The sequence below is a fragment of the Mesorhizobium sp. M1088 genome, from assembly GCF_040318575.1.
Taxonomy (GTDB): Bacteria; Pseudomonadota; Alphaproteobacteria; order Rhizobiales; family Rhizobiaceae; genus Mesorhizobium.
In genome coordinates this window covers 1-53354 of sequence record NZ_JAMYMO010000018.1, presented here as the reverse complement: position 1 = coordinate 53354, position 53354 = coordinate 1, and the positions used below count along the sequence as shown (strand labels likewise).

The window sequence follows — 53354 nt, the reverse complement described above, 5'->3', positions numbered from 1 at the left end:
AAAACGGCTTGACCAGATAGTCGTCGGCGCCGGTCGAAAGACCGCGCACCCGGTCGCTCTCCTCGCCGCGCGCGGTCAGCATGATGATCGGCAGCCGCTCGGTTTCGGGGCGCACCCGCAACCGACGACAGAGCTCGATGCCGGAAACCGCTGGTATCATCCAGTCGAGCACCAAAAGGTCGGGCACATTCTCCTGCAAACGGATCTCGGCTTCGTCGCCGCGTGTCACCACCTCGACCTGGTAGCCTTCGGATTCGAGATTGTAGCGGAGCAGCACACCCAACGGCTCCTCGTCCTCCACCACCATTATGCGTGGTGCGATCATCGGCTGGGCACCCCCATCATGTCACCGGTGCGGACATTGTCGTTTCGTCCTGCTTCGGACGATTGACCGGCAATTGCTCGCCGGTCAGCACATAATACGCATTTTCGGCGATGTTGGTGACATGGTCGCCGATCCGCTCCAGATTCTTGGCGCAGAACAGCAGGTGCGTGCAAGCGGTGATGTTGCGCGGATCTTCCATCATGTAGGTCAACAGCTCGCGGAACACGGACGTGTATTTGACGTCGATGCGCTCGTCGGCGGCACGAAGCTTGGCCAACGCGGCCGCATCGCCTGCAGCATATTCCTCGATGACACCCTGCACCTGGATGAGAACCAGCTGCGCCATCGCGTCGATGGAATGCGACAGGTCCCGCGGCGTGGCGCTGAGGCCGACCGCACTCACGCGCTTGGCGATATTCTTGGCAAGGTCGCCGATGCGTTCGAGGTCGCCCGCCATGCGGATCGCTCCGACCACATGGCGAAGATCGTGGGCCATCGGCTGGCGTTTGGCGATCAGGGTGATGGCGCGGTCGTCCAGTTCGCGTTGACGCGCATCCATGATGGCGTCGTCGGAAACGACGCGTTGCGCCAGCACGTTGTCGGAATTCAACAGCGCCTTGGTCGCCCCGCCGACCATCGAACCGGCGAGGTCGGCCATGTCGCGGATCAGCTTGCTGATCTGCTCGAGATCCTCGTCGAAAGAAGCGACTGTGTGTTCGCCCATGGTCCTGTCCTCATATGCATGATCGGAACGGCTCAGCCGAAGCGGCCAGTGATGTAGTCCTGCGTGCGCTTCTCGCGGGGCGACGTGAAGATCTTCTCGGTCCGGTCGAACTCGACCAGTTCACCCAGATACATGAAGGCCGTCTGGCGCGACACGCGCGCCGCCTGCTGCATGTTGTGGGTGACGATGACGATCGTGTAGTCGGCTTGCAATTCGTCGATCAGTTCCTCGATCTTGGCAGTCGACAGCGGGTCGAGGGCCGAAGCCGGTTCGTCGAGCAGAATGACTTCCGGCTTCACGGCCACGGTGCGGGCGATACAGAGCCGCTGCTGCTGGCCGCCGGATAGGCTCAAGCCGCTGGCGTTGAGCTTGTCCTTGACCTCGCTCCACAGCGCGGCGCGCTTCAACGCCTGTTCGACGCGGCCGTCCATCTCGGACTTGCCGAGGTTCTCGTAGAGCCTGACGCCGAAGGCGATGTTCTCGTAGATCGACATCGGGAAGGGCGTCGGCTTCTGGAACACCATGCCGATCTTGGTCCTGAGGAGGTTGAGATCCTGCGACCGGTCGAGAATGTTCTTGCCGTCGAGCAGCACCTGGCCCTCGGCCGTCTGTTTTGGGTAGAGCTCATAGATGCGGTTGAACACACGCAGCAGCGTCGATTTCCCGCAGCCCGAAGGGCCGATGAAGGCCGTGACACTGCGCTCGGGCAGCGACAGGCTGATGTCCTTCAGCGCCTTGCTCTGGCCGTAGTAGAAGTTGAGATTCTTGACCTCGATCTTCGTCTTCTCGGCGACCGTTTCGGCCATCGTCATGTCTGGGGACAACATCTGTGTCATCTGTCCTCTCTGCGTCCGGTAAGGCTGCGGGCGAGGATGCTCAAGCCCAGAACCGTCAGGGTGATTATGAGTGCGCCGGTCCACGCCAGTTGCTGCCATTCCTCGTAAGGGCTGAGAGCGAACTGGAAGATGGTCACCGGCAGGCTGGCCATCGGCGCGTTGATATTGCTGCTCCAGAACTGGTTATTGAGCGCGGTGAAGAGCAGCGGCGCCGTCTCGCCGGAAATGCGTGCTATCGCCAGCAATATGCCGGTGACGATGCCGGACAATGCGGCGCGGTAGGCGACCGAACGGATCACCACCCAGCGCGGCGCGCCGATCGCGGCACCGGCTTCACGCAACGCGTTCGGCACCAGGTTGAGCATGTCTTCAGTGGTGCGCACGACCACCGGAATGACCAGGATGGCAAGCGCAACGGCGCCGGCAATGGCCGAGAAATGTCCCATTGGCCGCACCATCAGCTCATAGACAAACAAGCCTATGATGATCGACGGCGCCGACAACAGGATGTCGTTGATGAAGCGGACGACGGTGGTGATGCGCGAAAAGCGTCCATACTCGGCCATGTAGGTTCCCGCCAGCACGCCGATCGGCGTGCCGACGACAACGGCGATGATCGTCATCAGCAGGCTGCCCGTGATGGCATTGAGCAAGCCGCCGGCCTCGCCCGGTGGTGGCGTCATCTCGGTGAAGACCGCGAGCGAAAGCCCGGCTGTGCCCTTATAGACCAGTGCGCCGAGAATGAGCGCCAGCCAGGCAAGCCCGATGCCGGCGGCGACGACGCAAAGCGCCATCATCACCGAATTCCTGGCTTTGCGGCGGCTGTGGAGCGATGAGGATGTCGACATCGGTCAGGCTCCCGTACGGGCGTCGATCCGCATCAGCATATAGCGGGCGGCGGCGAGGATCAGGAAGGTGATGACGAAGAGGATCAGGCCGAGCGAAACCAGCGAGGAGGTGTAGAGGTCGCCGTCGGCCTCGGTGAATTCATTGGCGATGGTCGCCGAGATCGTCGTGCCCGGCGCGAACAGGGAGGCACTGATGCGATGTGCGTTGCCGATGACGAAAGTCACCGCCATGGTTTCGCCGAGTGCCCGGCCGAGGCCAAGCATGACGCCGCCCATGATACCGATGCGGGTATAGGGAATGACCACGCGCCGGGTCACTTCCCAGGTCGTGCAACCGATGCCATAGGCCGATTCCTTCAGCACCGCCGGCACCGTATCGAAGACGTCCTTGGTGATCGAGGTGATGAAGGGCAGCACCATGATGGCGAGGATCAGCGCCGAGGTCAGAAGGCCGATGCCGTAAGGAGGGCCGGCGAAAAGGCTGGATAGTCCCGGCACGCCGTGGAAGATGTTGATGATGAAGGGCTGTATCGTCGTCTGCAGGAACGGCGCGAACACGAACAGGCCCCAGATGCCGTAGATGATCGAAGGAATGCCGGCCAACAGCTCGACCGCTATGCCGATAGGACGCCTGAGCGGGCGCGGGCAGAGCTCGGTGAGAAAGATTGCAATGCCGATGCCGATCGGAACCGCGATCAGGATGGCAATGGCCGCCGTCACCAGCGTGCCGTAGATCGGCGCCAGTGCGCCAAATTTTTCCGTAACGGGATTCCAGCTCTCAGTCGTCAGGAAAGAAAAACCGAACGACGACAGCGCCTGCCATGAGCCGGCAAACAGCGAGATGGCGACACCGCCGAGGATGACCAGCACAAGGATTGCGGAAGCGCGGGTGAGTCCGCGAAATATGGCATCTGTGAGCGCGAAGCGCCGCACAGTAGCTTCCCTGGCCCGGGCTGCTGCAGATGATGGCATGGCATCGGAAGCGATGGTCATTGGGTCCTCGCGATTAAAGGCAACAGGGAGGGCGCCATCGACGCCCTCCCTGGAGGAGATTACATAGCCGAGTAGAGCGGCTTGCCGTCGTCGCCGACGACTTCCTTGGCCCACATGGCCTTGACGCTCTCAACCACCTTGTCGGGCATCGGAACGTAGTCCAGCTCGCCGGCCATCTCGTCGCCCTTGTCGTATGCCCAGGCGAAGAATTTGAGCGCTTCGCCGGTGGTCGCGGCATCATCCGGCTTCTTGTAGAGCAGGATCCACGTTGCCGCCGTCATCGGCCAGGACTCGGCGCCCGGCTCGTTGGCGAGGATGACGCCATAGCCCGGCTGCGAGCTCCAGTCGGCATTGGCCGCTGCCGCCGAGAACGCCGCCGCGGTGGGCTCGATCTTCTTGCCGTCCTTGTTGATCATATCGGTGTGGATGAGCTTGTTCTGCTTGGCGTAGGCATATTCGACATAACCGATCGCGCCGCCGGTCTGGGAGACATTGTTGGCAACGCCCTCATTGCCCTTGGCGCCGATGCCGACCGGCCATTCCACGGCCTTGTCGACGCCGACCTTTTCTTTCCAGTCCGCGCTGACGTCGCCGAGGTAATAGGTGAAGTTGAACGTCGTGCCCGAACCATCCGAACGGTGAACGACCGCGATCGCCTGCGAAGGCAGTTTGACGTCGGGATTGAGCTTCTTGATCGCCTCGTCATCCCAGCTCGTGATCTTGCCGAGGAAGATGTCGGCCAGCGTCGGGCCGTCGAGAACCAACTCGCCCGGCTTGATGCCCTCGAGATTGACGACGGGAACGATGCCGCCCATCACCATCGGGAACTGAGCCAGTCCGGACGCTTCAAGCTCGTCGCCCTTGAGCGGCGCATCCGAAGCGCCGAAGGTAACGGTCTTGGCCTTGATCTGCTTGATGCCGCCGCCGGAACCGATCGACTGGTAGTTAAGGCCAACGCCGGTGTCTTTCTTGTAGGTGTCGGCCCACTTCGCATAGATCGGGTAGGGGAAGGTGGCGCCGGCGCCGGAGATGTCCGCGGCGAGCGCGGCGGACAGGGTGAGGGTGGTCGTCGCCGCAGCCATTGCAATCGCAACGGCCGCCGAGCGGATGAAATATCTCATGTGGCCTGCTCCTGTTCGGAATATGGTCTCTCGGCGCCATTCCTCCGGCGCCCGCTGAGGCCAATAGCCCCCGATTATTACAGTCGCATGACAGTTTCATGTCGCTCCGGTAACGACGTCCAGCCGGGTTAAGAAGGAGCGGCCGCGGGCTTTTGTCGGCATGGGCCGCGGTTTGCCGCTGGAATCAGCAGCTTGCGTGAATTCCGGCCGGCATCGTCTGCTCGGCGATCGCAGCCACTGGCTTTAAAAGAAAAAAGCCGGACGGGAGCGCGTTGCATGCAGCCAGAACGTGTCATGGCCGCGCCATCGCCGAAACAGGTCCGTTGGGGTAAATCTGACCCTGTTTCTTGCCGGCGGTCGCTGCTCCCGCCCGTAACTGGAGGAGCGGAACTTCGAACATCCCATTGTCGCCACTGAGCGCGGCTTTGGTATGGTGCGATCGCACCATGGCCTTACGCTGGAAGCGTTGACGAATCGCAAGGTTCTAACTCGCGCTGGACCTCCATCCGCGCCCGACCCGGCGCTCGATCTTCGAGCAACGCCTTCCACTGGAAGTGCGACGACTTCTACTTCACGGTATCTACTCCCTTCGCCCTATTCCGCCGGTTGTCGGTTAGGCCGAAGCAGCGTTATAAGCTTGCAGGGGTATTGCTGATGTCTCGACGGATTCTGCCTGTCTTCCTGTGCCTGGCGCTGCCTCTGGGAAGCGGCTGCGCGCGCAGCTATGACGGCACCGTCATCATTCCCAAGCCGCTCGATGTTCGCCGTTTCTGGGACAGGCCTTCGCCGCAGGCCCAAGCCGAACAGTCGCAACTGGAGACCGACGTCTTTCCAGTGGCGCCGCAAACGCCGAAAGGGCCGGCGGTGCGCAGGAGCGCGGCTTCCGTTGCAACGCCTCGGAGGAGGGTCACCAACAACCCGCCCATGCTGTCGCCGGAGCCGAAGAAGCCGCTAACTTGCAAGAATGTCAGCGAGCCCGGCAAACGGGCCCGCATGGTCTGCGAATAACCAGCCGACGTCGGTCGATGCGCACGGCTCCAGGCCTTGAAGCGGCTATCCGGCCAGCCGTCTCGGAACATCGCCCGCCCTGGTCAGTCCGCCGGGAAAAAGGCCGGCCCGACCACTCTCACCGGCCGCGCGCCGATCGCTTTCTCGATCGACTGATGCTGGGCAGTCCCTGGCACCTCGAAAACCGACGTTTTTGCCCCTGCGAGAGCCGCACCGGCAGTTTCGATCCCGGATTCAGGAATTTCCGCGACGACGCCAAGATCCGGCTTTGCGGTCGGCAACGGAATGATGGCGTTGCTCATGTTGGCCGGTGTCACGGTTCGTGCCCTGAGTTCGGCAACGCGCTGGTAATAGCGCTTGACGTCACAGGCCTTGAAGTTCGCGTCGTCGCGGTACCGGAACGCGGCAGGTAGCTCCACATAGGGTTTTCCCGACTCGAGCGCGACCATCTCTTCGGTCTCGCGAGTGGCATCGCCCAGCGTATAGAGGTCGACGCCGGCATCGTCGCAGATGTAGCGGCACTGATCGACCGTTTCCTTCAGATCGTCGTTCTTGGCGAATTGCGACTTTGGCGCGGGGAAGAAATATCCGTCCGACAAGCGAACGCAAAACAGCATCCGATTGCCGCCAATTGTTGTGCCTGCGGACTGGGCCTTGGGTGCCGTGCGTTGCTGCGCCGGCTGTTTCTTGGCAGCGGGGGCGGCGCAGCCCAGCGCGACAAACCTGGCCTTCAGTCCGGACGTGTCCCTGCTCGAATTCGACAGTCTGGCGATCTGCCGTTGCACCTCCGCCTTGCTGCTGACTAGGTCGGCGCAGGGATTGAAGAAGAAGCCGGCGGTTTTCGCCGTGCATCTGCGTTGTCTCTCAAGCTTTTGAATCGCGGCGAGTTGCCGGCGCAGTTGGGCAAGCTCGGGGCTGGTCCCGCCGCTGCGCCCCGCCGAAAGCAATTGGCTCCTGATGGCACCGCAGCTATCCGCATAGGAGAAGGATGTGCCGAGCGCAACGGCTATTGCCGACACCAGCATCAGAATCGTGAGGGGCCAGAAGCGTGTCATTGGAACGACCATTATCCTTGTTGCACCGAGAACAGGATTTCTTTGTCGACTATGGATAAGTACTAGCTAAATCAGTTTTTCCTAATTGAAGTAGATCAAACTGCCACCAGAGACTTTAGCTCTAGTGTATTAGATCCCCTCGTGTAAATTCAATATTACATTTTTATTTCAAGATTGAGACGAAACGGCAGCAACGCCGGCGGACGCCCGCCACGGCGAAGCTTTGATGTGCGCGGCGGGTTCGGCATCGCGATCAATCCGGCGTTACCGGCCGGCCGTTGCTGAAACCTTAGCCCTGGGATCGGCGTTGAGCGGCCAAAGGAGGAGACCGCAAATGTCGATCCACTTCACTGTCGCGGACCTGACCAGGAATCTGTTCCATTCACTTGGGTTGGACCATGAACGCGCACCGAGGCCACTCGACCACGAGCAGAGGCTTTTGCTGGAACTCGCCGGCCAGATACCGGATTCGGCCTGGAGCGACTATGTCTTCGAGATGCCGGAACTGGCGCGACATGTCGAGGCGAGACGAAGGCGACACTAAAGCGCATCGCGGTCGACCGGGCCTCATGCGACGCGTTTAGGTTCTTGTCTAATGCATGTCGTTGTCGCAAAACCGCCGCGCGCGACATGCATTAGGTCCCGAAAAGTGGAATCCGGTTGTCGGAAAAGATCAAGGCGAAGCCTGCACGCGCGTTGCAGGCTGTTTTTGTTTGGGCGAGTTGAATTGCAGAGTGAACACCTTGCCCGGGATGCCTTCAGCCAGCGCCGGTGAAAGGCTCAATGGCAGGCAATGGTCCACGGCCGCAATCGCCGCATCGACAAAAGCCTGCCGTGCCTTCTCGTCGCCGGCCACGCGGATGGCGGTCGGCTTGGGCCGGCCGATCAGCGTGCCATTGCGCCTGAAGCTGAAGCTCAGGGTAACGGTGGAATTCCCGGCATTCGCCGGCGGGGTCCAGCACGCCTGGATGGCAGCCCCGACCTCGGGCATGGTGTTGAGCGTCGCTGCATTCGATTGACCGGCTGCATCCGCCAGTATGGCGCCTGCAATCACCATCATTCCAGCAATGCTTTTCATGACAGGGCCTCTGTCCTTGAACCGCCATCGAGGACGGGACTACTTCGATGGTAGGGCTCACATCGGCGATGGCAAGATGCCGGCAACGCGCTTCATCAGCCATTCAGGCGTCGTGAAGCGCCGTCAGCCGCAAACTTCGGCAGGGCTGCAATAAGCAAAGGCCGGCGAGCAGCCGACCTTTGCTTTCCATCCGCGCCAGTACATCCGTGGTCGCAAGCTGGAGGTGGATACCAGTAGAAAGGGTTTCGGTTAACGAAACCTTAAGCTCCCCACATCGTGCAAACAGGGGAGAGTAAGAAAGAATTACCTCAGATCATTACCGGCTCCCGCAGAACGTGCGGACGATCGCCGGCCTGCATGTGCCTCAGGCGTTGGCCTGCGACCGCACATAGGCGATATAGCCGCGCACGTCGCCGGCCGGCTCAGCATAGGCCTTGCCGAGCTTCTTCTCGATCGCCGCCATATAGTCTTTTGCCCATTGGGGCAGCGCATAGTCGATGACGGCGAGGAATTCGAGCGTCGCCGCCAGGCGGATGTCGGCGATCGACGGGTTCTTGCCGCCGATGAACGGCTTGCCGTTCCTGAAGAAGCTGTGAAACACCTCCAGCGGCTCGGCTATCGCTTCTATAGCGGCCTTCTGGGCTTCCGACTTCTTGTCGGGGTGGGCGTCGCTTTGGCCGACCTCGCCGGCATATTGCGGGAAATTCAGCACAGGATATGTGGCGCGCGCCACATAGGGGTAGAGCGTCCCGATCAGGTAGAACATGGCACTGTCGATCATTGCCCGCTTGGCCGGCGCCTTGGGATATAGTTTCTCCAGCCCGTGCTTGTTGGCGAGGTACTGCATAATGGCGCAGCTTTCCCACAAGACACCTCTCGGCAGGCCCTTGTCCTCGATCATCGGCGTAAGATGGGCCGGGTTTCGCGCCATGTATTCGGGCGAGCGCGTGAGACCCCATACGTCGGTCTCGGAATGATCGAGCCCGGCGGCGCGTGCAAACACTCGAACGCTCATATTGTTGACGCTGGGCTTCAGCATGCTGAGCGAGAGCGCGGGCTTTTTCGCCGGTTTCGCCTTGGCCTTCGGCGCCAGCTTCTTGGCGGAGACCTTGGCCGCCGGCTTTGCCACTTTCGCCGCTGGCTTGGCGGCGGCTTTGGCCGCCGGCTTCGCTCCTGGCCTGGCTGCCTTGGCCGCGGGCTTCGTGGCACTCTTGGTTGCTGTCTTCGCCATTGTATCCTCCCTTTGTTCGGCGTGTCGTCAATATGGATTTTTCGGTGCGCGATCCTCCGACAACGTCGTGCGCGAGCGCTCGACAAGCGCCTGGATCGCATCGGCAAGGTGCATTTCGGCGATGTTGTAGTCGCCGCGCGCGACGCGGATCTTGTGCGCCTGCATCAGCACGTCGGCATGGGTGAAGCCCGCCGGCGGTTCGAAACGGTAGGAGGCGAGTTCGATCAGCAGGCCGAGCGGATCCTCGAAATAGATCGAGTCCATGAAGCCGCGATCCTTGACGCCGCTGTGCTTGATGGCGCGCTCGTCGAGCCGGGCAACCGCCTGCAGAAAGGTGACGCGCGACACCGCGAAAGCGATATGATGGACGCAGCCCGTGTCGGTCGGCGTGCGCCGCTTGACCGGCGTGCGGCTTTCGTCGGTGAAGACGGTGATCAGCCGGCCGTCGCCCGGATCGAAATAGAGATGGCTTTCGCTTGCCTTATCGAGATTGGGCTGCTCGAAGATGAAAGGCATGCCGAGCACGCCCTCCCAGAAATCGATGGAAGTCTGGCGCCCGGCCCCGACCAGCGTGACGTGATGAACGCCTTGCGATTGCAGCTTTTGCATCTGACTCCTCCCGGCCACGCCGTCTTGCCGCCGAACGGAAGTTCGGATGCCCAGTTGCGCTTGGATCGGCGCCCGGCATGTGACCGCGCCCGGCCTCGCTCGCCTGCGCTCCGCATTCCGCATCCTGCAGGAGTGCGGCCGGAGCTTTGATGAACGGATGCTAATTCAATCCGAGGCGTTGCGCCAGAAGCGCTGAGTTTCAAGAACTCCGCGCAGGCGCCAAGAGCGGCACCCGGATCGCGGACGCCTTCGCCGAGCTCGCTGGAACGATCCGTCGCCGGCAGCTGTAATGGTGCGGCGGCCCGCAGGTCGCTGGTTTCCCGAGCGCGGCCGGTTTGGCGACGGCAGGTCAAAAGGGGGCCTCGTTGACGCATGCCGCGCCTGGTTCGGATTACGGGCATCCGCAGCCCTTAGATGAAAATCACATATTCTTCATCGGCACGTCGGGATCGACATGTCCCCCATCGGCAGTGATCTTCAGCCTTGAGAGGTAGTGCTCCCATCCCCTTCGGTGGCTGTCACGCTCCTTTGCGTTCGGCAGTCCGCTATGCGTGAAGCGGATCAGTGTCCCCGCATCCCTCGCGATCAGGTCGATCTCGACATGACTGGAGCCGGGCGGCACGGTCTCGTTGTCTTCCCAGCCAAAACTGTAGGCAAGACGGTGGACCGGGATCACCTCGGTGAACTCACCGCGCGCCATATGGCGACCACCGACATTGACGAGGAACAGACCGCCCGGCGTTGCATCCAAATTCGCTTCGGTCCCGATCCATCGCACGATCTGGTCCGGATCCGTCAAAAGCGCGAACACGGTCGCTTGTGGCGCGGCGACCTCAATCTCTGTGTAAACCGATTCCGCCATCGCTCACTCCAGGTCACATCCGCAGCGAATACCTGCATGATTGAAGCGAATGTGGGGAGTTGCAAGAAGATGTTCGAGGCGTAAGCATAAGCCGGTGCCGAGTGACCTTCTACCCATGCTTCTCGCAAAGTCGCTTTCATTCCTTCTGGACGACGCCGCGCATATTGGCGACGGTGGGCGACTTCTATTGCAGCTCTCAACGCATTTGATGGAAGACGGCTTGCCGATCGTCGCCGGCGCGCTGGCGCAGGATGCTCCCGACCCAATCATTTCACGCCGTATCTGGCTCTGGCGAGCGCCTGGGGGTGAAGTGGTCGAGGCTTTGGGGATAGGCGCCGACCGCCAGAATGCCGATCCCCGGCTCGTGCTGCGGGAGTGGCTTGGCACGACGCGGGCGATCGTGTTCGACGAGCGAGCGGGCGGTGTCGCACCGACTTTGGTGTGGGCGTTCGATCATACTCCGGATGAGGCGCAGTCAGAGCTGCTGCGGCAAATCTCCCGGTTTGCTGCGGCTCCGATGACCGCACTCGCAGAACGGTCCGCGAAACGCGCATTGCTCGAAGCATATTTGGGAAAGCGCAGTGCAGCACATGTGCTCAACGGTCATTCTCGTCGAGTAAAGGGAGAGACGATACGGGCTGCGCTTCTGTGCGCGGACCTTCGAGGTTTCACCGATCTATCCGAGGTTCATGATGCAGACGAGATCGTATTGGTACTTGATGCCTGGTTCGATTGCGTCGCCGGCGCGGTGCATGCATTTGGTGGTGAGGTTCTCAAGTTTATAGGTGATGGCGTCCTCGCGATTTTCCCGATTGGCGAGCGCGATGCAAATGCCGCATGTGACGCTGCGGTACGCGCCGTGAAGGCCACGCGCGCCGGGATAGATCATGTCAACCAAACTCGGCGCCGCAATGGCGGCCCTGAGCTCGGATTTGGCATTGGCCTGCATGTCGGCGAGATACTCTGGGGGAATATCGGCACTGCCGGCAGGTTGGACTTCACCGCGATCGGCAAGGCTGTAAATCTTGTCAGCCGCATCGAAGGGCTGTGCAAGCCGTTGGGACGGACGGTGCTCGCGTCGACAGTGTTCGAGGCAGAAACTACCGAGCCGATGATCGCCATGGGCAGTCATCCGCTCGGAGGAATAGCAGGCGCGCAAACACTTTTCGGCTTGCCGGAATAGATCGAATGGTTGAGCCCGCCGTGGATGTGTCGTTCGCAGCATATCTTGGTATCGTGCGAAGCCATGACTGAGAGAAATTCGAACGGCAAAGAAGCTACGATACTGCAACTGGAGTATGGCGCGTTTAGAGCCCAGCCATGCGCGTCGCGCGCAGCTTCGCTGGCCGGTGCTAAGGGCCTTCCCGGCATCTACCCTTCGAGGGAGAGGCGCCTTCGCCGAGTTCGCCAAAACGATCCGCCGCCGGCAGCTGCAGCTCAGGTCGGCTCCAGGCGGTGCCGACAGGCGTGATGGACGCCTTGCGATTGTAGTTTCTGTATCTGGCTCCTCCCCGCGTGGCATTGACTGCCCTGTTCAGCGCGACGTTCTGCGCGCCGCTAACGCTGTGCCTCAAGACCCACGATGCAATGCTAATGCAATCGGCTCCGCTGCACCAGAAGCGGCAATGAGCCAAATCCGCCGCGACCCGAGGCGATGGATCGGATTGATGGTTTGCCGAGAGCTTGGAGAGACTTGGTACGCCCAAGGGGAATCGAACCCCTGTTCCCGCCGTGAGAGGGCGGTGTCCTGACCGCTAGACGATGGGCGCGTTCAAGAACCGGCGATATAGGCTGACGGCTGGCAAAAAGCAACTAGGCTTAAGGCTGCCGATCGCGCCGGTGAAGTATCCGCTGCAAGCCTAGCGTTTTGGCTCGATCAGGTCCCAGAGATTTCCATAAAGATCGGCGAAAACCGCCACAGTGCCATAGGTCTCGTGCCGGGGCGCCTCACGGAATTCGACGCCCTTTTCGAGCATCAGCGCATGGTCACGGGCAAAATCGTCGGTTTCGAGGAACAAAAAGACCCGGCCGCCGGTCTGGCTGCCGATGGCGTGCCTTTGCGCATCGCCGGATGCCTCGGCGAGAAGCAGGCGCGCACCCTGCCCGTTGCGCGGCGTGATCGTGACCCAGCGTTTGCCGCCGCCGAGATCGACATCTTCGGTGAGGACAAAACCCAGCTGGTCGACATACCACGAGATCGCCTCGTCATAATTTGCGACGACAAGCGCGACCGTGGCAATGCTGCGGTGTTCGGCAAAACCGGTCATTTGTTCCTGATCGAAAAATGGCCAACGATGCGGCGCTCGGTGATGTCATAGACGAAGATGGCGCGGCTGCCGTCGGGCAGCTCTGCGTCGATCGACAGGTGATTGCCGGACAGCGATTGGCTGATCACCCTGGCGCCGACCGGCAGCACGATGTCGCCGTTGACCGTCTCGCCGATCGGCACCTGGATGTCGCTGCTTAGCGGAGGGGCGGCAGGCGGCGCGTTGCGCGCTTTGTAGACAAGTGCCGCGATCACCACCATAAGGGCGAGGAACAGCAGGCCGAGATTGATGGCGACGAAGCGGACGAGCTTCCTCCGCACCTTTTCGACCTCGGGGTCGAGCGGCTTTTCCTCGTCTTCGTCGGCAAGCGGCCGGGCCATGGCAGCAGATTCCGGAACTGTTTTCGATGAGCGCTCATAACGAAGTGGTCAGACAATTAATAGGGGCCGGACCGATCGTCCTGGAGGCGGGCGCTGATGCGGCCGGCCAGCGGCTCGACCAATGGCTGGCGGCCAGGCTCGGCCCCGACATGTCGCGCAGCCGGGTACAGATGCTGATAAAGCAGGGCGCCGTCACGATCGGCGGCAAGCCAGCCAGCGAAACGAAGCGCAAGATGGCGCAAGGTGACAGCGTGTCGGTTGATATGCCGGAGCCGGAACCAGCGGCGCCGCAAGGCGAAGATATTGCGCTGGACGTCCTCTACGAGGACAGCGAGCTGATCGTCATCAACAAGCCGGCCGGGCTGGTCGTGCATCCCGGCGCCGGCAACTGGACCGGCACGCTGGTCAACGCGCTGATCCATCATTGCGGCGACAGCCTGTCTGGCATCGGCGGGGTGAGACGGCCGGGCATCGTCCATCGCCTCGACAAGGAGACCAGCGGCGTCATGGTCGTCGCCAAGACCGATCGCGCCCACAAGGCGTTGTCGGAGGCCTTTGCCGACCACGGCCTGACCGGCGATCTCGAGCGGGCCTATCTGGCGTTGGTCTGGGGCATACCGGCAAGGCCGACCGGGACGGTCGACGCGCCGCTCGGCCGCGCCGCCGACCGGGTACGCCGCGCCGTGGTGCCGCAAGGCCGCGACGATGCCCGCCACGCCGTCACGCATTTCATCGTCGTTGAGCGCTTTGGCGAGCAGCAGCAGGAATTCGCCACGGCGAGCCTGGTCGAATGCCGGCTGGAAACCGGTCGCACTCACCAGATACGCGTCCACATGGCCCATATCGGCCATCCGGTGATTGGCGACCCCGAATACGGTCAGGCTTTCCGCACCAAGGCCAATCGGTTGCCCGAGCCGCTAAGAAGCAAGGTAAAGGCGTTTCCGCGACAAGCTTTGCACGCCCGCCTCCTTGCATTTCGGCATCCCGATACCCATCTAACGATGAGGTTCGAAGCACCGATACCGTGGGACATGGAGGAACTCGTCGACGGCTTCCGCAAGCTCTGAACCAACCACCTGAAAACCTGACCGGCGTTGTTCACTTCAACGTGACACACTGTTTCGTGTTGAACAAATGCCTGTCTTTCTGGTTTTGTTCCTATATATGTCGGTTGGCGCGAATGTGCCTTTGGCATTCGCGCCACATGCCCGCCGCGTTTCGGGGGCATCACTCCAATAGAGAGGGGGCGCTATCATGGCCCAGTCATTACCCAGTATCGTTTCCGGCGAAGGCGGTCTCAGCCGCTACCTGGAAGAAATCCGCCGCTTTCCGATGCTTCAGCCGCAGGAAGAGTACATGCTCGCCAAGCGCTATGCCGAGCATGAGGACACGACGGCTGCGCACAAGCTCGTCACCAGCCACCTTCGGCTCGTCGCCAAGATCGCCATGGGCTATCGCGGTTACGGCCTGCCGATCGGCGAGGTGATCTCGGAAGGCAATGTCGGCCTGATGCAGGCCGTCAAGAAATTCGAACCGGAGCGCGGCTTCCGTCTCGCCACCTATGCGATGTGGTGGATCAAGGCCTCGATCCAGGAATACATCCTGCGCTCGTGGAGCCTGGTCAAGATGGGCACCACCGCCAACCAGAAGCGCCTGTTCTTCAACCTGCGCAAGGTGAAGGGCAAGATCCAGGCGCTCGACGAAGGCGATTTGAAGCCCGATCAGATCACCGAGATTGCCACCCGGCTGAACGTCTCGGAAGCGGAAGTCGTGTCGATGAACCGCCGCCTGTCGGGCGACGCCTCGCTCAATGCGCCCATCCGGGCCAGTGAAGGCGAGGCCGGCGAATGGCAGGACTGGCTGGTCGACGACCACGAAAGCCAGGAAGAGATGCTGATCGAGCAGGACGAGCTGGAAAACCGGCGCGGCATGCTGTCGGGCGCTCTTGCCGTGCTCAACGACCGCGAACGCCGCATCTTCGAGGCGCGCCGCCTCGCCGATGAGCCGTTGACGCTTGAAGAGCTGTCGGCCGAGTTCGATATCAGCCGCGAGCGCGTGCGCCAGATCGAGGTGCGCGCCTTCGAGAAGGTGCAGGACGCGGTCAAGGCCGCAGCCAAGCGCCAGACGCAGGCGCTGCGCACCATCGAGGCGCAGCCGGCGGCGTAAGGCCTTCCGGTAGAAACAAATAACGGCGGCGTCAGGTAACTGGCGCCGCCGTTTTTTTCTAAAGCGCGTCGCGTTCGGGCCGGCCTTGTGCGGCGCGCTTTAGATTCTTGTTTTTATGCATGTCGTTATCGCAAAACCGCTGCACACTTTTGCGCGACATGCATTAGCGGGTTGCCGGTTCCGCGGCGCCTTCGCGGATGTCCGATCCCGTCGCCCTAACTGCTCAGTAGCCTTGCCAGGCGTCCCCAGACGATCTCATTGATAGCGGCATTGTCGCAATTTTCCCCAAGCCCTGAAAACCGCAAGGCTGCAAGCTGTGGCGGCAATGTTGCGGCGCCGACCGCGGCATTCCACAACCCGGCGCTTGCGGCAGGCGGGCGCGACAACGGTCCGTCGGGCAGTTGAGTTCGTCTATTGGAAACGAAAGGCAGTGTGATGATGACGATTTCTCCGTTTCTGGCCGCCCTCGGATCCGACGGTCCGCCAGCCGATCGAGCGAAAGACATGGCCCTGTATGGATGGCTAATTGGAAGCTGGGAGATGGACTCGGTCCACTACCTCGACGACGGCACAATCCAGAAATGGGATGGCGAATGCCATTTTGGCTGGGTGCTCGAAGGCCGCGCGATTCAGGACGTTTGGATCAGGCCCAAGCGCCCTGCTCCGTCCGCGATGTATGGCACAACCTTGCGCATCTTCGACCCTGGGATCGATGGCTGGCATATCATATGGAACGACCCGCTCAACCGGGATCACTCGCGCCAGATCGGGCGGGCCGAGGGTAAGGACATTGTCCAGCTCGGCAATGACTCGCGCGGTCTGCAAACTCGATGGCGTTTCACCGAGATCACTGCCACCAGCTTCCATTGGATCGGCGAGGAAAGATCTTCCGAGAGCGATCCTTGGCAAATCACGTATGAACATTTAGCCCGCCGAACAAAACCCTGACGCTCGACTGGCTGGCGTCTGCGCTGCTCCTCATCCGGCTGCCGCCACCGTCGTCCCGCATAGACCTATCGGATTCAAACATCGCAAAAATCGAATCAGGATCAATAGCTTGGATGACCATCGCGGAACGATGAGGGCGGCGCCGAGTCTGAATGGCATTGTAGTGCCAGCGACCCATCCTCTCACAGGCAATCGAGCGGAAACTTCAGATAGCGCTGCCCGTTGGATTCCGGTTCCGGCAGGCGTCCGCCATTCATATTGACCTGCAGCGCGTGCAGGATCAGCCGCGGCATCGGCAACGTCCTGTCGCGGGCTTGGCGGAGCGCGACGAAGTCGGCTTCCGTCTTGCAGCCGGCAACATGGATGTTGCCGGCTTTCTGCTCCGCGACCGTGCTTTCCCACCGCGCTTCGCGACCGCCCGGCTGGTAGTCGTGACCGACGAACAGACGTGTCTCGTCCGGCAGCGCCAGGATGTCCTCGATCGAACGCCAGAGCCGCTCGGCACTGCCGCCCGGAAAGTCTGTCCTTGCGGTGCCGCTGTCCGGCATGAACAGCGTGTCGTGGATGAAGGCGGCGTCGCCAATGACGTAAGTGATCGAGGCCAGTGTGTGGCCCGGCGAGAACAGCACTCTTGCCGCAATGCCGCCGACCGAAAAAGTTGCGCCGTTGGCGAACAGCCTGTCCCATTGCGAACCGTCGGCGGGGAATTCCGGCCAGTTGTAGATCACCTTCCACAATTTCTGAACGTCGATGACCTTCTCGCCGATTGCCGTCGGCGCTCCGGTTCTCCCCCTCAGATAATGGGCGGCGGAGAAATGATCCGCATGCGGATGCGTGTCGAGGATCCACTCGACCTCCAGCCCGCTTTCCCTGACGAAGTCGAGCAGGGCGTCGGCGTTTTTCGTTGCCGTTGCACCGGACCTTTCGTCGAAGTCGAGCACCGGATCGATGATGGCGCATTTGCGGGTCGCCATGTCGGCGACCACATACTGGACGGACCCGCTCGGCTTGTCATAGAAGCCGGTGACCTGCGACCTGGCCGATAATGCGTCCAATCCAGCCTCCTTCGCCCCTCACCACGGCAGGAAGGATTTTCTCTGCCACGGCAAATTAAAGGCATGGTTGTCCGTCAACCAGGCATCATCAAGCACCCCATGCTCACACGGCCAGGAAAACCGAAAACTCTCTGTGCCGCCTCTGCCTGCTCAGGCGGAAGGCTGCTTGGTTTTCCTGAGATATGGCAGGATCGTCTCATAGGCGCCGAAGCGCTTGATGGCATCCTCATTCGAGACGGCAGCGGTGATGATGACGTCCTCGCCCTGCTTCCAGTTCGCCGGCGTCGCCACCTGGTGCTTGGCGGTCAGCTGCATGGAATCGATGGCGCGCAGGATTTCGTCGAAGTTGCGGCCCGTCGTCATCGGGTAGGTGAGAACCAGCTTGATCTTCTTGTCGGGCCCGATGACGTAAACCGAACGCACCGTGGCATTGTCGGCGGGCGTGCGGCCTTCCGAGCTCTCGCCGGCACCCGCCGGCAGCATCTCGTAAAGCTTGGCGACCTTGAGATCCTTGTCGCCGATCAGCGGGTAGTTCACCGAATGACCGGTCGCGGTCTTGATGTCGTTCTGCCACTTTTCATGGCTTTGGACGGGATCGACCGAGATGCCGATGATCTTGACGTTGCGCTTCCTGAACTCGCCTTCGAGCCCGGCCATTGTGCCGAGTTCGGTCGTGCAAACCGGCGTAAAGTTCTTCGGATGGCTGAACAATACCGCCCAGCCGTCGCCGATCCATTCATGGAAGCTGATCGGTCCTTGCGTGGTCTCAGCGGTGAAGTCCGGTGCGATATCGTTGATGCGAAGGCTCATGACGTGTCCCTTACCCTGTGCGTGCAGATCGCAGCCGGCGTTGCCCGGCGCTGCTTTTGCCTTTCTATCACTCCGGCGTCATCCTTCAAACGCCTGTTGCGCCGGCATCAAGGCCGGCGGCGAAATATTTTCATTGCTTCTCGGCAAATGCAGCAGGAATTTTCGCTGCGCTGGTTCAGGCCTTGTTCACTGCCAGTGTCGTCGCCAGGTCTTCCATGCGCTGGGCCAGTGCGCCGAGCGCCCCGGTCAGCACGGAATCGTTCTTGTCGGCCTTGGTCAGTGCGTCGTCGCGCGTCTTGCGCAGCGTCAGCACTTCGCTTTCCATGCCCTTGACCCGCTTCTGCAGTTCCGAAAGCTCGTCCATGACCATGATGCCGGCCATCACGGTCAGCCGCTGGTCGCCGATCTCGCCAAAAGAATCCTTCAGATGCGAGACATAGCGGTCGAAGCGCTCGGCAAGATCGATCAGATGCTCTTCCTGGCCCTCGTCGCAGGCCATCCGATACTGCTTGCCGTCGATGGAAACCGTGACTTGTGCCATTGGCCTACCTGTCCAGTACCGCGCGGATGGTTTCCATAGCTGTCACCAGCCTTCGCGACACTTCCTTGTTGGCATCTTCCAGCCGTTCGGCGCGGGCCTCGGAATTGTCGAGCTCCTGCGCCAGCCGCGAGCGGTCGGCGTTCATCCGCTGCACTTCGGCCTCGGCTTCCGAATAGTCCCGCTCATGCTCAAGCTTGGCCGCGACGGCGTTTTCCAGCCCTTCGATGGCCTTACCCAGCCTGGCAATGACTTCCTTGAGGGTCGTTTCCCCGGTCATGGCTTTCGTCCTGCGCCCTGCCCATCACCGAATCATCCACGTTCAGAACGCGTTATCCCTGAAACATTACGCGTCGTGTGAACCGCACGTCAATAAAGCTGTCGCGACTGTCCCCTGCTAACGCTAATGTAAGTCGCGCACGGCCATCACAAGACCGGCAAAAGCACACCGATTTGTTGACTAAAAGGCCGCGCCTGCTATGTGTCGCGCACCCTTTTCAAGGGCTTTCCCAAGGCCCAAACCCCCATTTTGGAGGAAGCATGACCTCGCGCGAACAACATGACCGGATGGCCAATGCGATCCGTTTTCTCGCCATGGACGCCGTCGAGAAGGCAAATTCCGGCCACCCCGGACTGCCCATGGGCTGCGCCGACATCGCCACGGTGCTGTTCACCCGCTTTCTCAAATACGATCCGAAAAACCCGCATTGGCCGGACCGCGACCGCTTTATCCTGTCGGCCGGCCACGGATCGATGCTGCTTTACTCGCTGCTCTATCTGACGGGCTACGAAGACATCACCATCGACCAGATCAAGCAGTTCCGCCAATTGGGGTCGAGGACGGCGGGCCACCCGGAATACGGCCATGCCGCGGGCATTGAGACGACGACCGGCCCACTCGGCCAGGGCCTTGCCAATTCGGTCGGCTTCGCGCTCGGCGAGCGCATCATGAATGCCGCTTTCGGCAAAGATCTCGTCGACCACTACACCTATGTGCTGGCCGGCGACGGCTGCCTGATGGAAGGCGTATCCCAGGAAGCCATCGCGCTTGCCGGGCATCTGAAACTGAACAAGCTGATCGTCTTCTGGGACAACAACAACATCTCGATCGATGGCCCGGTGTCGCTCGCCGATAACACCGATCAGGTCGCCCGCTTCCAGGCGTCCGGCTGGAATGCCAGCCATATCGACGGCCAGGACCCGGAAGCGATCGCCTATGCCATCGAAGCCGCCCGCCACTCCGACAAGCCGACGATGATCGCCTGCAAGACGACCATCGGCTTCGGCGCGCCGACCAAGGCCGGCACCAACAAGGCGCATGGCTCGCCGCTCGGCGCCGAGGAAATCGCTGGCGCCAGAAAATTCTTCGGCTGGGATTATCCGCCCTTCGAGGTTCCGGCCGATATCCTCGACGCATGGCGTACCGCCGGGCGGACAGGCGTCAAGGCGCGCACCGACTGGGAAAGCCGCCTTGCCAAGGCTGATGCCAAATTGCGCAGCGAGTTCGAACGCCGCATCAGTGGCACGCTGCCGGCCAACTTCGACGCCGTCATTGGCGATTACAAGAAGAAGCTCGCCGCCGACAAGCCGAAGGTCGCCACCCGTAAGTCATCGGAAATGGCGCTGGAGGTCATCAACGGCGCCGTGCCCGAAACCATCGGCGGCTCGGCCGATTTGACCGGCTCCAACAACACCAAGACCAGCCAGACCAAGAACATCACCGCCGACGATTACGGCCAGCGCTACGTTCATTACGGCGTTCGCGAGCACGGCATGGCGGCCGCGCTCAACGGGCTGACATTGCATGGCGGCATTATCGCCTATGGCGGCACTTTCATGTGCTTTTCCGACTATGCCCGTCCGGCGATGCGGCTTGCTTCGCTGATGGGCATCCGCTCGATCTTCGTCATGACTCATGATTCCATCGGCCTTGGCGAAGACGGCCCGACCCATCAGCCGGTCGAGCATCTGGCAGCACTTCGCGCCATTCCGAACCACAATGTCTTCCGCCCCGCCGATGCGGTGGAAACCGCGGAATGCTGGCAGTTGGCCATTGAGTCGGAAAAGACGCCTTCGACATTGGCGCTGACCCGGCAGAACCTGCCGACGGTACGCAACGACTTCGTTGCGGAAAACCTCTCCAGCCGCGGCGCCTATGAACTTGCCGCCGCCAGTGGCGAGGCGGCGGTGACGATCTTCGCGTCGGGCTCCGAGGTCGAGATCGCGCTGGCCGCCCGCGAGGCCTTGGAAAAGCACGGCCACGCGACCCGCGTCGTCTCGGTGCCGTGTTTCGAATTGTTCGACAAGCAGAGCGCCGACTATCGCAGCAGGACGATCGGCAATGCGCCGCTCAAGATTGCCATCGAAGCCGGCATCCGTCAGGGCTGGGATCACTTCATCGGCACCGACGGCATCTTTGTCGGCATGACCGGCTTCGGCGCCTCCGGCACCATCGAACAGCTCTACCCGCATTTCGGCATCACAGCCGAGGCAACGGTGAAGGCGGCGGAAGCCCGTCTGCATGGCAAATGAAAGTGAGCCCCGCCCGGCAAAGGCTGGCATAGCGGTTTTGCCGGGCGGTGGAGCACTAATCGATTTAAATCCACGCCTCGGCGGCTGGATTCTTTGCCCGTCCGCCGTTATGAAGCTGCGGACTTGATCTTCGGCCTCCAACTCCCAGGGAGAGAACAATGACCGTCAGAGTTGCCATCAACGGATTCGGCCGCATCGGCCGCAACATCCTGCGCGCCATCCATGAATCCGGCCGCAAGGATATCGACGTCGTCGCGGTCAACGATCTCGGCCCGGTCGAGACCAACGCGCATCTGCTGCGCTTCGACAGCGTGCATGGCCGCTTTCCGCATGAGGTGACGGTTGACGGCGACCAGATCATCGTCGGCAAGGAGAAATTCAAGGTCACCGCGATCAAGGATCCGACGCAACTGCCCTGGAAGGAGCTTGGCATCGACATCGCGCTCGAATGCACCGGTATCTTCACCGCCCGCGACAAGGCCGTCGCCCATCTGACCGCCGGTGCCAAGCGCGTTCTCGTCTCCGCTCCGGCGGAGGGCGCCGATCTCACCGTCGTCTATGGCATCAATCACGACAAGCTGACCAAGGACCACATCGTCATCTCAAACGCCTCCTGCACCACCAACTGCCTGGCGCCGCTGGCGGCCGTGCTGAATGAGGCGGTCGGCATCGAGAAGGGCATGATGACGACGATCCATTCCTACACCGGCGACCAGCCGACGCTGGACACCATGCACAAGGACCTCTACCGCGCCCGCGCCGCCGCGCTGTCGCAGATTCCGACCTCGACCGGTGCTGCCAAGGCCATCGGCCTGGTACTGCCCGAACTCAAGGGCAAGCTCGACGGCATCTCCATCCGCGTGCCGACCCCGAACGTCTCGCTCGTCGATTTCAAGTTTATCGCCCAGCGGCCGACCACCGTCCAGGAGATCAATGACGCGGTGATCGCCGCCTCGAACGGCAAGCTGACGGGCATCCTCGCCGTTACTCGTCACCCCAATGTTTCGATCGACTTCAACCATGATCCGCATTCCTCGATCGTGGCGCTCGACCAGACCAAGGTCATGGACGGCAACTTCGTTTCGGTGCTGTCGTGGTACGACAATGAGTGGGGCTTTTCCAACCGCATGGGCGATACCGCCGTCGCCTTCGGCAAGACCATCGCCTGATCGCAGAGCCAGCTCCTTGACCTGGAGACGCCCGGCTCAGTCCGGGCGTTTTTCATTGCAGCACGAACCGCCGAGGCACGCTCCGCTGCTCGGGGGTGCCAAAACTTTCGACGATCGGCAGCGTGGGGCAAAAAGCCACGCTGCTGCCTTGCAGCGGCCATGTCTTCGCCCCACTCTCCCGTGATGCCGGAGCATATCGACTAGGGGCGACCAACGAATGGAGCATGGTATCTATCTTGTGACGCTCGTTGGCGCAGCACTTGTCGTTGCCGCCGCGTTTTCAAGCCTGATCGCCTTCCGTTTTGGCGCCCCTCTCCTGCTGCTGTTTCTCTGCATCGGCCTCGCCACCGGAACCGACGGTCTCGGCATCCATTTCGACAATGCCCGAGTTGCTTATTTTGCCGGCTCATTGGCGCTGGCGGTCATCCTTTTCGATTCCGGCTTCGGCACGCCGCTCAACGCCTTGCGGCAGGCGGCCGGGCCGGCGCTGTCGCTGGCCACATTCGGCGTCCTTTTGACCACCGGGCTCTTCGGCGCCGCCGCCTATTATCTGCTCGACCTGACCTGGCTGGAATCCTTCCTGCTCGGTGCCGCCGTCGCCTCGACCGACGCCGCGGCGGTGTTCTTCCTGCTGCGCGCCGGCGAGATCAATTTGCGCGAGCGCGTGCGGTCCACGCTCGAGGTGGAATCCGGCACAAATGACCCGATCGCCATCTTCCTGACCATCACGCTGGTCGAGGTCATCGCCGCCAATACCCACCCCGAGGCCAAGGTGCTGGTCACCGATCTTGCCGTCGGCTTCCTCGTCAATATGGGGCTCGGCGCGGTCATCGGCATTCTCGGCGGCATGGCCATCGTGCGCCTTGTCGATCGCCTCAATCTCGATCACGGCCTGCTGCCGATCTTCGTGCTGACGCTGTCGCTTATGGTGTTCGCTGCCGCCGGTGCCGTCGGCGGCTCCGGCTTCCTGGCGGTCTATCTCGCAGGCCTGATTGCCGGCAATTCCGATATCCGGGCCGTCACCATCCTCAAGCGCTTCCAGGACGGCATGTCGTGGCTGGCGCAGATCATCATGTTCCTGATCCTCGGCCTGTTCGCGACGCCTTCGCAATTTCCGGCGATCCTGGTGCCGGCAGTGCTGCTCGGCCTGTTCCTGGTATTTGTGGCACGGCCAATCGCCGTCTGGCTCTGCCTGGTGCCGTTCCGTCTGCCACGCCCGGAAGTCGCCTTCGTCTCGTGGGTTGGCCTGCGTGGTGCCGTGTCGATCCTGCTTGCCATCACGCCGCTGCTCGGCGGTCTTGAGAACGGCCGCCTCATCTTCAACACTGCTTTCATCATCGTGCTGGTCTCGCTGATCATCCAGGGATGGACCGTCGGGCCGCTGGCGCGCCGTCTCGGCCTTATCGTGCCGGCCCGCCTGGGACCGCTCGACAAGGTCGAATTGGAACTGCCGGGCTCCGCCCATCATGAGCTTCTCGCCTACCGCGTGGCACCTGGCAGCCCGGTGGCGCGCGGCGAACGCATTCCGCGCTGGGCGCGGCCGTCGCTGGTGCTGCGCGACGGACGCTCGATGCGCTTCCAGGATATGGGCCGGCTCGCGACCGGCGACCATGTCTACATCTTCGTGCCGGACCGCTATCCGCGCCTGCTCGACAAGCTGTTCGCCAGCCGTGCCGTGGTCGATCCCGAGGACGCGGATTTCTTCGGGGCCTTCGCCGTCGATCCGTCACGCCCCGCCGAGGAACTGGAGACCGCCTACGCGCCGGGCCTGACCGAAGCGGAACGCAAGCTCAGCATTGGCGACCTGGTCACTACCCGGCTCGGCGGCCACGCCGAATACGCCGACCGCGTGCTGCTCGGTCCGATCGAGCTGATCGTCCGCGACGTCGACGACAAGGGCAGGATCACCGGCCTTGGCCTGTCCTTTGAGCCGACCGCGCCGGTGGCGCGCGTTCCGGTGTTCCTCAGCGCCGGCGAAATCCGCGACCGCATCGCCGCCTTCATCCGCAACCGGCGCAAGCCGGCCGAGGCGCAGGCGGTCGAGGCGGCGGCCGAGATGGAACCGGTTCCGCAGCCCGTGGTGGAAAAGACAACTGGCGAAGGCTGACCGCTGTCCACCCGAGCCGCGGAACCCTGCCGCGAGGCTGACGAATGGCTCGGCAACTGGTGTGGCGGGTCCATGTGGTCCGACATCGCCGGAAATGATCCCGATCGGCCGGTTGCGAGGGCGTCCGGCCGATCAGTCGCCAATTCTCCGGCGCGCCATAGGGGCGCGCTTAATTGTTGCGGGCCGCTACGAACTGCGCCGCTTGTTTCAGAAGCGCAGCTTGCTCGCCAAAAGGTTCGAGCAACGCATGAGCCTGGTCAACGAGGCCATGGAGCTGGCCCCGCGCCCAGTCCGGTCCGTGCAGCGCGACCAGCGTCGCCTTGCCGGCCGCGGCATCCTTGCCGGTCGCCTTGCCCATCTGATGCGCGTCGGCGGTCAGGTCGAGCAGATCGTCGGCAAGCTGAAAGGCAAGCCCGATCGCCGAGCCGAACTCGGCCAGCCGTTCGCGGTCGCCCGACGGCGCGCCGGCAAGGATAGCGCCCGCTTCGCAGGCAAAGCGGATCAGCGCACCGGTTTTCATCGCCTGAAGCCGGATGATGCCGGCCTCGTCCGGCCGGCTTTGTTCGGCTTCGAGATCGAGCATCTGGCCGCCGACCATGCTTCCCGCCCCGGCGGCGCGGGCCAGTGCCAGCACCAGCGTTGCCCTGCGCTCGGCCGGCAGCATTGTCGCCTCGTCGGCAAGGATGTCGAAGGCAAGTGTCAGCAAGGCGTCGCCCGCAAGAATGGCGGTCGCCTCATCGAAAGCCCTGTGCACGGTCGGCTGGCCGCGGCGCAAATCATCGTCGTCCATGGCCGGCAGATCGTCATGGATGAGCGAATAGCAGTGCACGCATTCGAGCGCCGCCGCGACGCGCAGCGCCGCCTCGCCGTCGGCTGAAAACAGTGCAGCACTTTCCATGACCAGGAAGGGACGCAGTCGTTTGCCGCCGTTCAGCACGCCATGTCGCATTGCCGCCATCAGGCGTTCGGGCCGCGCGACCTCGCCCGAAAGCGTCCGTCCGTCGAGCAACCGCCTCAGCAGCGCCTCGAGCGGAACTGCCCGGGCAATAAGTGCAGCTTCGAACGCCATTTGGTCGTCTTTCGTCATGGTCGGGAGCGGTAGCCGACACTCAGACGTTGCGCAAGAAGCCAAGCGCCATTATGCCGGGGGCAGGGAGTAGCGCGGACTGGGTGGCTTGGCGGAACCGATCGTCGATCACGAAACCGAAGGGTTGGACATGGCGAGACCGAGACGCGGCAGCCGCATCGGTCTTCAACGCTGGGTCCGGCGCGGCATCGCCGTCGCCGTCGTGCTGGCGCTGGTGCCGGTGGTGCTGACCTTCCTGTACCTGCCGACATTCGTGCATCCGGTGTCGACATTGATGCTGAAGGACCTGGCGACGTTTTCTGGCTACGATCGGCGCTGGGTTTCCATCGACGATGTGGCGCCGGTGCTGGCATATTCGGTCATCATGTCGGAGGACGGGCAGTTCTGTTTCCATCGCGGCGTCGATCTGGGCGAGTTGCGCGGCGTCGTCGACGATGCGCTCGCCGGCGAGATGACACGTGGCGCCTCGACCATCACCATGCAGACGGTAAAGAATCTTTATCTATGGTCGCGGCCGGTGGGCTCGGTCCGTAAGGTCGTGGAACTGCCGCTGGCCGTCTATTTCGATGCGGTGCTGTCGAAACGGCGGATCATGGAGATCTACCTCAACATCGCCGAATGGGGACCGGGCATCTACGGTATCGAGGCCGCCGCCCAGCATCATTTCGGCGTCTCGGCAAAACAGCTGTCGCGCCGGCAGGCAGCGCTGCTTGCCGTCACCTTGCCGAATCCGATCGTGCGCAATCCGGCGAAGCCCGGGCCGGGACTGAGGCGGCTTGCCGCGTTGATCGAACGGCGCGCCGGCCGCGCCGGCGCCTATGTCGGTTGCCTGCGATAGTGTCAAAAAAAAACACGGCGACGCTGGCCAAAACGCCGTCGGGCGTGTATAGGCACCCGACTTTCTCAGATTCCGGCCCCTGATGTGGCCCTTTCACGAGGGCCGCCGGGGCGTTTTGACCATGTAGTGGAGCATATCCATGGCCGTTCCGAAACGAAAAACCTCTCCGTCGAAGCGCGGCATGCGCCGTTCTGCCGACGCACTGAAGGCCCCGACCTATGTCGAGGACAAGAACTCCGGCGAGATGCGCCGTCCGCACCATATCGACCTGAAGACCGGCATGTATCGCGGTCGCCAGGTTCTGGAGCCGAAGGAAAGCTGAGAGAGCTTTCGACGGTTTATGGGTTGCGAAACGGCCGGCCATTGGCCGGTCTTTTTGCGTTTGCGACAACTGATCGTATCAGCCGGGCCTGACATTGTTGTTTCACGCCGTCTTTGTCCGTGTTTATCGGCCGCACGAAAATTCTTGACGGCGAACGCCGGGCGCACTCTACAAAGATCAGTCCAACCGGAGCCGCCACATGTTCGGTGCCATCCCGCTGCTGATCGTGCCTTTCATCCTCTACAATCTCGGGCTTCTGGGAATATTCGGCAGCGGCGACGATCCGTGGGCCACCGAAATGTTTTCGGTCCGGATGATGTCGGGTGGCGTGTTCTCGATGACCCTCGGCGACCTCATCGTGCTGATCGCACTGATCTTCTTGTTCGTCGAAGTGGTGAAGTCGACGCGCACGACAAATGCCTCGATCATGGACCATCTTTTGTCGACCTTCGTCTTTGTGGCCTATCTGGTCGAGTTCCTGCTGGTGAAGGGCGCCGCCCATTCCGTTTTCTTCACACTGATGGTCATAGCGCTGATCGACGTGCTGGCCGGCTTTTCGGTGTCGATGCGGTCGGCCACCCGCGACATCAATATGAGTTAAGGATCCCGACTCAGCCCGGGTCAGCGGAGAAGCCAGCCGCCTCGACACCGGCGATGGCTGCCGTTTCATCATTGTCGGACGTGTCGCCGGAAATACCGATGGCGCCGATGATCGTGCCGGCGTTGTCACGGATCAGCACGCCGCCGACGACCGGCAGGACGCGCCCGCCCGACACGTCGGAGACGCCGGCGATCAGATGCGGGCGCTCCTTGGCGAAAGCTTCCACCCGGCGCGAGCCCATTCCGATAGCGAGCGCGCCATAGGCCTTGCCGGCCGACATTTGCGGACGCAGGAACGAGGCGCCGTCCTGACGCTGGAACGCGACCAGATGGGCGCCGGCGTCGAGCCCGAGACGCCAAGCGGCCTGAGCTTGAGCTCGGCACCCTTGGCAAAGGCGGCGGCGATGATTTCAAGGGCTTTGTCGAGCGTCAGTGCGGTCATGGCCGTCTCCTAAACGCGCCAGTTATCAACCGGCAGAACAGACTCCGAGTGAACTGTTTCGCGTGCGAAAGGAAGCATGCATTCTGGGAGCGCCGGCCTATTTCTTCTTGGCGCGAGGCTTCTTCACCGGGGCCGGAGGCGCATTGGCCAGGTCTTCCGCTTCCTTGGCGAGGCGCAGCGCCCGCAGCTTGTTGGTCTTGGCTTGGCGAGCGTCGCTCTCGGCGACATATTCCGCCATCGCCTTCTGGCGAACCGTGGCTGCCTCTTCCTGTTTCTTGAAACGCAAATCGGCCCGCGCACGGGCAGTGTCCTTAGAGTTCTCGACCAAGAGCGTTATCCAATCCGTAAATTATCTTCAGTCCCTTGATAGCAGAGCCAGCCCGCAATTGGGAAAATAAGTTGGTCATGGCGCCGGATCGCAGCCAACTCGCTCCGCCTTGCGGGCGACTACCGCATCGTATCCGGCCTGCAAAGTCGCGCGGACGGTGGGTCCAGATGGGGCGGGAGACGCACCCAGATGCTCGTGGCGCAACTCGTTCATGAACTTATCCCACATCGGCGGGCCGCCTTTTTCCAGAAGCTCGGCACGGATAGAGAGCTCTTCGCTGACCGGCAGCCAGACGCGGCCCCAGGCGCCGAGATGCGCCAGGATCGGCACCAGCGTAATCGCCATTTCGGTCAGGCTGTAGATCGCCTTTTGCTTGTGGGAGGGATCGTCCGCCTTGGTCAGCATGCCGAGCTCCATCAGCCGCTTCAGCCGGTCGGCGAGGATGTTGGAGGCGATGCCCTCCATCGAGCCGTTGAGCAGTTCGCGAAAGTGGCGTCTGCCGCCGAAGATGATGTCGCGAAGGATGATCAGGCTCCACCGGTCACCGAACACTTCGAGCGACAGGTTGATGGGGCATCCGGACCGACGATCGATGTTCATGCGAATCTCCAAAAACCGGTTGCATTATCGTATCGGTTTTAATATCGTGCAACTGATTGCAAAATGCAATCGGATTGGAAGCCCAAGGAGGAAATCCATGAAAAACGCCGAACACCCCGAAATCGCATCCCAGACGTTCGGCGATCCGGCCCATCCGGCGGTGTTGTTGATCATGGGCGCGATGGCTTCCATGCTTTGGTGGCCCGAAGCGTTTTGCCGGAAGCTGGCCGGCGAGGGTCGCTTCGTGATCCGCTATGACAATCGCGATACCGGCCGTTCGACCAAATACGCGCCGGGCGAGCCGCCTTATACATTCGACGACATGGTGGACGATGCCGTCCGCGTCCTTGACGACCAGGGAATCCGAAAGGCGCACGTGGTCGGCATGTCGATGGGCGGCATGATCGCGCAGCTCGTTGCGTTGAAATACCCGTCGCGTGTCACTTCGCTGACGGTGATCAGCAGCTCGCCCTTGGGCATCGATACGTCGCATTTGCCCGGAACCACCGAGGCCTATAGGAAACATTCGGCCGAAGGCGCGAAGGTCGACTGGTCTGACCGTGGCCAAGCGGTCGATTTCATGGTCAAAAACGCGCGTGCGCTCGCCGGCACCGCGCATCCGTTCGATGAGGCGCGGACGAGAGCGTTCGTGGAACAGGACTACGACCGGTCCGGCGGCTTTCTCAGCGCGACCAATCACTTCATGCTCAAGGGCGGCGAAGATCGGAGCGGCGAGGACTGGACGGGGCGACTGCACGAGATGAAGATTCCGCTCCTCGTTGTCCACGGCACCGACGATCCGATCTTTCCAGCCGAGCATGGCGCCGCTCTTGCCGACGCGGTCGCCGGTGCAAGACTGGTCCGGATCGAGGGCGGCGGCCACGAGCTGCATCCCGACGATTGGGCCGCGATCATCGATGCGATCGTCGCCCACAGCCGGGCCACGTAGCAGCGGGCCGAACCTTGACACCGGATGCCCGCGAGACGAAGCACCAAAGATAGGAGCAAAAATGTCCCTGACGATGCATCTTCATCCGCTGGCCTCCTTCTGCTGGAAACCGCTGATCGCGCTCTATGAGAACGGCACGCCATTCACATCGGTCGTTGTCGATCTCGGCAATGAACAGTCGCGCGCGGCGTTTCTGAAATTGTGGCCGCTCGGCAAGATGCCGGTGCTGCGCGATGAAGCGCTGGACCGGACCGTGCCGGAATCGACGATCGTCATCGAATATCTCAACGCGTATTATCCTGGGCCGGTCGAACTGATCCCCGCCGATCTCGATCTCGCTCGCCAGACCCGGCTTGCCGACCGCTTCTATGACTTCTATGTCCAGGAACCGATGCAGAAGATCGTTGGTGACCGGCTGCGGCCGGAGGGCAAGACCGATCCGTTCGGCGTCGAGCAGGCCCGCGCCCAGCTGCGCAGCTCCTACGCCATCATTGAACAGGACATGCAGTCGACGACATGGGCGGTGGGTGCGAGCTTCACCATGGCCGACTGCGCTGCCGCCCCCGCGCTGTTCTACGCCAACAAGGTCGAGCCGTTCGGAGACGAATATCCTGCGGTCAGGCGCTATCACGACCGGTTGCTGCAACGCCCCTCGGTTGCCCGTGTGATCGAGGAAGCGCAGCCGTATTTCAAGCTCTTCCCCTACAACAATGGCTAGAGTGGTTCATCATCCTCGCAAACGCACTACTCAGGGACAATCGGACCTGGACACCATCTCTCCCTTGACCAACACGGATACTCTAGGCCCGATGCTGCATAGTTGCTCGACGCGCTGACGATGCCTCTCAGCTTCCGGGTGAACCGAGCTGCTCCGCATCCCAGAACTGGTCAAGCCAGATGTTGAGCTTCAGGAAGCCGGCATTGCTGACCGTATAGACGCGCCTGGTGCCTTCCGGCTTGGCGTTGACCAACCCCGCATCAAGCAGCACCTTCAGGTGCTGCGAAACGGCCGGGCGGGACACCGGCAAGCCGGATGCCAATTCGTTGACGGTCTTCGGTCCGCGCCGGAGCTCTTCCAAGAGATGGCGCCGGTTGGGATCGGCAATCGCCATGAAGGCGTCGGAAAGCATCATGCCTTATTTGTGGGGCAAAGCGCCTCGAATCTCAACTGTCGGCTTCAGCTTTTCTACGCGGGTCGAGCCGCAACGCTTCCGGCGTCACCGAGCGATCGGCGGGCTGGGTCTTGAAGGCATCGCGGCCTTCGATCGGCACCGGCGCGCGACGGCTGATGCGCAGCAGCGTATAGCCAGCCAAGCTGAGATGCGCGAGCGCAGTGGCCAGGAACAGCCCCTCAGGGCGCATCCAGCCCATCAGGCCGGCGGCCACCAGCGGACCGATCATCGTGCCGAAGCCATAAAGCAGCAGCAGGCCGCCCGACACTTTGACGAAGTCCTCCGATCGCGCATGGTCATTGGCATGCGCCACCGCGATCGAATAGAGCGTGTAGGCGAAGGCGCCGTAGGCGGCGGTGCAGACGATGACGAAGACGCCGGAGCGCGGTTCGAACAGGAAGATGGCGATGGCAAACAGCGCAGCGCCGAAGGCCGCGCCCGCCAGCACGAAACGACGGTCCGTCGTGTCGGAGAGCCGCCCGGCCGGAAGCTGCATGGCAGCGCCGGCGATGACCACGAGGCTCATCATCAGCGCGATCTCGGCTGTCGAGATGCCGATGCGCGCTCCATAGACGGCACCAAGTGTACCCCAGGCGCCGTTGGCGATGCCGATCAGCACGCAAGCGATCGCCGACACCGGCGAATTGACGTAGAGCCCCTTGACGTCAAGCGACACGTCCTGCAGCGGCTTGGGGTGAGACGCCGTCGAGACCGCCGTCGGGATCAGCGACAGGCAGAACAGAATGCCGGTGATCATGAACAGCGACGCCGATCTCACATCGCCGCCGGCAACGATCATCTGACCGCCCATGATCGAGGCATAGGTGACCATCATGTAGAGGCCGAAGACGGTGCCGCGGTTTTCGTTGGTGGCCTTCTCGTTGAGCCAGCTTTCGATGACCATGAAGGCGCCGGCCATGGTGAAGCCGGTGAAGGCGCGCAGCAGGATCCAGGTATATTCGTCGATGATCAGGCCGGTGAGCAGTGCGACGATCGCTCCCGATGCGGCAAAGGCGCCGAAAGCCCTGACATGACCGGCGCGGCGCACGATGCGTGGCGCAAAGAAGCAGCCGGTGACGAAGCCGCCGGCCCAAGCCGTGCCCATCAGGCCGAGCGATGCCGTCGAGAAGCCCTCCACCTGGCCGCGCAGCGGCAACAGCAGACCGTGCAGTCCAGATGCCGCCAACAGGAACGCGGTGCCGCGCAGCAGCGAGAGGATCGGTCTGTAGCTTGCGAACATTTTTCAATCCGGCTGGGGTTTTGGGCACAAGTCTGGAGACAGCGGCATTCGGGCTTTTCGGCGGCGTGCCCGAGCTTTTGGAATTACCCGCAGTAACTACCCGCGGCGAAACAGCGCCTCTGCCGCCGACTTGGTCGAGCCCTTGGTCTTGAGCTCGGCTTCCAGCCGGGCGATCTCGTCGCGCAGGATGCCGATCCGTTCGGACAATTCATCGACGGAAAGCAGCGACAGATCCTGCCCGATCTCGTGCGGGCGCGCTTTCTTCTTGGGTTCGTCGTCGAAGATCGCCATCGTCGCTCCTCCGTGATTGCCCATTTGCCTGATTTGCCAATGAGCATACATAGGGCAAGGGTATGGATGCAAATGGCGGGCAAGAGCTGGCACGAGAAACCGGCGGAGCACGACGGGAAAATTCATGGCGAACGCACAGAAAATTCCGGCGAAGATGATGGCGATCGCCATATCGGAACCGGGCGGGCCGCGGGTGCTGAAACCGGAAACCCGCGACGTACCGGTTCCCGGTCCCGGCGAGATCCTGATCCGGGTGCGGGCCGCCGGCGTCAACCGGCCGGACGTGCAACAGCGCAAGGGCGCCTATCCGCCACCGCCGGGAGCGTCGGATCTGCCGGGGCTGGAAGCAGCAGGCGAAGTCGCTGCCCTTGGTGACGAGATATCGCGCTGGCGCGTCGGCGACCGGGTCTGTGCGCTGACGGCGGGCGGCGGCTATGCCGAATATGTCAGAGTGCACGCCGGCAGCGTGCTGCCGCTGCCCGCCGGCTTTACCTACACCGAAGCGGCGGCGCTGCCGGAAAACTACTTCACTGTTTGGCACAATGTCTTCGAGCGCGGCGGCCTGAAGAGCGGCGAGACACTGCTCGTGCATGGCGGCTCGTCGGGTATCGGCACCACGGCGATCCAGCTTGCTGCTGCTTTCGGCGCCTATGTCGTCACCACCGCCGGCAGCAAGGAGAAATGCGACGCCTGCCTCAAGCTCGGCGCCGACCGGGCGATCAACTATCGCGAGGAGGACTTCGTCGCCGCAGTCAAGGAGGCAACCGGCGGCAAGGGTGCCAATGTCATCCTCGACATGGTCGGCGGCGACTATGTGGCGCGAAACTATGAGGCTGCAGCCATGGAAGGCCGCATCGTCCAGATCGCGACGCAGGGCGGGGCAGTGGCGAGCGCCGATTTCTTCAAGATCATGGCCAAGCGGCTCGTGCACACAGGATCGCTGCTCAGGCCACGCACCGTGGAGTTCAAGGCGGCAGTTGCGGCTGCGCTGGAGGCGCAGGTTTGGCCGCTGCTCGGCACGCGCAAGGTTGCGCCGGTGATGGATACGATCTTCCCGCTCAAGGAAGCGTGGCGGGCGCATGAGCGGATGGAGGAGGGTGAGCACATCGGCAAGATTGTGCTCGATGTCGCCTGACGGCCCGCAAGCAGGCTGAACGAAAGCTTAATGGTGCAATGCAACAAACGCATTGCGGCCATGCAAAAGCGTCTGTTCAATTTTTCATCGCCGATGCCTATTTACGCGGCATCAAAACGATGGAGGACTATCATGAACCCGATCCGCGCTTTCCGTAACTGGCGCATGTACAACGAAACCGTGCGCGAACTGAACCGGCTGAATGCTCGTCAGCTCAACGACCTCGGCATCAACCGCGGCGACATCGAGAGAATCGCCCGCAAAGGGCTTTGATCTCGAGCACGATCCCGCTCGAAGACCGGGCGCCGCTTTTCGGCAACGCCGAGCCGCGGTTCGGGATCAAGCTTTAGAAGCCAGAGCCGCAGCAGACGGATTTCCGTCGCCGGTTCCGAGCCCGCCCGACCTTGGTCTGGCGGGCTTTGTCTTTTTGAAGGTTTCGACTGCATGGCGTCATCTGCCGACCCTTCGCGGTCTGCTGGTCGCGCTGCCGTGCCGTCCTTGACGCGCGCCTGCCAAAAACATTGCGAAACGGCGAGCGAGCGGTTATATAGACCGCGATTTTCCCATTTTGGTGGCTCTAAACCACCGCCCGCGCGGGAACGCGGGCGAACGAGAAGGATTTTTGTAATGGCCAATACGCTGCTGATGCCAAAGGCGACCGCTGTCTGGCTGGTTGACAACACAGCGCTTTCCTTCGAGCAGATTGCGCAGTTCTGCGGATTGCATCCGCTTGAGGTCAAGGCGATCGCCGACGGCGAGTCGGCGCAAGGCATCAAGGGCATGGACCCGATCATGACCGGCCAGCTCACTCGCGACGAGATCGCGCGCGCCGAGAAGGACGCCAACCACCGGCTGAAGCTCTCCGATCCCAAGGTGCGGGTGCCGGAATCCAAACGCAAGGGTCCGCGCTACACGCCGCTGTCGAAGCGCCAGGACCGGCCCAACGCCATCCTCTGGCTGGTGCGCAACCATCCCGAGCTCAAGGATGCGCAGATTGCCCGCCTTGTCGGCACAACGAAGTCGACGATCGACCAGATTCGCGACAGAAAGCACTGGAACTCCGCCAATCTCCAGCCGATGGATCCGGTGACGCTCGGCCTGACGTCGCAGATCGACCTCGATATGGAAATCAACCGCGCCTCGCGCGGCCGCGAGCAGGCGCAGCCGGTCGGCGATACGCTGCTGCCGGCCGCCTTGACCGAACGGCTGGTGCCGGCGCCCGAAAAGCCGAAGGACGAGGACCGCGAACTTGACGCCAACGCCGTCTTCGCCAAGCTTTCGGCGCTGAAGTCGAAGGACAAGGACGCCGACGAAGAGGAATAGGTCTGGCATCCAAAACTAAAAGCCCGCTTTCAAGCGGGCTTTTTTTGTGATCTTCCGTGTCAGCTTCGCGCCGCCCGGTCCGGCGCCATGCCGTAATCCTCGCTGCGCTCCACCGCGCGATAGAAATCAGCGAGCTGCTTGCCGCGCTCCGGCTTGAAGGTGCGGCCGGCGATGACCACCGAGGCGATGCGGTCGATGCGGAAGGCGCGGAAATCGCCGCGCATCTCACACCAGGCGACCAAGGTCCACACCTTGCCCCAGAACCACAGGCCGAGCGGGCGGATGTCGCGCGCGGTGCTGCGGCCGGCCTCATCCGAATAGTCGATGGTCAGCACCTGACGTTTCTCGATGGACCGCTCGATCAGGTCGATGGCTTCGCGGGCGGCATCGCTTACCACCCACATCGGCGTGTGGATCTCGGTACGGGCGATGCGGTCCTTTTCGGCGTCGGGCAACACGGCGCCTATCTTGACCAGCGCCTCGTCGGCGGCTCGCGCCATGGCCGCGCCGCCAAAGGCGCGCACCATGCGGGCGCCGGCGACCAGCGCGACGATCTCGTCACGCGTGAACATCAGCGGCGGAAGATCGAAACCCTCCCTCATCATGTAGCCGACACCGGCCTCGCCGTCGATCGGCACGCCGGTCGACTGCAGGTCTGCGATGTCGCGATAGATCGTCCGCTCGGAAACCTCGAGCCACGTGCCCAGCTTCTGGGCGGTGACCAGACGACCACCACGCAGATGCTGCACGATCTGGAAGAGCCTGTCGGCGCGGCGCATCGTATGGTCCCTCGGCGTCTATCGTTCCAGCCCTTCGCGCTTGCGCTGCGCGGCGACGAAGGCCGCGCCGAAGGACAGTTTCCTCGTTGTCGGCGTGTTTGCGTCGACCACCCGCCAGAACGGCGCAAAGTCGCCCAGCGCCATGCCACGCTCAAGATCCTCGTTGGCGGCCTCGGCGACGGTGCGCAGATGATAGCCGATGGTGACCGGACATGTCATCTCGGCACCGTGCTCGATGGCGAGAGCGGTGCGCAAAGCGCGGATATTCATGTCCATGCCTTCGGGGATAGAGCGGATGAATGCATGGACCTGGCGAGCTGTAGGAACCAGCATCGGCTGGCCTTCGACGACGTCGCCGATGGTGCGTGGCGACGGTGTTATGCCGTTGATGCCAGGCGTGTTCAGCCTGTCGTTCCAGCTTTTCATCGATCGTCCTCTCGGCCATCCGGCTCCGGCGGCCATTGCACTATGGCACGAGCCTCCTGACACCATACTGTCAGGAGGCTTCAGCATGCCCATTTCAGCTCGTCGCCAGGTTGCATCCAAACGCCACGCGGAAAGCTTGCCTCAATTGCCGCCATTGCGGCGGTCGCCATACATGTCCGGCCAACCAATATCCTTGCGGATGTCCGCCGGCAGGGTGTTCATGAATCGCTGGGTGCGGATCTCATTGCGGATCGTCCGGATCTTGCCGACATAGTGCTGCACGCTACGCAGAATGGTAATACCGTTCATGGCTGGTCTCCTCTCTTTCGATGCAGGCACTATCGCACACCCCTGCTGACAGCAGTCTGTCAGGAGGGTGCGTCTCTCCTGACCGGCGTTCCGATTTGTCGACCGAAGTGATCAGGCAGTGCTGAAAAGAGGCCTGCTGCACTGGAAAGACGGCGATTCCGGAGCCGCTTTGACAGCCAGCCGCGATGCTGATCAAAGGCTGCATGTCGAAACTTCTCGCGCTCGTCATCATCGCCATGATGGTCATCCAGCTCATCAAGCCGCTTGGCTGGCCCGGGCTGAAGCGGCGCAGCGATTTCTGGAAGCTGGCGCTGCTGGCGATGGCGGCGATTTCGATTACGGCGGTGCTCGGGCACTGGACGTAGTGCGGGCGGCCCGCTACGCGACGCCCGGTTCGTTGGCGAGCACCAGGCTGACCAGATGTTCCGCCCAGGCTCGGTAGCCGGCTTCCGAAGCGTGAAATCCATCCGATGCGAAGCCGGCATCGGCATCCGTGATCGGCAGCCGGGGCGCCGGTATGGCGCCGCGTTCGAGGCAAAGGCGCTCGCCCATCCGGTTCATTTTGACGGCGCGGATTTCGAGGATCTTGCCGAGCAGCGGCGGCATTGCCGGAGCCCGGGTGAACTCCAGCACCGGCGACCACACGACGCGCGCTTCCGGCCATTTGGCGCGCAGCGCGTAGAGCAGGCCGCCAAACTCGCGCTTGAAGCGCGGTACCGAATGAAAATTCTTGGTGTCGTTGGTACCGATGGCCAGCACGATATGCGTCCACGGATCGGCCGATAGATTGGGCAGCACATGATCGCGGATCTGGCCAGAGGTTGCCGAGTTGAAGCCGGCCGCCCGCCAGCGCACGGTGCGGCCGGTGCGTTGCGCAATCAGAACTGCCAGTTGCGCGGCCAATCCGTTTTCGGAATTGCCGATCCCTACCGAAGCGGCGGAGGAATCGCCAAGCACCAGAACCGAGATTGCTGGCACCAGGCCAGATATCTCGTGCATGACCGGACCTTGTGCCGGCAGCATGCGGGCGGTGCGGCGACGCACGCCAAGTCCTTGCCAGACATAAACCGGAAAGGCGAGCCAGGTGAGAAGGGTCGGAAAGCGCCGCATGGCAAGTCCCTTTTAGGGCATAGCGAACAGCACTTAGCGCATGCTGCACTGAAGGTGAACGACCTTGCAGCGACACCCTTGTCGCCTCAATGGCAACCGTCATGCGTCCCGGATTGGTCTTCATACTCGTCATGCAACCGCACCCAGTCCACCAAGCTATGGTGGGGACCGGTTTCGTTGCGGCCCTTCGGCGTCAGATCGAGATAGTGATAGGCGCCGATCAGCGGATCGCCGCCTCGCGAGCGCGAGATGAAAGTCAGGAAGATGTCGCCTTTCTCGTCGCGATAGAACACGCTAGTGCCGGGAAGATCCTTCGATTGCCGCGCGCGCCGCTCGAAATTGTAGGTCGTGTCGCCGGCCGCGATCTGCTTGTCGGTGAATGACACCTGCATGTCGAAGTTGAAGTCCGAAGCGTACGACGACACCCAGTCGAATTTCCAGCCCATGCGCTGCTTGTAGGGCAGAAGCTCGGCCAGCGGCGCCCGCGCCACCACCACAAGTGAGACGTCGTGATGCCTGAGATGCTGGTTGGCACCGTCGATGTGGTCGGCAAGGAACGAGCAGCCCTCGCAGCGATAATCGGCGCCCGGCCCGAACATGAAATGGTAGACGATCAGCTGGCTGTTGCCGTCGAACAGGTCAGGCAGTTTCTTTGGCCCTTGCTCGGTCTCGAAGACATAGTCCTTGCGGATCTTCAGCCACGGCAATTCGCGGCGTTCGGCGGCGACGCGGTCGCGAAAGCGCGTCAATTCCTTTTCGCGCGCCAGATGCGCCTTGTGCGCCTGAAACCAGTCTTCCTGCGATACGGTCTTGTTGTTTGGCATAGGTCTGCTCCTCTTTTCACGGAGGACGATCGGCAGCGAGGAATGCCGACACAGAGCTGCATTTTTAGTTGCAGGAAATCGCAGACCTTGCTGCTTTCAAACAAACCCGGGCACATGGCCCGGGTCGGAGGGAACGCAACCTGAATTCCGTCAGGCGGCTTGCTCCAGCGTCGGCTGCCATTGTCCAAGCGCTGCCAGATGGTTCATGTGGGCGCGATGGGCGAAGGCAGCCTGTGCGGCGGCGACGTTTGCCGGCTTGCCGCTCCAGGCCTTCTGCGGAGCGGCCTGCAAGGCGCGGCCGTAGGAGAAGGTCAGCTTCCACGGATGCGGGCCGATAGCGTTGATGGCATTGAGGTTGGCGGTCGCCTGCTCGTCCGTTTGTCCGCCTGACAGGAAGGCGATGCCTCCGATCGCGGCCGGCACCGTCTCGCGGAACAGTTTTATTGTCTTCTCGGCGACTTCGTCGGGGCTGCTGACCTTGCCTGATTTCTTGCCGGCCAGCACCATGTTCGGCTTCAGGATGGTGCCTTCGAGCACGACGCGAGCCGCATAGAGCTCGGTGTACAACTTTGTCAGTGTCGCCTTGCTGATCTCGTAGCAGGTGTCGATGTCGTGGGCGCCGTCCATCAGCACCTCCGGCTCGACGATCGGCACGATGCCGGCCTCCTGGCAAAGCGCGGCGTAACGGGCGAGCGCATGGGCGTTCGAGCCGATCGAGGTGGCGGAAGGCACGCCCTTGGCAACATCGATGTCGATCACCGCGCGCCATTTGGCAAAGCGGGCGCCGAGCTTGTAATAGTCGGCAAGGCGTTCGCGCAGGCCGTCCAGGCCTTCGGTGATGGTGTCGCCGGGAAAGCCGGCCAGCGGCTTGGCGCCGGCATCGACCTTGATACCGGGGAGAGCGCCTGATGCCTTGATGATGTCGACCAGCGGTGTGCCGTCGGCGGCCTTCTGGTGAATGGTCTCGTCGTAGAGGATGACGCCGGAAATGTACTTGGTCATTGCATCGCTGGCTCGGAACATCATCTCGCGATAGTCGCGGCGACTGTCGGGGGTCGACTCGACACCGATGACGTCGAAGCGCTTCTTGATGGTGCCGGAGCTCTCGTCGGCAGCCAGCAGGCCTTTGCCATTGGCCACCATCGCGGCAGCAATGTCCTCGAGACGTTCGCTCATCGTGCTTCTCCTGAAAGAATTGATCCGTGCCCAGCAGACCACCAGAGCAACGCAGGTTCAAGTCGAACAATTTCACCGGGTAGGCGCGAATCGATTGAAAGTCGCGGGCGCCCTCTTTCGCGCTGTTATTGCTGCCGCGCTCAGCGCTTCAAGATGTCGACGCCGGGCAAGGGCTTGCCTTCCATCCACTCCAGGAAAGCGCCGCCAGCCGTCGAGACATAGGTGAAGTCGTCGGCTACGCCGGCATGGTTGAGCGCCGCCACCGTATCGCCGCCGCCGGCGACCGAGATCAGTCTGCCGGCCCTGGTGCGCGCTGCCGCGTGCCTGGCCGTCGCCACCGTTGCGTGGTCGAATGGCTCGATCTCGAAGGCGCCGAGCGGCCCGTTCCAGACCAGCGTCGCGGCGCGGTCGATCCATTCGGCAATGGTTTTCACGGTCTTTGCGCCGACGTCGAGGATCATGCCGTCGGCCGGCACGTCTGCTATGGCGACGGTCTCGCTGGCGGCGCCGGCCTTGAACTCCCTGGCGACAACGCCGTCGGCGGGCAGGATGATGGCGCAGCCGGCCTCGGCCGCCTCGATCATGATCTGCTTGGCGGTGGTCGCGAGATCACGCTCGCACAAGGATTTCCCGACATCGGTGCCGCGTGCCACGAGAAACGTGTTGGCCATGCCGCCGCCGATGACCAGCGCGTCGACCTTCTTCACCAGGTTCATCAACAGGTCGATCTTGGTCGAGACCTTGGCGCCGCCGACGATGGCGACAACCGGACGGACGGGATTTCCAAGACCCTTTTCCAACGCGTCGAGCTCGGCCTGCATGGTGCGGCCGGCGAAGGAAGGCTGCACATGCGCCAACCCTTCCGTCGACGAGTGGGCGCGGTGCGCAGCGGAGAAGGCGTCGTTGACGAAAATGTCGCCGTTGGCGGCGAGCTTTTCGGTGAAGGCCGGATCGTTCTGCTCCTCGCCCTTATGGAAGCGGGTGTTCTCGAGCAGCAGCACGTCGCCATTATTCATGGCAGCAATGGCATTTCCCGCCTTGTCGCCGATGCAGTCGGCGGCAAAGCCAACCGGGCGGCCGAGCACTTCCGCCGTCGCCTTGGCGATCGGCTCGAGCGAGAATTCCGCCGCCGGTCCATCCTTGGGCCGGCCGAAATGGGCAAGCAGGATGACCTTGGCGCCCTTGCCGGAGAGCTCGGCAATGGTCGGCGCAATGCGCTCGATGCGGGTGGCGTCGGTGACCTTGCCCTCGGCGACGGGAACGTTGAGGTCGACACGCACCAGCACACGCTTGCCGCTGATATTGCCGATGTCGTCCAGTGTCTTGAAGCCGGCCATGCTGATCCCTTTCGCGAAAAATCGCGGGGACCTTACCCCGCATCGACGACGATGCAAGACCTGCCTAACGGTTCACCGAAAATATGATTCACGTATCGAGGACGAAGTGCCCACGGGAAGCGAGATGGGCAGCAATGGCGCAAAACGCACCGACATATGGCTTTACCGGTTGCGCACCACGATGCAGGCGCCGCCGACGCTTTGCAGCTTGTCACAGATTGTGTCGGCCTTGGCTCTGCTATCGGCGCCGATCCGCACGGCATAGATGCCGCGCCTGCCGATCGGTGTGCGGACCCGGCTGACCACCGGATCGTGGCCGGCAAGCAGTGCCGGGAACCGGCTTTTCACGCTCAGCCACTGGTTGAGCGCCGCGGCGCGGCGGAAATTGCCGGCCACCTGCACGCCCCAGGGCTTGATGTTGATCGACGACATCGGCACGGTTCTGGACATGATCACCGGCAGCTCGCGGCAAGCGGCAGCGAAACTCGCCTTTTTGTCGAGCGGCCGGATGACGCCGGCATACGCGGCATCGGTGAACTTGTCGGCCGGCTCGCCCATGACGTCCAGGACGTAGCTTTCGGTCTCCAACGGGAGGAATCCGCCGGAATTCAGCCAGCGCGTCACCCGGCTCTCGCCAGCATTGTAGGCTGCGGCGGCGAGGCCGAGATTGCCGAAACCGGATTTCATTTCGGCAAGGTATTTTGCCGAGGCCGGGATTGCCTGTTCGATGTCGAAGGAATTGGCGAGCCCGCGCATCTTGGCGGTGCCCGGCATGAATTGGGCGATACCCTCCGCGCCGACGGGGCTGACCGCATTGGGATCGAAACGGCTTTCCTTCCAGATCAGCCGGGCAAAGAAATCCCGGGGCAGCCCGTTCTGGTCGGCATGCGTCTCGATCAGGTTGCAAACCTGGTCGATCAGCTTCTTTTTGGCGGGCCGTGGTGGATCGGCCTGAACGGCTGTCGCCCAGATCAGCCCGCAAATGACAACCAGCGCCGCGCCCAGCAAACGCCGCATCGAACTACTCCGCCGCGGCTTTGTCGTGCTGCCCGAATCGCCGTTCGATATAGTCGGCGACCATCTTCTCGAAATCCGCGGCAATCGATGGGCCGCGCAGGGTCGCCGCCTTCTTGCCGTCGACGAATACCGGGGCGGTCGGTGTCTCGCCGGTGCCGGGCAGCGAAATGCCGATATCGGCATGTTTGGATTCGCCCGGACCGTTGACGATGCAACCCATCACCGCGACTTTGAGGTTCTCGACGCCGGGATATTGTTCACGCCACACCGGCATGTTCTTGCGCAGGTCGGCCTGGATGTTCTGGGCAAGCTCCTGGAACACGGTCGAGGTTGTGCGGCCGCAGCCCGGGCAGGCGGCGACGATTGGCACGAACTGCCGGAAGCCCATGGTCTGCAACAGCTCCTGCGATACCTGCACCTCGCGCGTGCGGTCGCCGTTCGGCTCCGGCGTCAGCGAGATGCGGATTGTGTCGCCGATGCCTTGCTGGAGCAGGATGCCCATGGCCGCGGACGAGGCGACGATGCCTTTCGAGCCCATGCCGGCCTCCGTCAGGCCGAGGTGCAGCGCATGGTCGGATCGGGTGGCAAGCTCGGTGTAGACGGCGATCAGATCCTGCACGCCGCTGACCTTGGCCGACAGGATGATTTTCTCGCGCGCAAGGCCGATCTCTTCGGCCATTCCGGCCGACAGGATCGCCGATTGCACGATTGCCTCGCGCGTCACTTCCTGCGCCGTCAGCGGAAAGCCCTGGGCCTGGTTGTCGTCCATCAGCCGGGTCAGCAGCTCCTGGTCAAGCGAACCCCAATTGACGCCGATGCGCACCGGTTTGTCGTATTTGATCGCCATCTCGACGATCGCCGCGAACTGCCGGTCTTTCTTGTCCTTGAACCCGACATTGCCGGGATTGATACGGTATTTGGCCAGTGCCTCGGCACAGGCCGGGTGGTCGGCCAGGAGCTTGTGGCCGATATAGTGGAAATCGCCGACCAGCGGCGCGTCGATGCCGAGCCGTTCCAGCCGCTCGCGGATGGCCGGTACGGCCGCAGCGCTTTCGTCGCGATCGACGGTTATGCGCACGATCTCGGAGCCGGCACGATGCAGCGCCGCCACTTGCGCGACCGTCTGGTCGACATCGGCCGTATCGGTGTTGGTCATTGACTGGACGACGACCGGCGCACCGCCGCCGACCATCACGCCGCCGACATCGACACCGACCGACCTGCGGCGTGGGAAGGGTGAGGAAAAATATCCGGTCATGCCGGCTGCCTTTAATCTTGAAGGTCCGGGCATGAGGTGGAGGAGCAAAGATGGCTTGTCAATGGCGACTGGCGCGCAGGCCCCAGCAAATCGGAAATGACAAGACGGCAGCTTGCCGCAAATCCACGAGCGTTTCCGGCAGCATAGCGATGCCACCGGAAAGATCGCGCGCCGGGCGGCGCTTCTAGTCCTGGAAGGGCTTCAGTGCGTCGTCGGTTTCGCCTTCAGTTTTTCAATCTCGTCCTTGAGCGCCAGCTTGCGCCGCTTGAGATTCACGATTTCGAGGTCGTCTACCGACGGATGGGTCATCGCATCGTCGATTTCCCGTTCGATGTCGCCGTGTTTCCGCTGCAGCTCATCAAGATGGGATGCAAGAGACATGATTGGTTCTCCCTTTCATGGTTTCCTCGGATTGCAGCCGTCATGGCACGTCCACCGCAGGCTCGCTTCTGTGACGGCATAATGACAGTGTGCCACCATCGCGCACCGATGTCGAATGCTGCGTGGTAGCATTCCACGCCAATATGAAATGTGATATGGGCTGCGCGCCGGTGCAAGAAGCCCCGGTCCCGCCCAATCAGGCCCATAGTTTGGGCGCCGCAGACGTGCAGACGGTAAAAATGTCCGATCAGGAACAGGCAGATATCCGCCTCGAATATTCCCGGCTGAAGCAGGAACACGCCGATTTCGACGCGGCCATCAATGCGATGATCGCCATGAATTGCGACCCGCTGCAGATCCAGCGCATGAAGAAAAAGAAGCTTTTCCTGAAGGACAGGCTGATGGCGCTGGAGGACAAGATCATTCCAGACATTATTGCTTGAACGAACGCCATTGCTTGAACGAACGCCGGCGCCGGCCTGCTGGAAAGGCGGCCTATGCCACGATCGAAAGCCGTGCGGCGCGCTCGCGCAACAACGCTATCAGGTCGTCGGTCTTTTCGGTCGAGGTATCGATCGGAACCACCAGGCACATCGTCGCCTCGACCCTGCCTGGCGCTGAAAAGACCGGCGCGGCCAGGCATTTGGTGTAGGCATCGACTAGGCCGGAGGTGATGCAGTAGCCGGCCGACTTGGCGACGGCGATGTCGGCTATGAAATCGTCGAGACGCAACCTGCGGCCGTCCGGCAGCACGAGATCGTCCTCGGAGACCATATCCTCAATCGCTGCCCTGTCGAAGCCGGCGAGGAGCAGCCGCCCGGAAGCTGTCCAGGGAAGCGGTATTTGCAGACCGGTCGCCGAGCTGATCCGGAATGGCCTCGTCCCCGGGCTTGAATGGACGATGGTGTAGCGGCCGCTTTGCAGCATGCACAACTCCGAGGTCTCGCCGGTCTCGCGTGACAGATGGTCGACTTCCTGGCGCCCTCGCCTGAGCAGGTCGTTGCCCCGCACATAGTCCATTCCGTAGAGATAGAGCTTCTTTCCGAAATAGACCCGATTGCCGTCTCCGGCCATTTCCAGCAGGCCTGCGTCGACCAGCGAGCGCACAAGCGTATAAGTCGTCGAACGCGGCGCGTTTACCCCCTTGGCAAGATCGCCGACGCCGATCGCGCGCTGGGTCGTGTGGAGAAACTCCAAAATCTGGAGAACCCGGTTGAGACCCTTCTCCCGAGAGCCCGAGTGCTTGTCTTCGTCCAGACTGACGTCCGGTCGAGCGGCCAAGGCATTGCCATCTTGCATTATCGATCCCTGATGTTAATCTGTCTTGTACAGAGTACAGGCGTCTCTTGTAAGGGACAATGATGTCAGTTGCAACCGATGCCTGTACTGCTGGTCCAAAGGGGAACTCAACACGAAAGGAGGTCGCCGTGAACGACACATCCAAAAGGCGTGAATTTCTGAAACTGGGAATGGCCGGGCTTGCAACGGCCGGAGTGATGACCGCCGCTACCGCGGTCGACGTTCAGAAAGCGGCGGCCCAGGCAGCGCCGGACAGCCTGCTGCGCACCGTCCTCGAGCGCGGCAAGGTAATCGTCGGCACCGGCAGCACCAACGCGCCCTGGCATTTCGAGAACGACGCCGGCGAACTGGTGGGCATGGACATCACCATGGGTCGCATTCTCGCCAAGGGGCTTTTCGACGATCCGACCAAAGTGGAATTCGTCATGCAGGATCCGGCTCAGCGCATTCCGAACGTGACCACCAACAAGGTCGACATCACCATCCAGTTCATGACCATGACCGCCCAGCGCTCGCAGCTGATCCACTTCTCCCGACCCTACTACGTCGAAGGCATCGCCTTGCTGACCCTTCCGAACGCCGAAAACAAGACCTTCGACAAGCTGCTTGCCGGCGGTTCGGCGACGCGGATTTCCATCCTGCAAAATGTCGATGCCGAGGCTAACGTACATATCGTCCTGCCGGAGTCGCAGGTGATGCAGATAGACACGCAGGCCAACGTGCTGCAGGCCTTGGAAGCGAAGCGCGTCGACGCCGCCGCGGTCGATCTGTCAACGGTGCGCTGGCTCGCCTCGCGCAATCCGGATAAGTACTTCGATGCCGGCAAGAGCTGGTTCTCGATGCTTTATGGTGCCGCGCTGCGGCAGGGCGACCTCGACTGGCTGACCTTCGTCAACCAGACCTTCACCATCGCCATGTTCGGCCATGAAACGGCACTCTACGACGCTGCGTTCAAGGATTATTTCGGACAGGAGCCGCCGGCGCGCCATCCCGGTTTTCCGGTCATTTGATGCAAGCAGGCGGAAGGACAACGTCCTTCCGCCTTCTCTCATCACAGCCCTCCATGACGAGGACGCATGGGTTATACTCTCAACTTCAACCTTATCTGGCGGCATTTCGACAAGCTCTGGGGCGGACTGCTGCTAAGCCTCGAACTGGCCGTCATCTCGATTGCGATCGGCATCGTCATCGGGCTCGTTCTGGCGGTCTGGTACGTGTCGGCCGGACGTGCGGTGCGGACCATCATCGCGGGGTATGTCGAGTTCATCCGCAACGTGCCGCTGATCCTGCTCGTCTATCTGGTCTTCTACGGCTTGCCGACGGTGGTCGACATTGCCTACAGCGCGCAAACCTCATTCATTGCCACGCTGTCGCTCTACAGCGGCGCCTACCTGGTCGAGGTGTTTCGCTCGGGGCTCGAGGCGGTGCCGCGCGGTCAGCTCGACGCCGGCAAGGCAATCGGCCTGACGCCATGGCAAAGGCTGCTCGATGTGCGCCTGCCGACGATGCTGCGCATAACCCTGCCGGCGCTTTCCAACACATTCATATCGCTCTTCAAGGATACGTCCGTGGCGTCGGTCATCTCGGTACCCGAACTCACCTATGGCGCCCAGTGGATCAACTTCAACACCTTCCGCATTGTCGAAGTCTATCTGGTGGTGACGGCAATGTACCTGTTGACCGGCTACACGCTGCTTTTCGCGCTGCGGCTCGTCGAGCGCCGGTTCAAGGCGGCGCGCTGACATGCTGAGCCAGATCATCTACGCCTTGCCGTTCCTCGCCGAAGGCTTTGCCGTAACCTTGTGGGTGTCGCTGCTGGTCGTGGTGTTATCGCTCATCGCCGGCGTGCTGATGGGCGTCGGCCTTGTCTATGGTCCTTTTCCGCTGCGCTGGGCAGTGCGCATCTTCAGCGACACCATACGCGGCATTCCGATCCTGGTGCTGATCTTCTTCGTCTATTACGGCCTGCCCGCGGTGGGGCTGCATCTGGAATCCTTTTGGGCGGCCGTGTTCGCCCTCACCCTCTTCAAGACCGCACAGGTGGTCGAATATCTCAGGGGCGCCGTCGGCTCGATTCCCAAGGGTCAGTCCGAGGCGGCGCTGGCGATCGGACTGACCTTTCGCCAGCGGCTGGCCTACGTCATTTTTCCGCAGGCGTTCAGGCGTTTCCTGCCACCCTGGATCAATGGCGTCACCGACGCGGTAAAGGGTAGCGCGCTGGTCTCGCTGCTCGGCATCACCGACCTCATGCAGGCTATCAACCAGGTCATCGGCCGCACCTATGAGGCGATGCCACTCTACATTCTCGGTGCGCTCGTCTACTTCGCCGTCAACTACGCCCTCTCCTTGGCCAGCCGGCGCCTGGAGCGGCGTTTCTCCTTCATCCGGGAATAGCACGATGTCCAACGCCTCGCACCAGAATCCGGCACTTCTCGATGTCACCGAGGTTTCCAAAGCCTTTGGATCCGTCGAGGTCCTGCGCTCCGTCAGTCTCAAGGTGACACGCGGCGAGGTCGTGACTGTCATCGGTCCCTCCGGCAGCGGCAAGACCACGCTGCTGCGCTGCGTCAACTTCCTGGAGAGCTACGACAGCGGCTCGATCCGTATCGACGGCAAAGAAGTCGGCTATCGCGAGACGGGAACGCGCCAGCGACGCAGCGAGCGCGACCTGGCGGCGATGCGAGCCGAGACCGGAATGGTGTTCCAGAGCTTCAATCTGTTTCCGCACTTGACTGCGGCCGGCAACATCATGCTTGGCCTGCGCAAGGTGCGCGGCAAGAGCAATGCCGAGGCCCGCACCATTGCCGAGCACTGGCTCGGCCGCGTGGGCCTCGCCCACAAAGCCGACAGTCTGCCGGCCGAGCTGTCCGGCGGCCAGCAGCAGCGCGTCGGCATCGCCCGCGCCGTGGCGATGGAGCCGAAGATATTGCTTCTCGACGAGATAACCTCGGCACTCGACCCCGAACTGGTTGGCGAGGTGCTCGAGGTCGTGCGCAGCCTCGCCGAAGACGGCATGACGATGCTGATGGTCACGCACGAAATGGCTTTTGCACGCGACGCATCGAGCCGCATCGTTTTCATGGCGGATGGCGGCGTCAGTGCCGTCGGACCACCCGCCGAGATTCTGGCGGCGGGGTTCGACAATGAACGTCTTCGCAGTTTCCTGGCGCGGTTTCGCGCCTCGCATTTTTGACATCGGACGGCGAAAGCTGTCGCAAGGAGCTTTTATGACGCCTTACATCCGGCTCGCGGAATTGGGCCTGACACTGCCCGAGCCGCCGAAGCCCATCGCCAACTTCGTCACCTATGCCGAGAGCGGACGGCTGATCTTCCTCTCCGGCCAGGGGCCGTTGCGCGCCGATGGCGCGCTCTGCACCGGCAAGGTCGGAGAGGATGTCAGCGTTGAAGAGGCCTACGGGCATGCACGTCTGACCGGCCTGAACCTGCTCGCCGTCATGCATGCGGCGGCCGGCGACCTCGGCCGCATCGTGCGCGTCGTCAAGCTGCTTGGCTTTGTCAATGCGACGCCGACATTCAGCGAGCACCCCAAGGTGGTGAACGGCTGTTCCGATCTTTTCGCGGCCGTCTTTGATACGCTTGGCGGACATGCCCGTTCCGCGATCGGTGTCGGCTCGCTGCCGGGCAACATCACAGTTGAAATCGAGGCGGTCGTCGAGATCGCCGCCTGAAACCTTAAACAGGATCTACAGAGATGACGACCTATGCCGCTGACCGTTCCAATACGACAATCCGCGAACGGCTTGGCCTTCGCCCAATCATCAATGTCTCCGGCACGATGACGGCACTCGGTGCTTCGATCATCGTGCCAGAAGCGATTGCCGCAATGTCGGAAATGGCCTCGCAATGGGTCGAGATGGACGATCTGCAGCGCGCCGCAAGTAGGGTGATTGCACGCCTTACCGGCGGCGAGGCCGGCTTCATCACCGCATGCTGCGCCAGCGGCATAACCATGGCGGTTGCCGGGGCGATGACCGGAAACAGCCTTCTTGCGATCGAGCGACTGCCGGACGACACCGAGGGCCTCAAATCGGAGGTCATCATCCAGCTTGGTCACATCGTCAATTATGGCGCGCCGATCGACCAGTCGATCCGGCTTGCCGGAGCCAAGGCAGTGCCTGCCGGCACGGTCAGCGTCACCCAGGGTTATCATGTTGCCGAGGCGATCCGGGACCGGACGGCGGCAGCCCTCTACGTCGTTGCGCACCACACCGTGCAATACGGCATGCTCTCGCTTGAGGAGTTCTGCGAGATTTGCCACGCCAAGGGCGTGCCGGTGATCGTCGACGCCGCCTCGGAATACGATTTGCGTGGCTTTCTGGCGCGCGGCGCCGACATTGTTGTCTACAGCGGGCACAAATTTCTCTCAGGGCCGACAAGCGGCATCGTTGCCGGCCGCAAGGATCTGGTACGGGCCGCCTATCTCCAGAACCGGGGCGTTGCGCGCGCCATGAAGGTCGGCAAGGAGAGCATTGCCGGCACTATGGCGGCCCTGGAAGCCTGGGAGCGGCGCGACCATGCCGGCATTCGCCAGCGGGAAGAAGCCGCACTGCATCTGTGGCAAACCGCATTGCAGGACCTGCCTGGCATCGAGGCACGTATCATTCCAGATCCGACCGGAAATCCTCTCGACCGCCTGCAGGTGTTTGTTGCGCCGGAAAGCCGCTTCACCGCCGCCGGCCTCGCCTCGGCGCTTGCGGCGGGTTCACCGCCCGTGATCGTGCGCAACCACGAGGTCGAGCGCGGTCACTTCTTCCTTGATCCGTGCAATCTCCATCCCGGCGAGGCGGAGATCGTTGCCGAACGCCTGCGGGCGGTGTTGAGTGCTGCCGATCGGCCCGCGGATGCGATGAAACCCGCTCGCAAGCAGTCCGCCGGAGCGCTGCGCTGGCCGGACTAGACATCGCCAGAGCGTGGTCGAGCCAGTGCCTTCCAGCACCGGCTTCGCATCGGGCCAGTGCGCCATCACGGCAGTGTGAATGAACTTTTAGTCTTCGGGCGGAATAAACCACCCCGCCCATTGGTCTCCCAAACAGACGCCATTTCCGGCGTGCAGGAGACCGGTATGATCCACCACCACGACAATGAAGCTGACGGCATCAGCCGCCGTCATGCACTGGAATGCATGATCTGGGCCGGCACGGGAGTGCTGTGGACAATTTCGGCCGGCGTGCCGGTCTCGCTCAGCCTGCTCGGTGCGTCGCAAGCCGCCGAGGCCTTGGCCACCGGCTTCACTTTCCTCCAGATCTCCGACAGCCACATCGGCTTCGACAAGGCTGCCAACCCGCACGCCATCGACACGCTGAAGGAGGCCATCGGCAAGATCCAGGCGTTGCCGCAAAAGCCCGCTTTCATGATCCACACCGGCGACATCACCCATTTGTCGAAAGCCGCGCAGTTCGACAACGCTGCCCAGATCATCGGCGGCGCAGGCTTCGACGTGCATTATGTGCCCGGTGAGCACGACCTGATCGATGACGGCAATGGCCAGGCCTATCTCGACCGCTACGGCAAGGGCACCAAGGGCGCCGGCTGGTATTCGTTTGACCAGAACGGCGTCCATTTCATCGGGCTGGTCAACGTCGTCAACCTGAAGGCTGGCGGGCTGGGTAATCTCGGCGCCGACCAGTTGGCATGGTTGGCCGATGATCTGAAGGCGGTCACCGCCTCGACGCCAATCGTCGTCTTTGCCCACATCCCGCTATGGGCTGTTTATCCCGAATGGGGCTGGGGCACCGACGACGCGGCGCAGGCCTTGGCCCTGCTCAAGCGCTTCGGCTCTGTCACGGTACTCAACGGCCATATCCACCAGATCATGCAGAAGGTCGAAGGCAACGTTACCTTTCATACCGCGCGCTCGACCGCTTTCCCGCAACCGGCGCCAGGCACCGCAGCCTCACCCGGGCCGATGACGGTACCTGCCGGCCAGTTGCGCAGCCTGCTCGGCACAAGCAGCGTGACAGTCAAGCAAGGCGGGCAGGACCTCGCCATCATCGACAGCACGCTGGCCTGAGGGGAAATGCGATGATCCGCTTCCCATCCCGCGTCTTGGTCGTATCCCCTGTCACGTTCGGTTTGGCGGCGATCCTGATAATGGTTGCCATGCCACTGAACGCAGCAGGCCAGCCAATGGTCAAGATCGAGAACTTTGCCTTCACGCCGGCGGTGCTGACGGTAAAGCAGGGCACTACCGTGACCTTCGAGAATGACGACGACATCCCGCATCTGGTGGTCGCCAACGATGCCTCGTTTCGCTCCAAGGCGCTTGACACCGGTGACACATACGCCTTCACCTTCAGCAAAGTGGGCGACTATGCCTATTTCTGCGGGCTTCACCCGCACATGCAGGGCAGGATCACCGTCGCTCCATGAGGATTTTCGGAAGGTTCTGCCCGGGATGCCGGGCGATGCGACGGTGTTGAACCAAGAGGCCGCGACCGAGCGCTTTCGCGAGGTGGTTCTGCCCCATCTCGCGGATGCGCTTGCGCTTGCCCGCTGGCTGACCGGCAACGCCGCCGACGCGGAGGATGTGGTGCAGGAGGCCTGTTTGAAGGCGCATGCGGGCATCGCCGGCTATGCCGGCGGCAATGCGCGCGCCTGGCTGCTGGCGATCGTGCGCAACGCCTCTTACTCCTGGCTGGCGCGCAACCGGCCGCGCAGTATCGTCGCCGTCGGCGACCTGAGCGACCTCGATGACATGACGGCTGCATATGGCGCCGGCCTGCCGGATACGGATAGTCCTGAGGCAAGCCTGATCGCCAAGGCCGACACGGCCGCACTCGAGGCGGCGATCGCCGCGCTGCCGCACCAATTTCGCGAGACTGTGGTGCTGCGCGACATCAACGGCCTCAGCTATCGCGAGATCGCGACGCTGCTTGGCGTGCCGCTAGGCACGGTGATGTCGCGGCTGGCGAGAGCGCGCGGTCTGCTGATATCCCAACTTGGGAGGGCGCCATGAGCGCGCACAACGATGGACTGCCCGATGACCCGGCGGGCGTGGAACTGATGATCCATGCCTTGGTCGATGGCGAGCTCGACGCAGCGGCAGCATTGGCGGTCGAGCGGCGCATTGCCGCCGATCCGGCGCTCGCGGCCGAGCATGCCCGCATCGTGGCGCTGCAGTCCGCTGTCGGCAGGCTGGCGCTGCCACAGGTCAGCGACGCCCTCAATGCGCGCATCGCGGCGATCGGCGCGACTGGCGAGGCACAGGCTCGGCCGGCGCCGACGCGGCCGCCGCAAACCGTGCCAACCCACATGCGGCCAACCCAAACGCGGCCGGGCCGCTTCGGCGCGTTCGACTGGCGCGCAATGGCGGCATCGATCCTCGTCACCGCCGTGCTGGCCAGCGGCGTGACGCAATGGGTGATGCTCAGCGGGGCGCCCGACAGCTTTGCCGCCGCAGTCGCCAGCGGCCATCGCCGCAGCCTGCTGGCAGCCAGCCCCGTGGACGTCGTCTCGTCGGACCGGCACACGGTCAAACCCTGGCTGGATGGCAGGGTCGGCCTGTCGCCGCCGGCACCTGACCTTGCCAGTGACGGCTTCGCGTTGCTCGGCGGCCGGGTCGAGGTGATCGCCGACCAGCCAGTGCCGGCACTGGTCTACAGGCACCGCGAGCACCTGATCACTCTCGTCGCGGCGCCCGAGGAAACCGGCTCGACAACCGCGCCGGTCGATCTTTCTACCGGTGGCTTCTCGCTGGTGCACTGGAGCGACAGCGCCTTTTCCTATTGGGCGATTTCCGATACCGAACGGCCCGAGCTCGACGATTTCGTCACGCGTTTCCGGGCGGCAGCCGCCCGGTGAAGCGACCGTGCCGGCGCAGTGACAGAAACCGTGGAAGCGGCCACCCGTTTCGGGTAGTCTCTCAGTTCGAATTTGCCGCGGCGTCAATCGTCGTCAACCAACTGTCGCTCGACGCGCCGAACTCCTATATGCCGTACAAAACAATTGAGGGATAATGAATAACGAGAGTTTTGCTATCAGGGATGATTTTTCGGACGATTTGGAAGTTCGTTTGGGAAATAATGGTCTGCGGTTCGTCATCACTGATACGTTGCCTTGGACAGATGACGAGGCGATAACTGCGCATCTCGAAAGCATATCGGCGAGAGTGGACTCCTACTTGCAGATTGCAACAAGCGATCAATTTCGCCAGAGATATCCAGAAACCCCGCCAGACAAGGTTTCGATTGTGCTTCGATTCCGCTACGAGCCCGCTCCAACTGCGGAGCCGACTTTGTCTGGGATGTCAAAAAGGCTCGCAACCGATGGCATACGCTTCCGTTACGGGATGGCTTCGGAATATCGGAGAGATCGTAGCTGCGGTGAAATTTCAAACATGGGGTAATCGCGGAGCGAGTCGCCCTGAAGCCGGAAACGGTCACATATTGAAGAGCGGGTGGTTGTTCCCCGATAGGATGGAAGTACGGGC

The 53354-nt window shown here is 62.3% G+C and carries 64 protein-coding genes, 1 tRNA gene and 1 pseudogene (1 of these 66 running past the window's edge); 30 read left to right on the top strand and 36 right to left on the bottom strand.

Annotation, left to right across the window (positions count from 1 at the left end; all coding sequences use genetic code 11):
- The 6 genes in view from phoB to pstS are tightly spaced (at most 59 nt apart) and all read right to left on the bottom strand, a layout consistent with a single transcriptional unit that may run on beyond the window.
- A protein-coding gene (gene phoB, locus NKH49_RS20490) for a phosphate regulon transcriptional regulator PhoB (RefSeq protein ID WP_031212149.1) crosses the window boundary here: on the bottom strand, window positions 1–325 show its start. It extends 365 nt beyond the left edge of the window; only the first 325 of its 690 coding nucleotides appear in the window; its start codon is at window positions 323–325; its stop codon lies off the left edge, out of view.
- A gap of 16 nt (window positions 326–341) precedes the next feature.
- Complete coding sequence (gene phoU, locus NKH49_RS20485; protein WP_023678534.1) at window positions 342–1049, bottom strand: phosphate signaling complex protein PhoU; 708 nt, start codon at window positions 1047–1049, stop codon at window positions 342–344.
- Between the two features lie 32 nt (window positions 1050–1081).
- Window positions 1082–1885: a phosphate ABC transporter ATP-binding protein PstB gene (gene pstB / locus NKH49_RS20480; protein WP_352451144.1), complete on the bottom strand. Its 804-nt coding sequence runs from the start codon at window positions 1883–1885 to the stop codon at window positions 1082–1084.
- Window positions 1882–2733: a phosphate ABC transporter permease PstA gene (gene pstA / locus NKH49_RS20475; protein WP_352613520.1), complete on the bottom strand. Its 852-nt coding sequence runs from the start codon at window positions 2731–2733 to the stop codon at window positions 1882–1884. Before pstA ends, pstB begins: the two co-directional genes overlap by 4 nt.
- 3 nt (window positions 2734–2736) lie before the next feature.
- Complete coding sequence (gene pstC / locus NKH49_RS20470) at window positions 2737–3726, bottom strand: phosphate ABC transporter permease subunit PstC (protein ID WP_352634128.1); 990 nt, start codon at window positions 3724–3726, stop codon at window positions 2737–2739.
- A 59-nt stretch (window positions 3727–3785) separates the two neighbouring features.
- The gene (gene pstS, locus NKH49_RS20465) at window positions 3786–4847 is read right to left on the bottom strand and encodes a phosphate ABC transporter substrate-binding protein PstS (protein ID WP_352613516.1); all 1062 of its coding nucleotides are present in this window, start codon (window positions 4845–4847) and stop codon (window positions 3786–3788) included.
- A 654-nt stretch (window positions 4848–5501) separates the two neighbouring features.
- Between pstS and NKH49_RS20460 the strand changes: the two genes are divergently transcribed.
- Window positions 5502–5855, top strand: coding sequence for a hypothetical protein (locus NKH49_RS20460; protein WP_352613514.1), 354 nt, complete (start codon window positions 5502–5504; stop codon window positions 5853–5855).
- 83 nt (window positions 5856–5938) lie between these two features.
- Here NKH49_RS20460 and NKH49_RS20455 read toward each other — a convergent pair whose 3' ends face one another.
- A complete protein-coding gene (locus tag NKH49_RS20455) occupies window positions 5939–6910 on the bottom strand; it encodes a DUF2865 domain-containing protein (protein ID WP_352613512.1) in 972 nt (323 codons plus the stop codon).
- A gap of 334 nt (window positions 6911–7244) precedes the next feature.
- Between NKH49_RS20455 and NKH49_RS20450 the strand changes: the two genes are divergently transcribed.
- On the top strand, window positions 7245–7454 hold the full coding sequence (locus NKH49_RS20450; RefSeq protein WP_352613510.1) for a hypothetical protein: 210 nt from the start codon (window positions 7245–7247) through the stop codon (window positions 7452–7454).
- A 129-nt stretch (window positions 7455–7583) separates the two neighbouring features.
- On the opposite strand, the gene tolA is transcribed toward NKH49_RS20450, so the two are convergent.
- The 4 genes from tolA to NKH49_RS20430 all read right to left on the bottom strand — a co-directional run bounded on the left by tolA (window position 7584) and on the right by NKH49_RS20430 (window position 10690).
- The gene (gene tolA / locus NKH49_RS20445; protein ID WP_352613508.1) at window positions 7584–7988 is read right to left on the bottom strand and encodes a cell envelope integrity protein TolA; all 405 of its coding nucleotides are present in this window, start codon (window positions 7986–7988) and stop codon (window positions 7584–7586) included.
- 364 nt (window positions 7989–8352) lie between these two features.
- The gene (locus tag NKH49_RS20440; RefSeq protein ID WP_352613506.1) at window positions 8353–9219 is read right to left on the bottom strand and encodes a glutathione S-transferase family protein; all 867 of its coding nucleotides are present in this window, start codon (window positions 9217–9219) and stop codon (window positions 8353–8355) included.
- Window positions 9220–9246: 27 nt separating this feature from the next.
- Window positions 9247–9828: a VOC family protein gene (locus NKH49_RS20435; protein ID WP_352927509.1), complete on the bottom strand. Its 582-nt coding sequence runs from the start codon at window positions 9826–9828 to the stop codon at window positions 9247–9249.
- Window positions 9829–10249: 421 nt separating this feature from the next.
- Entirely contained in the window at window positions 10250–10690 is a 441-nt protein-coding gene (locus tag NKH49_RS20430; protein ID WP_008873905.1) for an SRPBCC family protein, read from the bottom strand.
- A gap of 115 nt (window positions 10691–10805) precedes the next feature.
- On the opposite strand from NKH49_RS20430, the gene NKH49_RS20425 reads away from it, so the two are divergent.
- Window positions 10806–11873, top strand: a complete 1068-nt coding sequence (locus NKH49_RS20425) for an adenylate/guanylate cyclase domain-containing protein (RefSeq protein ID WP_352927506.1) — start codon at window positions 10806–10808, stop codon at window positions 11871–11873.
- Window positions 11874–12384: 511 nt separating this feature from the next.
- On the opposite strand, the gene NKH49_RS20420 is transcribed toward NKH49_RS20425, so the two are convergent.
- The 3 genes from NKH49_RS20420 to NKH49_RS20410 form a co-directional block, all read right to left on the bottom strand.
- A tRNA-Glu gene (locus NKH49_RS20420) sits at window positions 12385–12459 on the bottom strand.
- 90 nt (window positions 12460–12549) lie between these two features.
- A complete protein-coding gene (locus NKH49_RS20415; RefSeq protein WP_352613502.1) occupies window positions 12550–12957 on the bottom strand; it encodes a VOC family protein in 408 nt (135 codons plus the stop codon).
- Window positions 12954–13337 carry a fimbrial protein gene (locus NKH49_RS20410; RefSeq protein ID WP_352540246.1) on the bottom strand — a complete coding sequence of 128 codons (384 nt, stop codon included), beginning with the start codon at window positions 13335–13337 and terminating at the stop codon, window positions 12954–12956. The genes NKH49_RS20415 and NKH49_RS20410 overlap by 4 nt, the downstream gene beginning before the upstream one ends.
- 26 nt (window positions 13338–13363) lie before the next feature.
- Here NKH49_RS20410 and NKH49_RS20405 point away from each other — a divergent pair, with 26 nt between their 5' ends.
- The 3 genes from NKH49_RS20405 to NKH49_RS20395 all read left to right on the top strand — a co-directional run bounded on the left by NKH49_RS20405 (window position 13364) and on the right by NKH49_RS20395 (window position 16451).
- The gene (locus NKH49_RS20405) at window positions 13364–14404 is read left to right on the top strand and encodes an RluA family pseudouridine synthase (protein ID WP_352927504.1); all 1041 of its coding nucleotides are present in this window, start codon (window positions 13364–13366) and stop codon (window positions 14402–14404) included.
- Between the two features lie 187 nt (window positions 14405–14591).
- Complete coding sequence (gene rpoH / locus NKH49_RS20400; RefSeq protein ID WP_352613498.1) at window positions 14592–15503, top strand: RNA polymerase sigma factor RpoH; 912 nt, start codon at window positions 14592–14594, stop codon at window positions 15501–15503.
- 435 nt (window positions 15504–15938) lie between these two features.
- Window positions 15939–16451, top strand: a complete 513-nt coding sequence (locus NKH49_RS20395; RefSeq protein WP_352471143.1) for a hypothetical protein — start codon at window positions 15939–15941, stop codon at window positions 16449–16451.
- A gap of 182 nt (window positions 16452–16633) precedes the next feature.
- Here NKH49_RS20395 and NKH49_RS20390 read toward each other — a convergent pair whose 3' ends face one another.
- The 4 genes from NKH49_RS20390 to NKH49_RS20375 form a co-directional block, all read right to left on the bottom strand.
- A complete protein-coding gene (locus NKH49_RS20390; protein ID WP_352471144.1) occupies window positions 16634–17506 on the bottom strand; it encodes an MBL fold metallo-hydrolase in 873 nt (290 codons plus the stop codon).
- Window positions 17507–17656: 150 nt separating this feature from the next.
- A complete protein-coding gene (locus NKH49_RS20385) occupies window positions 17657–18316 on the bottom strand; it encodes a peroxiredoxin (protein WP_023678511.1) in 660 nt (219 codons plus the stop codon).
- A 175-nt stretch (window positions 18317–18491) separates the two neighbouring features.
- Window positions 18492–18857 (bottom strand): cell division protein ZapA, encoded by a 366-nt coding sequence (locus tag NKH49_RS20380; RefSeq protein WP_254816554.1) that lies wholly within the window; start codon window positions 18855–18857, stop codon window positions 18492–18494.
- A 4-nt stretch (window positions 18858–18861) separates the two neighbouring features.
- On the bottom strand, window positions 18862–19134 hold the full coding sequence (locus NKH49_RS20375) for a DUF4164 domain-containing protein (RefSeq protein WP_006200774.1): 273 nt from the start codon (window positions 19132–19134) through the stop codon (window positions 18862–18864).
- Between the two features lie 260 nt (window positions 19135–19394).
- Here NKH49_RS20375 and tkt point away from each other — a divergent pair, with 260 nt between their 5' ends.
- The 3 genes from tkt to NKH49_RS20360 all read left to right on the top strand — a co-directional run bounded on the left by tkt (window position 19395) and on the right by NKH49_RS20360 (window position 24662).
- Window positions 19395–21386 carry a transketolase gene (gene tkt, locus NKH49_RS20370; RefSeq protein ID WP_352613495.1) on the top strand — a complete coding sequence of 664 codons (1992 nt, stop codon included), beginning with the start codon at window positions 19395–19397 and terminating at the stop codon, window positions 21384–21386.
- Window positions 21387–21544: 158 nt separating this feature from the next.
- A complete protein-coding gene (gene gap / locus NKH49_RS20365; protein ID WP_352613493.1) occupies window positions 21545–22555 on the top strand; it encodes a type I glyceraldehyde-3-phosphate dehydrogenase in 1011 nt (336 codons plus the stop codon).
- 217 nt (window positions 22556–22772) lie between these two features.
- Entirely contained in the window at window positions 22773–24662 is a 1890-nt protein-coding gene (locus NKH49_RS20360) for a potassium/proton antiporter (RefSeq protein ID WP_352613491.1), read from the top strand.
- A gap of 169 nt (window positions 24663–24831) precedes the next feature.
- On the opposite strand, the gene NKH49_RS20355 is transcribed toward NKH49_RS20360, so the two are convergent.
- Window positions 24832–25749 (bottom strand): polyprenyl synthetase family protein, encoded by a 918-nt coding sequence (locus NKH49_RS20355; RefSeq protein WP_352457948.1) that lies wholly within the window; start codon window positions 25747–25749, stop codon window positions 24832–24834.
- 79 nt (window positions 25750–25828) lie between these two features.
- Between NKH49_RS20355 and NKH49_RS20350 the strand changes: the two genes are divergently transcribed.
- The 3 genes from NKH49_RS20350 to NKH49_RS20340 all read left to right on the top strand — a co-directional run bounded on the left by NKH49_RS20350 (window position 25829) and on the right by NKH49_RS20340 (window position 27510).
- Complete coding sequence (locus tag NKH49_RS20350) at window positions 25829–26587, top strand: biosynthetic peptidoglycan transglycosylase (protein WP_352927538.1); 759 nt, start codon at window positions 25829–25831, stop codon at window positions 26585–26587.
- Between the two features lie 139 nt (window positions 26588–26726).
- Window positions 26727–26909 carry a 50S ribosomal protein L32 gene (gene rpmF, locus NKH49_RS20345; protein ID WP_006203806.1) on the top strand — a complete coding sequence of 61 codons (183 nt, stop codon included), beginning with the start codon at window positions 26727–26729 and terminating at the stop codon, window positions 26907–26909.
- A gap of 199 nt (window positions 26910–27108) precedes the next feature.
- Complete coding sequence (locus tag NKH49_RS20340; protein ID WP_023678503.1) at window positions 27109–27510, top strand: hypothetical protein; 402 nt, start codon at window positions 27109–27111, stop codon at window positions 27508–27510.
- Window positions 27511–27520: 10 nt separating this feature from the next.
- Here the strand turns inward: NKH49_RS20340 and NKH49_RS20335 are convergent.
- The 3 genes and pseudogenes from NKH49_RS20335 to NKH49_RS20325 all read right to left on the bottom strand — a co-directional run bounded on the left by NKH49_RS20335 (window position 27521) and on the right by NKH49_RS20325 (window position 28879).
- Window positions 27521–27951: pseudogene (locus tag NKH49_RS20335) on the bottom strand (GlcG/HbpS family heme-binding protein).
- A 97-nt stretch (window positions 27952–28048) separates the two neighbouring features.
- The gene (locus NKH49_RS20330) at window positions 28049–28279 is read right to left on the bottom strand and encodes a hypothetical protein (RefSeq protein ID WP_023678501.1); all 231 of its coding nucleotides are present in this window, start codon (window positions 28277–28279) and stop codon (window positions 28049–28051) included.
- Between the two features lie 75 nt (window positions 28280–28354).
- Window positions 28355–28879: a winged helix-turn-helix transcriptional regulator gene (locus NKH49_RS20325; protein ID WP_352451127.1), complete on the bottom strand. Its 525-nt coding sequence runs from the start codon at window positions 28877–28879 to the stop codon at window positions 28355–28357.
- 97 nt (window positions 28880–28976) lie between these two features.
- On the opposite strand from NKH49_RS20325, the gene NKH49_RS20320 reads away from it, so the two are divergent.
- The gene (locus NKH49_RS20320; RefSeq protein WP_352613489.1) at window positions 28977–29828 is read left to right on the top strand and encodes an alpha/beta fold hydrolase; all 852 of its coding nucleotides are present in this window, start codon (window positions 28977–28979) and stop codon (window positions 29826–29828) included.
- Between the two features lie 61 nt (window positions 29829–29889).
- Complete coding sequence (locus NKH49_RS20315) at window positions 29890–30546, top strand: glutathione S-transferase family protein (protein WP_352613487.1); 657 nt, start codon at window positions 29890–29892, stop codon at window positions 30544–30546.
- A 127-nt stretch (window positions 30547–30673) separates the two neighbouring features.
- Here the strand turns inward: NKH49_RS20315 and NKH49_RS20310 are convergent, their stop codons facing one another.
- The 3 genes from NKH49_RS20310 to NKH49_RS20300 all read right to left on the bottom strand — a co-directional run bounded on the left by NKH49_RS20310 (window position 30674) and on the right by NKH49_RS20300 (window position 32531).
- On the bottom strand, window positions 30674–30961 hold the full coding sequence (locus NKH49_RS20310) for an ArsR/SmtB family transcription factor (protein ID WP_023678497.1): 288 nt from the start codon (window positions 30959–30961) through the stop codon (window positions 30674–30676).
- A 31-nt stretch (window positions 30962–30992) separates the two neighbouring features.
- Window positions 30993–32240, bottom strand: coding sequence for an MFS transporter (locus NKH49_RS20305; RefSeq protein ID WP_023678496.1), 1248 nt, complete (start codon window positions 32238–32240; stop codon window positions 30993–30995).
- 96 nt (window positions 32241–32336) lie between these two features.
- Window positions 32337–32531, bottom strand: coding sequence for a DUF1192 domain-containing protein (locus NKH49_RS20300; protein WP_023678495.1), 195 nt, complete (start codon window positions 32529–32531; stop codon window positions 32337–32339).
- A 124-nt stretch (window positions 32532–32655) separates the two neighbouring features.
- Between NKH49_RS20300 and NKH49_RS20295 the strand changes: the two genes are divergently transcribed.
- From NKH49_RS20295 to NKH49_RS20285, 3 genes are all read left to right on the top strand, one after another.
- Window positions 32656–33666 (top strand): NAD(P)H-quinone oxidoreductase, encoded by a 1011-nt coding sequence (locus tag NKH49_RS20295; RefSeq protein ID WP_352454845.1) that lies wholly within the window; start codon window positions 32656–32658, stop codon window positions 33664–33666.
- Window positions 33667–33798: 132 nt separating this feature from the next.
- A complete protein-coding gene (locus NKH49_RS20290; RefSeq protein WP_023678493.1) occupies window positions 33799–33939 on the top strand; it encodes a DUF1127 domain-containing protein in 141 nt (46 codons plus the stop codon).
- Between the two features lie 354 nt (window positions 33940–34293).
- Complete coding sequence (locus NKH49_RS20285; protein WP_023678492.1) at window positions 34294–34989, top strand: DUF1013 domain-containing protein; 696 nt, start codon at window positions 34294–34296, stop codon at window positions 34987–34989.
- 59 nt (window positions 34990–35048) lie between these two features.
- Here the strand turns inward: NKH49_RS20285 and NKH49_RS20280 are convergent, their stop codons facing one another.
- The 3 genes from NKH49_RS20280 to NKH49_RS20270 form a co-directional block, all read right to left on the bottom strand.
- A complete protein-coding gene (locus NKH49_RS20280; RefSeq protein WP_023678491.1) occupies window positions 35049–35768 on the bottom strand; it encodes a helix-turn-helix transcriptional regulator in 720 nt (239 codons plus the stop codon).
- Between the two features lie 18 nt (window positions 35769–35786).
- Window positions 35787–36194: a hypothetical protein gene (locus tag NKH49_RS20275; RefSeq protein WP_352471152.1), complete on the bottom strand. Its 408-nt coding sequence runs from the start codon at window positions 36192–36194 to the stop codon at window positions 35787–35789.
- A gap of 141 nt (window positions 36195–36335) precedes the next feature.
- Window positions 36336–36503: a hypothetical protein gene (locus NKH49_RS20270; RefSeq protein WP_023678489.1), complete on the bottom strand. Its 168-nt coding sequence runs from the start codon at window positions 36501–36503 to the stop codon at window positions 36336–36338.
- A gap of 203 nt (window positions 36504–36706) precedes the next feature.
- Between NKH49_RS20270 and NKH49_RS20265 the strand changes: the two genes are divergently transcribed.
- On the top strand, window positions 36707–36868 hold the full coding sequence (locus NKH49_RS20265) for a hypothetical protein (protein WP_008873884.1): 162 nt from the start codon (window positions 36707–36709) through the stop codon (window positions 36866–36868).
- A 13-nt stretch (window positions 36869–36881) separates the two neighbouring features.
- Here the strand turns inward: NKH49_RS20265 and NKH49_RS20260 are convergent, their stop codons facing one another.
- The 7 genes from NKH49_RS20260 to NKH49_RS20230 form a co-directional block, all read right to left on the bottom strand.
- Window positions 36882–37613: an SGNH/GDSL hydrolase family protein gene (locus NKH49_RS20260; protein ID WP_352613482.1), complete on the bottom strand. Its 732-nt coding sequence runs from the start codon at window positions 37611–37613 to the stop codon at window positions 36882–36884.
- Between the two features lie 86 nt (window positions 37614–37699).
- Complete coding sequence (locus NKH49_RS20255; RefSeq protein WP_352613480.1) at window positions 37700–38437, bottom strand: DUF899 domain-containing protein; 738 nt, start codon at window positions 38435–38437, stop codon at window positions 37700–37702.
- A 150-nt stretch (window positions 38438–38587) separates the two neighbouring features.
- A complete protein-coding gene (locus NKH49_RS20250) occupies window positions 38588–39613 on the bottom strand; it encodes a class I fructose-bisphosphate aldolase (protein WP_352927498.1) in 1026 nt (341 codons plus the stop codon).
- A gap of 140 nt (window positions 39614–39753) precedes the next feature.
- Window positions 39754–40950: a phosphoglycerate kinase gene (locus tag NKH49_RS20245; protein WP_352613476.1), complete on the bottom strand. Its 1197-nt coding sequence runs from the start codon at window positions 40948–40950 to the stop codon at window positions 39754–39756.
- Window positions 40951–41112: 162 nt separating this feature from the next.
- Complete coding sequence (locus tag NKH49_RS20240; protein ID WP_352613474.1) at window positions 41113–41967, bottom strand: lytic transglycosylase domain-containing protein; 855 nt, start codon at window positions 41965–41967, stop codon at window positions 41113–41115.
- Window positions 41968–41971: 4 nt separating this feature from the next.
- On the bottom strand, window positions 41972–43225 hold the full coding sequence (ispG, locus tag NKH49_RS20235) for a flavodoxin-dependent (E)-4-hydroxy-3-methylbut-2-enyl-diphosphate synthase (protein ID WP_352613472.1): 1254 nt from the start codon (window positions 43223–43225) through the stop codon (window positions 41972–41974).
- Window positions 43226–43426: 201 nt separating this feature from the next.
- Window positions 43427–43606 (bottom strand): YdcH family protein, encoded by a 180-nt coding sequence (locus NKH49_RS20230; protein ID WP_023678481.1) that lies wholly within the window; start codon window positions 43604–43606, stop codon window positions 43427–43429.
- A 239-nt stretch (window positions 43607–43845) separates the two neighbouring features.
- Here NKH49_RS20230 and NKH49_RS20225 point away from each other — a divergent pair, with 239 nt between their 5' ends.
- Window positions 43846–44049, top strand: coding sequence for a YdcH family protein (locus tag NKH49_RS20225; protein WP_023678480.1), 204 nt, complete (start codon window positions 43846–43848; stop codon window positions 44047–44049).
- A 52-nt stretch (window positions 44050–44101) separates the two neighbouring features.
- On the opposite strand, the gene NKH49_RS20220 is transcribed toward NKH49_RS20225, so the two are convergent.
- A complete protein-coding gene (locus NKH49_RS20220) occupies window positions 44102–44905 on the bottom strand; it encodes an IclR family transcriptional regulator (protein ID WP_352613470.1) in 804 nt (267 codons plus the stop codon).
- Between the two features lie 128 nt (window positions 44906–45033).
- On the opposite strand from NKH49_RS20220, the gene NKH49_RS20215 reads away from it, so the two are divergent.
- The 11 genes from NKH49_RS20215 (at window position 45034) to NKH49_RS20165 (ending at window position 53270) form a co-directional block, all read left to right on the top strand.
- Window positions 45034–45915 carry a transporter substrate-binding protein gene (locus tag NKH49_RS20215; protein WP_352613468.1) on the top strand — a complete coding sequence of 294 codons (882 nt, stop codon included), beginning with the start codon at window positions 45034–45036 and terminating at the stop codon, window positions 45913–45915.
- 66 nt (window positions 45916–45981) lie between these two features.
- Window positions 45982–46647, top strand: a complete 666-nt coding sequence (locus NKH49_RS20210) for an amino acid ABC transporter permease (RefSeq protein WP_023678477.1) — start codon at window positions 45982–45984, stop codon at window positions 46645–46647.
- A 1-nt stretch (window position 46648) separates the two neighbouring features.
- Window positions 46649–47299, top strand: a complete 651-nt coding sequence (locus NKH49_RS20205) for an amino acid ABC transporter permease (RefSeq protein ID WP_352452485.1) — start codon at window positions 46649–46651, stop codon at window positions 47297–47299.
- Window positions 47300–47303: 4 nt separating this feature from the next.
- Window positions 47304–48098 (top strand): amino acid ABC transporter ATP-binding protein, encoded by a 795-nt coding sequence (locus NKH49_RS20200; RefSeq protein WP_352613466.1) that lies wholly within the window; start codon window positions 47304–47306, stop codon window positions 48096–48098.
- Window positions 48099–48132: 34 nt separating this feature from the next.
- Window positions 48133–48594 carry a RidA family protein gene (locus NKH49_RS20195; RefSeq protein WP_023678474.1) on the top strand — a complete coding sequence of 154 codons (462 nt, stop codon included), beginning with the start codon at window positions 48133–48135 and terminating at the stop codon, window positions 48592–48594.
- Between the two features lie 23 nt (window positions 48595–48617).
- Window positions 48618–49823: an aminotransferase class V-fold PLP-dependent enzyme gene (locus NKH49_RS20190; RefSeq protein WP_352613464.1), complete on the top strand. Its 1206-nt coding sequence runs from the start codon at window positions 48618–48620 to the stop codon at window positions 49821–49823.
- Window positions 49824–49991: 168 nt separating this feature from the next.
- A complete protein-coding gene (locus tag NKH49_RS20185) occupies window positions 49992–50936 on the top strand; it encodes a metallophosphoesterase family protein (protein WP_352452518.1) in 945 nt (314 codons plus the stop codon).
- A gap of 11 nt (window positions 50937–50947) precedes the next feature.
- The gene (locus tag NKH49_RS20180) at window positions 50948–51295 is read left to right on the top strand and encodes a cupredoxin domain-containing protein (protein WP_352927491.1); all 348 of its coding nucleotides are present in this window, start codon (window positions 50948–50950) and stop codon (window positions 51293–51295) included.
- A gap of 25 nt (window positions 51296–51320) precedes the next feature.
- Window positions 51321–51881: a sigma-70 family RNA polymerase sigma factor gene (locus NKH49_RS20175; protein ID WP_352817726.1), complete on the top strand. Its 561-nt coding sequence runs from the start codon at window positions 51321–51323 to the stop codon at window positions 51879–51881.
- Window positions 51878–52726 carry an anti-sigma factor family protein gene (locus NKH49_RS20170; protein ID WP_352613462.1) on the top strand — a complete coding sequence of 283 codons (849 nt, stop codon included), beginning with the start codon at window positions 51878–51880 and terminating at the stop codon, window positions 52724–52726. The genes NKH49_RS20175 and NKH49_RS20170 overlap by 4 nt, the downstream gene beginning before the upstream one ends.
- Window positions 52727–52880: 154 nt before the next feature.
- Window positions 52881–53270, top strand: coding sequence for a DUF6572 domain-containing protein (locus tag NKH49_RS20165; protein ID WP_352927488.1), 390 nt, complete (start codon window positions 52881–52883; stop codon window positions 53268–53270).
- Window positions 53271–53354 lie beyond the last annotated feature (84 nt).

Bases quoted from the DNA above. Each gene is read 5' to 3' on its own strand.
- NKH49_RS20410 (WP_352540246.1), bottom strand. From the start codon at position 13,337: ATGGCCCGGCCGCTTGCCGACGAAGACGAGGAAAAGCCGCTCGACCCC.
- NKH49_RS20340 (WP_023678503.1), top strand. From the start codon at position 27,109: ATGTTCGGTGCCATCCCGCTGCTGATCGTGCCTTTCATCCTCTACAAT.
- NKH49_RS20450 (WP_352613510.1), top strand. From the start codon at position 7,245: ATGTCGATCCACTTCACTGTCGCGGACCTGACCAGGAATCTGTTCCAT.
- NKH49_RS20190 (WP_352613464.1), top strand. From the start codon at position 48,618: ATGACGACCTATGCCGCTGACCGTTCCAATACGACAATCCGCGAACGG.
- NKH49_RS20395 (WP_352471143.1), top strand. From the start codon at position 15,939: ATGATGACGATTTCTCCGTTTCTGGCCGCCCTCGGATCCGACGGTCCG.
- NKH49_RS20180 (WP_352927491.1), top strand. From the start codon at position 50,948: ATGATCCGCTTCCCATCCCGCGTCTTGGTCGTATCCCCTGTCACGTTC.
- NKH49_RS20430 (WP_008873905.1), bottom strand. From the start codon at position 10,690: ATGGCGGAATCGGTTTACACAGAGATTGAGGTCGCCGCGCCACAAGCG.
- NKH49_RS20460 (WP_352613514.1), top strand. From the start codon at position 5,502: ATGTCTCGACGGATTCTGCCTGTCTTCCTGTGCCTGGCGCTGCCTCTG.
- NKH49_RS20240 (WP_352613474.1), bottom strand. From the start codon at position 41,967: ATGCGGCGTTTGCTGGGCGCGGCGCTGGTTGTCATTTGCGGGCTGATC.
- rpmF (WP_006203806.1), top strand. From the start codon at position 26,727: ATGGCCGTTCCGAAACGAAAAACCTCTCCGTCGAAGCGCGGCATGCGC.
- NKH49_RS20385 (WP_023678511.1), bottom strand. From the start codon at position 18,316: ATGAGCCTTCGCATCAACGATATCGCACCGGACTTCACCGCTGAGACC.
- NKH49_RS20225 (WP_023678480.1), top strand. From the start codon at position 43,846: ATGTCCGATCAGGAACAGGCAGATATCCGCCTCGAATATTCCCGGCTG.
- pstS (WP_352613516.1), bottom strand. From the start codon at position 4,847: ATGAGATATTTCATCCGCTCGGCGGCCGTTGCGATTGCAATGGCTGCG.
- NKH49_RS20425 (WP_352927506.1), top strand. From the start codon at position 10,806: ATGCTTCTCGCAAAGTCGCTTTCATTCCTTCTGGACGACGCCGCGCAT.
- NKH49_RS20355 (WP_352457948.1), bottom strand. From the start codon at position 25,749: ATGACGAAAGACGACCAAATGGCGTTCGAAGCTGCACTTATTGCCCGG.
- NKH49_RS20200 (WP_352613466.1), top strand. From the start codon at position 47,304: ATGTCCAACGCCTCGCACCAGAATCCGGCACTTCTCGATGTCACCGAG.
- NKH49_RS20260 (WP_352613482.1), bottom strand. From the start codon at position 37,613: ATGCGGCGCTTTCCGACCCTTCTCACCTGGCTCGCCTTTCCGGTTTAT.
- NKH49_RS20165 (WP_352927488.1), top strand. From the start codon at position 52,881: ATGAATAACGAGAGTTTTGCTATCAGGGATGATTTTTCGGACGATTTG.
- NKH49_RS20280 (WP_023678491.1), bottom strand. From the start codon at position 35,768: ATGCGCCGCGCCGACAGGCTCTTCCAGATCGTGCAGCATCTGCGTGGT.
- NKH49_RS20440 (WP_352613506.1), bottom strand. From the start codon at position 9,219: ATGGCGAAGACAGCAACCAAGAGTGCCACGAAGCCCGCGGCCAAGGCA.
- NKH49_RS20305 (WP_023678496.1), bottom strand. From the start codon at position 32,240: ATGTTCGCAAGCTACAGACCGATCCTCTCGCTGCTGCGCGGCACCGCG.
- NKH49_RS20405 (WP_352927504.1), top strand. From the start codon at position 13,364: ATGAGCGCTCATAACGAAGTGGTCAGACAATTAATAGGGGCCGGACCG.
- NKH49_RS20255 (WP_352613480.1), bottom strand. From the start codon at position 38,437: ATGCCAAACAACAAGACCGTATCGCAGGAAGACTGGTTTCAGGCGCAC.
- NKH49_RS20435 (WP_352927509.1), bottom strand. From the start codon at position 9,828: ATGCAAAAGCTGCAATCGCAAGGCGTTCATCACGTCACGCTGGTCGGG.
- NKH49_RS20220 (WP_352613470.1), bottom strand. From the start codon at position 44,905: ATGCAAGATGGCAATGCCTTGGCCGCTCGACCGGACGTCAGTCTGGAC.
- NKH49_RS20205 (WP_352452485.1), top strand. From the start codon at position 46,649: ATGCTGAGCCAGATCATCTACGCCTTGCCGTTCCTCGCCGAAGGCTTT.
- NKH49_RS20300 (WP_023678495.1), bottom strand. From the start codon at position 32,531: ATGGCGATCTTCGACGACGAACCCAAGAAGAAAGCGCGCCCGCACGAG.
- NKH49_RS20265 (WP_008873884.1), top strand. From the start codon at position 36,707: ATGTCGAAACTTCTCGCGCTCGTCATCATCGCCATGATGGTCATCCAG.
- NKH49_RS20360 (WP_352613491.1), top strand. From the start codon at position 22,773: ATGGAGCATGGTATCTATCTTGTGACGCTCGTTGGCGCAGCACTTGTC.
- NKH49_RS20320 (WP_352613489.1), top strand. From the start codon at position 28,977: ATGAAAAACGCCGAACACCCCGAAATCGCATCCCAGACGTTCGGCGAT.
- NKH49_RS20295 (WP_352454845.1), top strand. From the start codon at position 32,656: ATGGCGAACGCACAGAAAATTCCGGCGAAGATGATGGCGATCGCCATA.
- NKH49_RS20455 (WP_352613512.1), bottom strand. From the start codon at position 6,910: ATGACACGCTTCTGGCCCCTCACGATTCTGATGCTGGTGTCGGCAATA.
- pstC (WP_352634128.1), bottom strand. From the start codon at position 3,726: ATGACCATCGCTTCCGATGCCATGCCATCATCTGCAGCAGCCCGGGCC.
- gap (WP_352613493.1), top strand. From the start codon at position 21,545: ATGACCGTCAGAGTTGCCATCAACGGATTCGGCCGCATCGGCCGCAAC.
- rpoH (WP_352613498.1), top strand. From the start codon at position 14,592: ATGGCCCAGTCATTACCCAGTATCGTTTCCGGCGAAGGCGGTCTCAGC.
- NKH49_RS20315 (WP_352613487.1), top strand. From the start codon at position 29,890: ATGTCCCTGACGATGCATCTTCATCCGCTGGCCTCCTTCTGCTGGAAA.
- tolA (WP_352613508.1), bottom strand. From the start codon at position 7,988: ATGAAAAGCATTGCTGGAATGATGGTGATTGCAGGCGCCATACTGGCG.
- pstB (WP_352451144.1), bottom strand. From the start codon at position 1,885: ATGACACAGATGTTGTCCCCAGACATGACGATGGCCGAAACGGTCGCC.
- phoU (WP_023678534.1), bottom strand. From the start codon at position 1,049: ATGGGCGAACACACAGTCGCTTCTTTCGACGAGGATCTCGAGCAGATC.
- NKH49_RS20325 (WP_352451127.1), bottom strand. From the start codon at position 28,879: ATGAACATCGATCGTCGGTCCGGATGCCCCATCAACCTGTCGCTCGAA.
- tkt (WP_352613495.1), top strand. From the start codon at position 19,395: ATGACCTCGCGCGAACAACATGACCGGATGGCCAATGCGATCCGTTTT.
- NKH49_RS20195 (WP_023678474.1), top strand. From the start codon at position 48,133: ATGACGCCTTACATCCGGCTCGCGGAATTGGGCCTGACACTGCCCGAG.
- NKH49_RS20230 (WP_023678481.1), bottom strand. From the start codon at position 43,606: ATGTCTCTTGCATCCCATCTTGATGAGCTGCAGCGGAAACACGGCGAC.
- NKH49_RS20250 (WP_352927498.1), bottom strand. From the start codon at position 39,613: ATGAGCGAACGTCTCGAGGACATTGCTGCCGCGATGGTGGCCAATGGC.
- NKH49_RS20170 (WP_352613462.1), top strand. From the start codon at position 51,878: ATGAGCGCGCACAACGATGGACTGCCCGATGACCCGGCGGGCGTGGAA.
- NKH49_RS20275 (WP_352471152.1), bottom strand. From the start codon at position 36,194: ATGAAAAGCTGGAACGACAGGCTGAACACGCCTGGCATCAACGGCATA.
- NKH49_RS20210 (WP_023678477.1), top strand. From the start codon at position 45,982: ATGGGTTATACTCTCAACTTCAACCTTATCTGGCGGCATTTCGACAAG.
- NKH49_RS20175 (WP_352817726.1), top strand. From the start codon at position 51,321: ATGCCGGGCGATGCGACGGTGTTGAACCAAGAGGCCGCGACCGAGCGC.
- ispG (WP_352613472.1), bottom strand. From the start codon at position 43,225: ATGACCGGATATTTTTCCTCACCCTTCCCACGCCGCAGGTCGGTCGGT.
- pstA (WP_352613520.1), bottom strand. From the start codon at position 2,733: ATGTCGACATCCTCATCGCTCCACAGCCGCCGCAAAGCCAGGAATTCG.
- NKH49_RS20375 (WP_006200774.1), bottom strand. From the start codon at position 19,134: ATGACCGGGGAAACGACCCTCAAGGAAGTCATTGCCAGGCTGGGTAAG.
- NKH49_RS20310 (WP_023678497.1), bottom strand. From the start codon at position 30,961: ATGATGCTTTCCGACGCCTTCATGGCGATTGCCGATCCCAACCGGCGC.
- NKH49_RS20270 (WP_023678489.1), bottom strand. From the start codon at position 36,503: ATGAACGGTATTACCATTCTGCGTAGCGTGCAGCACTATGTCGGCAAG.
- NKH49_RS20415 (WP_352613502.1), bottom strand. From the start codon at position 12,957: ATGACCGGTTTTGCCGAACACCGCAGCATTGCCACGGTCGCGCTTGTC.
- NKH49_RS20245 (WP_352613476.1), bottom strand. From the start codon at position 40,950: ATGGCCGGCTTCAAGACACTGGACGACATCGGCAATATCAGCGGCAAG.
- NKH49_RS20380 (WP_254816554.1), bottom strand. From the start codon at position 18,857: ATGGCACAAGTCACGGTTTCCATCGACGGCAAGCAGTATCGGATGGCC.
- NKH49_RS20285 (WP_023678492.1), top strand. From the start codon at position 34,294: ATGGCCAATACGCTGCTGATGCCAAAGGCGACCGCTGTCTGGCTGGTT.
- NKH49_RS20290 (WP_023678493.1), top strand. From the start codon at position 33,799: ATGAACCCGATCCGCGCTTTCCGTAACTGGCGCATGTACAACGAAACC.